This is a genomic window from Rhizobium sp. P44RR-XXIV, from assembly GCF_001999485.2.
Lineage (GTDB): Bacteria > Pseudomonadota > Alphaproteobacteria > Rhizobiales > Rhizobiaceae > Rhizobium.
In genome coordinates this window covers 1-57,671 of record NZ_MPVZ02000028.1, presented here as the reverse complement: position 1 = coordinate 57,671, position 57,671 = coordinate 1, and the positions used below count along the sequence as shown (strand labels likewise).

Here is a 57,671-nt window from a genome sequence, read left to right as displayed (position 1 = left end):
TTCAAGATGACCTATCTCTCCGGCGGTGATGACGTCTTCGGACCGAATTACGGCGGCGCGAACGTCTTCACCAACGTCCGTGCAGGCTATCTGCAGGAATGCCCGAACGTCGGCGCCTTCATCAAGAATCTCGTCTTCTCCCTGCCGATGGAAAACGAAATCATGGGTAAAATCCTGAACGACGGCAAGGAACCGGAAGCAGCAGCAACGGAATGGCTGAAGGCCAATCCGGCGGCAGTTACGCCCTGGCTCGCCGGCGTCACCACCAAGGACGGTGGGGATGGCCTGGCGGCGGTCAAGTCCAAGCTTGGCTTGTAATAGTGGATTGAGGGGCGGCTAAACCGCCCCTTTCTCTTGCTTGGACGGACTGCTTCCTTCGCGTCCCGCCACCCCCGGGGCACTAGTCCCTGTGGCGCGACAGACCGTTATTCTTCGGCGGCACCTTCCGGAAATACGAGATCATCGGATAAGCCGCCCCCAATCGTGGGCAAAGACGTGAACTGGTTAAACGATTACCGCCTCCCCATCGGGCCATGGGCCAAAGCAGTCGTCGATTGGCTGATAGCCAATTTCACTTGGTTCTTCGACGGCCTTTCCTTCGTTGTCGCGCATGGGATCAATGCGCTGCTGTTTCTCCTGCAGGCGCCACATCCGCTCATCGTCGTCGTCGTTTTCGCGGCCGTCGCCTACTGGATGCGCCGAAGCATCACCATCACGGTACTGACCTTCATCGGTCTGCTCATCACCATCAACCAGGGTTACTGGAAAGAGACGACGGAAACGCTCGCACTGGTGCTGGCCTCTACTTTCGTCTGTATGCTGGTCGGCGTGCCCATGGGCATCGCCGCGGCGCGCGTCCCTGGCTCTATGCCATTCTGCGTCCGATCCTTGACCTGATGCAGACCATCCCGACCTTCGTCTATCTGGTGCCGGCGATGATCCTGCTTGGCCTTGGCATGGTGCCTGGTCTCGTTGCGACGGTCGTCTTTGCCATTCCCGCCGCCATCCGCATGACCCGCCTCGGCATCATCTCCACGCCGCCCTCGCTCGTGGAGGCAGCCGAAGCCTTCGGCGCGACGCCACGGCAGGTGCTCCGCAAGATCGAGCTGCCCTTCGCCGCGCCGCAGATCATGGCCGGGCTGACACAGACAATCATGCTGTCCCTCTCCATGGTCTCCATCGCCGCGCTTGTCGGCGCGCCGGGCCTCGGCGTGCCCGTGCTGCGCGGGCTGAACAGCGTCAACGTCGCCAAGAGCTTCGATTCCGGCTCCTGCATCGTCATTTTGGCGATCATCCTCGACCGTATGTTCCGCGCCCCCGGCGAAGGAGACCGCTCATGACCGCCGCCGTCGCATTCAACAATGTCAGCATTATCTTCGGTGATCGCCCGGACGCTGCGCTGAAGCTCGCTGATGAAGGTAAAACGCGCGATGAGATCGGCAAGGCAACCGGCATGGTGCTCGGCGTTGCCAATGCCTCGCTCGAGATCGAAGAAGGCGAAATTCTCGTGCTCATGGGCCTTTCAGGCTCAGGTAAGTCGACGCTGCTGCGCGCTGTCAACGGCCTGGCGCCGGTGGTGCGCGGGAATGTCATCGTCAACAGCAAGACCGGTCCCGTCGATCCCTATGCTTGCAGCCCCAAGGCCCTGCGCGATCTGCGCATGCATACCGTTTCCATGGTGTTTCAGCAGTTCGCATTGCTGCCATGGCGTACGGTCGCCGACAATGTGGGTTTCGGCCTTGAGCTTGCGGGCGTGCCCGACGCCGAACGCAAGAAGCGCGTCGATGAACAGCTCCAGCTCGTCAATCTGACGCAATGGGCCAATCGCAAGGTCAACGAGCTTTCGGGCGGCATGCAGCAGCGCGTCGGCCTCGCCCGTGCCTTTGCAACCGGCGCACCGATCCTGCTCATGGACGAGCCGTTTTCCGCGCTCGATCCATTGATCCGTACCCGCCTGCAGGACGAACTCCTGGAGTTCCAGCGCCGCCTGAAACGCACCATCCTCTTCGTCAGCCACGATCTGGACGAGGCGTTTCGTATCGGCAACCGTATCGCTATCATGGAGAGCGGCCACATCATCCAATGCGGAACGCCGCAGGAAATCGTCAAGAACCCGGCCGATCAATATGTGGCTGATTTCGTGCAGCACATGAACCCGATCAGCATGCTGACTGCGCGCGATGTCATGCAGCAGGGCGTCGGCCATTCGACATCGGGTGGTTCGGTCACCGCAACAGCCGCCGCGGCCACCCCGCTTGTCGATATTCTCGATGCGCTGACGCGCCAGCCCGGCAATATCGGCGTTGTTGACAATGGTGCGATTATCGGAACGATCTCCGCGCAAGACGTCGTGGCCGGGCTCACCAGCCACAGACGAAAGGAGTAGTCGTTCACGCCTGCTCCCGTATTCATGGAGCCGTTAATGAACGATAAACCATCCGTCATCCGCGAAACTGATGAGGATGCGCGCAAACAGGCGCGCGTCCTCATAGACACGGCCGCTCACGCAGCACTTGCCGTCATCGATCCGGAGACGGGTTTTCCCTCGGTCAGCCGTGTCCTGACCGCCACCGATGCCGACGGTGCTCCCGTCATTCTCGTCTCGGGCCTTTCAGCACATACCAGGACCCTATTGAAAGATCCGAGGGCATCCATCCTCTTTGGAGAACCGGGCAAGGGTGACCCCCTCGCCCATCCTCGCCTGACCATGCGCTGCCGTGCCGAGCGCGTCGAGCGTGAAGGTGCACCGCACGAGCGGATCCGCGGACGTTTCCTTGAACGTCACCCGAAATCGAAGCTTTATATCGACTTCCCGGATTTTTGCTTTTTCCGCTTCATTCCGCTCGATGCCAGCCTGAACGGCGGGTTCGGAAGAGCCTACATCCTGTCCTCAGAGGACATCGCGATTCTTTAAGCTGAAAACAAATTTCTGACTGCAGTAAGACCGCGTAATAGTGCGAGAATTAGTAGCCCGACACCCTAGCGTAGCATCGACCATTATTGGTAGGTTGCATCTCAATTATTCCGGAAATTGGCATATTTGTGGCCCGGAAATGCCCACAATCGACCTAATTTGGGTCATTTCGTGCCCCTGAGGGACATTGATCACCCATAATTCCATCGCTTTGCTGTCATACATACATACCTAAAACAGCATACTCGATACCTTAAATTTAGGTATATACAATCTTCGGCCCCTCTTGGTATTGTTAGATATCGGTTTGGGACCGGATTAGAAATAGCACAATTTCTGATGTACGCTCCACATTTGGAAGTTTAAAACATGAAGACAAGAAATTTGGCTGAACATTCCAATGTTGCGGCAGCATTATTATCGGCAATGGCAAACCCAAAGCGTCTTTTGATCCTTTGCAGTCTTGTTAAGGGCGAAGTTCCTGTTGGCGTTTTGGCCAATCAGGTTGGATTGAGCCAATCGGCATTGTCTCAGCATCTTTCGAAGCTGCGCGCTCAGAAGCTCGTAAAGACACGTCGCGACGCTCAAACGATTTACTACTCCAGCACTTCGGAATCGGTCATTCGAGTTCTCGAAACGCTGGAAGACATTTATTGTGAACCTGAAAAAAGTAGATCGGCTGCTTGAAGGCTTTAACAAGCTTGAAGTCTGCCGGCGAATGGTCAGATGGGAACAATATATAGCCCTGAAGACCGCCTTGCTTTCATCACCAGGTGTTTAACTATTTTGGCCGGCAAATCTCCGATTTGCCGGTTTTTTCATGCGCTTTTCAACAACGATAGCGCTGGCGCCGGCCTTTGCAACGAGTTTGATCCGACCGGCCGGCATCTGCTTGCGAGATAGCCAATTCCTGGCGCCCTTCCCTTTTCGGCCACCATCTTTGCCTTGACGCCAAAGGGCCGGCTGATAATTTGACCAGGCAGTAAATATAATCACGCGATGTCGCATCGCGATCGGGAAATGGCCCCCGAATGGCCATTGGAGAACAGCATGTCGGACCGTTTGAATGCCGCCCCAAATGATTTGCGCGCCTTCTGGATGCCGTTTACGGCCAACCGTCAGTTCAAGAAGGAACCGCGCCTCTTCGTCAGCGCCAAGGATATGTACTACACCACCCACGACGGTCGGCAGGTACTGGATGGAACTGCCGGTCTGTGGTGCGTAAACGCGGGTCATTGCCGGCCGAAGATCACCGAAGCCATTGCCCAGCAGGCCGGCGAGCTGGATTATGCCCCTGCCTTCCAGCTCGGCCACCCCAAGGCATTCGAGCTGGCGAACCGGCTGGTGGATATTGCCCCGGATGGCCTCGACCATGTGCTTTATACGAATTCCGGTTCGGAATCGGTCGAAACGGCTCTGAAGATCGCGCTTGCCTATCACCGCGTGAAGGGCAACGGTTCGCGCACCCGTCTCATCGGTCGTGAGCGCGGCTACCACGGCGTCAATTTCGGCGGCATCTCGGTCGGCGGCATCGTCACCAACCGCAAGATGTTCGGCACGCTGCTGACCGGCGTCGATCACATGCCGCACACGCATCTTCCCGGCAAGAATGCCTTCACGCGCGGCGAGCCCGAGCATGGCGGCGATATCGCCAGCGAACTGGAGCGCATCGTCACCCTGCATGACGCCTCGACCATCGCAGCCGTTATCGTCGAGCCGGTTGCCGGCTCCACCGGCGTTCTGATCCCGCCGAAGGGCTACCTGCAGAAGCTGCGCGAAATCTGCACCAAGCACGGCATCCTGTTGATCTTCGACGAAGTCATCACCGGCTTCGGCCGTCTCGGCACTCCGTTTGCTGCGCAATATTATGATGTCAAGCCTGATATCATCACCACGGCCAAGGGCCTGACCAACGGCGTCATCCCGATGGGTGCGGTTTTCGTTACCTCCGAAATCCACGACGCCTTCATGCAGGGACCCGAACATATGATCGAGTTCTTCCACGGCTACACCTATTCCGGCAACCCGATCGCATCGGCAGCCGCGCTGGCCACCCTCGACACCTACAAGGAAGAAGGCCTGCTGACCCGCGCAGCCGAGCTTTCGGACTACTGGGCCGATGCGCTGCATTCGCTGAAGGACTGCCCGAACGTCATCGACATCCGCAACACCGGCCTGATCGGCGCCATCGAGCTCGACCCGATTGCCGGCGAGCCTACGAAGCGCGCCTTCACAGCCTTCCTCAAGGCCTATGAGAAGGGCCTGCTGATCCGCACCACCGGCGATATCATCGCGCTCTCGCCGCCGCTGATCATCGAGAAGCACCACATCGACGAGCTGTTCGGCAAGCTTCGCGAGATCTTGCAGAATAATATCTAAGGCATAGGCTCCACCAAATCTACGCCCCTCCTACCCCCTTCTGCTCAAACAGATCGGTCGGGTATGAGGGGCGATCCATATGCGAGGAAGAACAATGACCACCAAACTCGAACGCTATATCGACCAGGGCGTGGGCCGCGAGCCGGCGGATATCGTGCTGAAGGGTGGGCGGTTTTTCGATCTGGTGACGGGAGAGCTTGTCGCCTCCGATATCGCCATCTGTGGTGATCGCATCGTCGGCACTTGCGGCGAATACAAAGGCCGCGAAGAGATCGACATAACGGGCCGCATCGTCGTGCCGGGCTTCATCGATACGCATCTGCATATCGAATCCTCGCTGGTAACGCCGCATGAATTCGACCGCTGCGTGCTGCCCTATGGTGTCACGACGGTCATCTGCGATCCGCACGAGATCGCCAATGTGCTGGGCACCGAGGGCATCCAGTATTTCCTCGACTGTTCGCTGGAAACCATCATGGACATCCGCGTCCAGCTATCGTCCTGCGTGCCGGCGACGCATCTGGAAACCTCAGGCGCCGATCTCCCGATCGAAAAGCTACTGCCCTTCCGCCACCATCCGAAGGTGATCGGCCTCGCCGAATTCATGAATTTCCCCGGCGTGGTCCACAAGGACCCCGTCTGCATGGCGAAGCTCGAAGCCTTCCAGGGCGGCCATATCGACGGCCATGCGCCATTGCTGCGCGGCAACGATCTCAACGGCTATCTCGCCGCCGGCATCCGCACGGAGCATGAATCGACCACCGCCGAAGAGGCATTGGAGAAGATCCGCAAGGGTATGCAGGTGCTTGTGCGCGAGGGTTCGGTCTCAAAGGACCTGCATGCGCTGATGCCGATCATTACCGAGCGCCTGTCGCCTCACCTCGCGCTCTGCACCGACGACCGCAATCCCCTCGACATCGCCGAGCAAGGCCACCTGGACTATATGATCCGCACCGCCATCGCGCATGGCGTCGAGCCACTGGCCATCTATCGCGCCGCATCGATATCGGCCGCTCGCGCCTTCGGTCTGCGGGATCGTGGGCTTGTGGCGCCTGGCTGGCGCGCCGATCTCGTCATCATCGATAGCCTCGAGAATTGCAAGGCCGAGACCGTCTTCTCCGCCGGCCGTCGCGTCACAAACGAGCTCTTTGCCACACGCAAACCCATCGCTCCGGTCGGTCTCGACAGCGTCAAGGCCCGCCCGATCAATGCCGCCGACTTCGGCGTGCCTGTCACGGAGGGCGAAAGCTCGGTCATCGGCGTCACTCCCGGCAAGATCATCACCGAACATCGCCGCTATCGCCTGCCCATCAAGGGCAACCAGACCGATATCGATCTCGGCAACGACGTAATCAAGGTCGCCGTCATCGAGCGCCACGGCAAGAACGGCAATCACGCCAATGGCTTCGTCCAGGGTTTTGGGCTGAAGAAGGGCGCGATCGCCTCGACCGTCGGCCATGACAGCCACAATATCTGCGTCGTCGGTGTCAGCGAGGATGACATGGCGCTGGCCGCCAATCGCCTCAGCGACATCAACGGCGGCTTCGTGGTTGTGGAAAACGGCGTCGTTACCGGCGAGATCGCACTGCCCATCGCCGGCCTGATGAGCCTCGAGCCCTACGAGAGCGTGCGCGACACACTGCATCATTTGCGCCAGGCAGCCTATGCCCTGGGCGCAACGCTGGAAGAGCCTTTCCTCCAGCTTGCTTTCCTGCCCCTGCCCGTCATACCGCACCTGAAGATATCGGACAAAGGCTTGGTCGATGTCGACAAGTTCATGTTGATCGGCTGATCAATCGCCTAGATCTTGGGCAGCCCGATATCAGGGCAGCTTTATTTCCAGCGTGATCATATATTGGCTGTAATTCGGAACAACCGGCGGCTTGTCGAATGAATAGGATGTCATCCGCGGCGGCGTGGATGGCGGTTTTACGTCCGGCCTCCAGGAAGCCTTGATCGTCATTCTTTCGGAGGCACGAAAGGAAAGGTCGAGCTGGCGATCCCTATTGGCGCCATCCCTCGATCGTTTGCCCGCCAAAGACCATTTGTCCCAGGTGGCGTTCACGCTCTCGATCGTCTGGGTGCCCTTTCGTTCATAGCCGCCGCCCAGCGACGCATTGCCGTCCTTGGCCGTCAGCGTATAGGCTTGTCCGGTCACTTTGCCGTCGAAATCCGTCGTGACGGTCGCACCGCCTTCCAGATAGCGTTTGCTGTCATCGCCCAGGCGTGCATGGACATCGAAAATGATGGTCTTGTTGCCGACATAGACGCCGACATTCGGATTGGCGCCGTTCGTTCTAAAGCCGATATCGCTTTTGGCTTTCGTGTCGAGAACGATTGGGCGTTCCGTGGTTGGAAAATACTTGGCCAGCAAATCCTGCTGCGGCTTGGTCGGAGCGACCGGCTTGCCCAACGGGTCGAACGCACCCATCACCGTGCAACGACGGCCGCTGACCCAGCTGTTGACGGCGAAGATGAGAGACCCGTCGTCCACCATCCCCGCGACACCCTGATGAAGGCTGTTGTTGAAATTATAGCGACCGCAGCATGAGAGCGAATTCTCGCTTGCAGCCTCAAAAGAACGACCGGTAAAAACCACCCCAGACGGCGATCCTGCTGCCTTGTCTCCACCCAGAATAGGACAACTGGAAAGCGGTATCAGATAGAGACGATCCGAGCCAGTTTGCGGCGTCTGGCCCAGCGGCCTCGTAAGCGGTGCTAATCCCATATTTGACCTGCCATTTTTCGATGTGTTGACGATGGGGGGAATATGGACATTGCGCGAATGTCCTACCGTTGATTGGCTCCGTTGCAATCTTGATGCGATCTTTGCGTGTCAGATGCAAAAAACTAGGTAGGCGAGCCCATTTGTCCAGTCGGAAAATTCCCGCCCGCTAAAGTAGAGCAAAAATTTATAAACTGGCTCTGCCAAGCTAGCCACATCGGTCGCGAGAGGTGTTTATCGCATTTCTCGCAGCACGGATCCGGCTGGCGAAATCAAGTCAGCGGCTCGCTTCGCCCTCATCAGGCCAACGACAGCCAGCTTGCGGATTGATCAAGCAGCCTTCCCGCAGAATACATCGAGCGCGGCCAGCGTTATGTCCTTGCCGGTATGAGCAGCGCCGAAGCCCGGCATAGGCACGGCCTTCGCGATCTCGATCCCCGCCGGCAGGGCGACCTTCACCGGCTTGCGGGACAGGTTGAAGACGAAGAACAAGGTCTCGCCATTCTTTTCACGCGTGAAGGCAAGCACATCTTCTTCGGTGTCGAGGAAGGTCATGTCGCCATCGCGCAAGGCGGCATGCTCCTTGCGGAAGGCCAGTGTCTGCCGATAGTGATGCAGTACGGATGCCTCTTCCGCCTCCTGCTTGTCGACGGCAAGCGCCGCATGCTGGTAGGGCACCGGCAACCATGACTTGTCGGCGGTCGTGAAGCCGGCATGGGCACGGCTTGCCTCCCAGGGCATGGGCGTGCGGCATCCGTCACGCCCCTTGAAGGCCGGCCAGAAGCGAATGCCGTAGGGATCGCGCAGATCCTCGAAGGCAAGCTCCGCCTCGGGAAGACCGAGTTCTTCGCCTTGATAAAGGCAGATCGAGCCACGCAGCGTCGAGAGCAACGAAATCGCCAGCTTCGCGACGCGCGGCTGCTCAGCCTCCGTCTCGGCAAAGCGGCTGACATGGCGCTGCACGTCGTGGTTGGAAAAGGCCCAGCAGACCCAGCCGTCGACGACATTGTCCTGGAAGTCGCTGACACACCGTCGGAAATGCGCCGGGGTGAAATCCGGTCCGAGCAGATCGAACGTATAGCACATATGCAGCTTGTCGCCGCCGCTCGTATAGGCGGCCACGGTCTGCAGCGAACGAGCGCCATCGCCCACCTCGCCGACCGTCGTGCGATCCTCATACTGATCGAGCAACGCGCGGAACCGCTTCAGAAAATTGACATTTTCCGGCTGCGTCTTGTCGTAGAGATGGTTCTGCATGCCGTATGGATTGCTCTCCGGCGCATCGAGACCACCCGTGGCAACGAGTGCCGGCGGGTTATCCCGCAGCTTCTTGTCGCAGAAATAATAATTGACGGTATCCAGACGGAAGCCATCGACGCCGCGCTCGAGCCAGAACTTTACGGCTGCCAGCACGGCATCCTGAACGTCGGAGTTGTGGAAGTTCAGGTCCGGCTGCGAGGTCAGGAAATTGTGCTGGTAATATTGGCGACGCACGCCATCCCATTCCCAGCCCGGCCCACCGAAGATCGACAGCCAGTTGTTCGGCGCCGTGCCATCCGGCTTCGGATCGGCCCAGACGTACCAGTCCGCCTTCGCATTGTCGCAACTTGTCCGGCTCTCCACGAACCAGGGATGCTGGTCCGACGTATGGGAGATGACCTGATCGATGATGACTTTCAGCCCAAGCTGGTGTGCTGCGGCCATCATTTCATCGAAATCGGCAAGTGTTCCGAAAATCGGATCGACATCGCAATAGTCGGCGACGTCATAGCCCATATCCGCCATTGGCGAGGTGAAGAACGGTGCCAGCCAGATCGCATCGACCCCGAGTGCGGCGATATGAGGCAGGCGGCGGGTGATCCCCTTGATGTCGCCGAGCCCGTTGGCATCGGTATCTTGAAACGACCGCGGATAGACCTGATAGATCACTGAGCCGCGCCACCAGTCGGCTCCAGCCGCCTTCTTCGTCGATGTCATCAAACCGCCTCGATATCGCACAAGGCCTCCCAGTTTGCACACTCAGCCGCGACCGGCAAGCAGCAATCCGTCCATGGCAGGATCTCAACCATAACAAGCGTAAATTCGCAGTATCAATTTTAGAGAATTATCAATATGAAAACTCTCACACAAAGCCTCAGCGTCTTTTAGGGGCTTGAAAGCGACGTCGCTTTCGATAACTTCCCGCATTGACCTGCACGTACGGGTCACCTGCGGGATCAAAAACAGCCTTGTAAAACAAGGATAATAACTCCAGAAAGGTGGGAAAACATATGACTCATTTCACCCGAAAATTTATCGCTGCGGCTTTCGTCAGCACCATATTGAGTGTTTCCGCGCATGCCGCGACCCTCAATATCCACAACGGCGGTGACCCAACATCGCTCGACCCGCAAAAAATTTCCGGCGACTGGGAAAACCGTATCGATGGCGATATTTTCGAAGGTCTGGTGACCGAAGATCCCAAGGACAACCCCATTCCGGGCCAGGCCGCGAGCTGGACCATTTCCCCCGACCAGAAGGTCTATACCTTCAAGCTGCGCGACGGCATCAAGTGGTCCGATGGCCAGCCTGTGACCGCACAGGATTTCGTTTTCGCCTTCCAGCGCCTGATGGATCCGAAGACCGCCGCCCAGTACGCCTACCTGCAATACACGATCCACAACGCAGAAAAGATCAACAAGGGTGAGATCAAGGATCTGACCCAGCTCGGCGTCAAGGCGATCGACGACAAGACGCTCGAAATCACCCTTGAAAACCCCACCCCCTACTTCCTCAACGCCTTGATGCATTACACGGCCTATCCGCTGCCGAAGCATGTTGTTGAAGCCAAGGGCGACCAATGGGTCAAGATCGGCAATATCGTCACCAACGGCCCGTACAAGCCCACCGAATGGGTGCCTGGTTCGCACGTCAGCATGGTCAAGAGTGACCAGTATTACGACGCCAAGGACGTGAAGATCGACAACGTCAATTATTACACGCTGGAAGACCAGGCAGCCGCGCTGAAGCGCTACCGTGCCGGCGAATTCGATATCCTGACGTCGTTCCCCGCAGACCAGTTCGAGTGGATTCAGAAGAACCTTCCTGGTCAAGCGCATGTCGTGCCGTTCCTTGGCACCTACTATTACGTCTTGAACTCCACCAAGCCGCCCTTCAACGACAAGCGCGTCCGTCAGGCCCTTTCCATGGCCGTCAATCGCGAAGTGATCGGTCCGAAGATCCTCGGCACCGGTGAATTGCCGTCCTACTCCTGGGTACCGCCGGGCACGGCCAATTACGGCGACCCGGCCTATGTCAGCTGGAAAGACGAGCCCTACAAGCAGAAGGTCGAAGAGGCCAAGAAGCTTCTGAAGGAAGCAGGTTTCGGCCCTGACCATCCGCTGAAGGCACAGCTGCGCTACAACACCAACGACAACCACAAGCGCATCGCAGTTGCGATCGCCGCAATGTGGAAGCCGCTCGGCGTTGATATCGAGCTCTACAACACCGAAACCAAGGTGCATTACGATGAAATGCAGCGCGGTGAGGTGCAGATCGGCCGCGCCGGCTGGCTCGCCGACTACAACGATCCGATCAACTTCCTGAACCTTCTGTCCACCGGCGTCGAGATGAACTACGGCCGCTGGAGCAACAAGGATTACGACGCTCTGATCAAGCAGGGCAATGAAGAGATCGATCTGAAGAAGCGCGCCGAGATCTACAAGAAGGCCGAACAGCTGGCCCTCGACGACAGCGCCGCGATCCCGATCTACTACTACGTGTCGCAGAACATCGTCGCCCCGAAGGTGCAGGGGTTCGTCGATAATATTCAGGACATTCACCGCACTCGCTGGCTGTCCATCAAAGAATAATAGGAAAAGGCCCCGCCAGCTCTTGCTGGGCGGGGCCTCAACGCACCCATGTTCCGTTACGCTCTCCGTCGTCTGCTGTCGACAATCCCCGTCTTGTGGATTGCCGTGACAGTGTGCTTTTTCATTTTGCGCCTCGCTCCCGGCGGCCCATTCGATGGCGAAAGGCCATTGCCGCCGGAAGTCAAAGCCAACCTCGCGGCTCACTACAACCTCGACAAGCCCCTGGTTGAGCAATACCTGATCTATGTCGGCGACGTCATGAAGGGCGATCTTGGCCCCTCCTTCGCCAATCAGGATTTCACCGTCACCCAGCAAATCATGTCGGGATTTCCCTACACGCTGACCATCGGCGGTTCCGCCTTCGTGCTCGCCACGATCCTCGGCGTCTTCATAGGCTGTCTTGGGGCGCTGTATCAGAACCGCAGCGCCGACTACTGGCTGGGCGGAGGCCTGCTCATCGGCCTGGTCATGCCAAGCTTCCTGATCGCCCCGATCCTTCAGCTTGTCTTCGGCAACACGCTTGGTTGGTTGCCGGTGGGTGGCTGGGGTGACGGTTCGATCAAGTTCCTGGTTCTGCCCATCATTGTCCTGACATTGCCGCACGCAGCGCGTATCTCCCGCCTGATGCGCGGCTCGATGATCGAGGTTCTCGGCCAGAACTTCATTCGCACGGCCAAGGCAAAGGGGATCGGCCCGCGGCTGACCATCATGCGCCACGCGTTGAAACCGGCCATGATGCCAGTCGTCTCCTATCTCGGTCCGGCCGCCAGCTACCTCCTCACCGGTTCGCTGGTCGTGGAGAGCATCTTCGGTCTCCCCGGCGTCGGCCGCTACTTCGTCGGAGCGGCGCTTAATCGCGATTACGGCATGGTTCTCGGCACGGTCATTTTCTACATGGTCCTGATCGTGGTCCTCAACCTGCTGGTCGACATCGCCTATGCCTGGCTCGACCCGAAAGTGAGAATGCGATGATCCTCAATTCCGCCAAGAGAGAATTGCTGGAAGCGGAATTGCTTTCAGCAGAAGGGCTTGCACCCAAGGGGCGCTCCCTCACCGGCGATGCGATGCGTCGCCTGCTGCGCAACAAGGCGGCAGCACTGTCGCTGATCGTGCTGGCCGTGCTGGTTCTGGTCGCCATATTCGGCCCGTATTTCCTGCCCTTCAACTATGAGGATCCGGACTGGAACTCCTTCCGAGGCGCCCCGGACTTCGCAGTCGGTCACTATTTCGGCACCGATGGCAACGGCCGTGACCTGCTGTCGCGTACGCTCTACGGCACCCGCGTTTCGTTGACAGTCGCCCTGGTGGCGACGCTCGTCTCCGTCGTGATCGGCGTGCTCTATGGCGCCGTCGCCGGCTATTTCGGCGGCCGCGTCGACGCCATCATGATGCGCTTCGTCGATATCATGTACGCGCTCCCCTACGTCCTCTTCGTCATCCTGCTGATGGTCATCTTCGGCCGCAATGTCTATCTGCTGTTCGCAGCGATCGGTGCACTCGAATGGCTGACCATGGCCCGCATCGTGCGCGGCCAGACATTGTCCATCAAGCAGCGGGAATTCATCGAAGCGGCCCGCGCCTCGGGCCAGCGATCGTTCAAGATCATCCTCAAGCACATCGTGCCCAACCTCGTCGGACCGGTCGTCATCTATGCAACGCTGACCATCCCCGAGATCATCGCTACGGAAAGCTTCCTCTCCTATCTCGGCTTCGGCGTTCAGGAGCCGCTGACCTCTCTCGGCACATTGATCGCCGAGGGCTCGGCAGGCATGGAAACGACCCCCTGGCTGCTGTTCTTCCCCGCTGGTTTCCTGATCGCACTGCTGATGAGCCTGCTCTTCATCGGTGACGGTCTTCGCGACGCTTTCGACCCGAAGGATCGCTGACATGACAGACACGCTTCTCGAACTCAAAGACTACTCCATCACCTTCCGCACGCCGGAAGGCGAAGTTGCCGCAGTCTCCAAGCTGAACCTGAAGATCGGCCGTGGCGAGCGCGTCGCCGTCGTCGGCGAATCCGGTTCCGGCAAGAGCCAGACTTTCCTCGGCCTGATGGGCCTGCTCGCCAAGAATGGCCGCACCAGCGGCCAGGCACTGCTCGATGGCAAGGACATCCTGCAGCTGAAGCCGCGCGAACTCGATCATGTCCGCGGCAAGGACATGGCGATGGTCTTCCAGGACCCGATGACGGCCCTCAACCCGTCATTGCGCATCTCCAGGCAGCTGACGGAACAGCTGGAAGTCCACGGCGGCTTATCGGCGCGCGCGGCTTCGACCGCGGCGCTCGACATGCTGAAACGCGTCGGCATTCCCGACCCGAGCCGCCGCTTCAACCTTTATCCGCACGAGCTTTCGGGCGGCATGCGCCAGCGAATCGTCATTGCCATGGCGCTGCTCACCAAGCCGAAACTCCTGATCGCTGACGAACCGACGACCGCGCTCGACGTCACCATCCAGGCGCAGATCCTCGATCTTTTCAATGAGTTGACGGCAGAAATGCACACCGCTCTTGTGATGATCACCCATGATCTCGGCGTTGTCGCCGGCCTCGCCGATCGCGTCGCCGTCATGTATGCGGGACGCATCGTCGAGGAAGCACCGGTCGATGAGCTGTTCGAAGACCCAGCGCATCCCTATACGGCAGCGCTGCATGCCTCGATCCCACGCCCCGACCAGGATATCGACGATCTCGCCGTCATTCCCGGCCGGCCGCCGAACCTGATGCACCTGCCACGCGGCTGTGCCTTCTCGCCGCGCTGTGCCCATGTGGAGGACGACTGTCTCGACGCGGCGCCACCGCTCGACCGGCTGGCGCCACAGCGTTGCGCGGCCTGCTTCCATCCCCTTTCGGCTAATCAGGAACGGAGCCTCGTCCATGGCTGAGCAAACGCTTCTGAAGGTCGAGCATCTCACAACCGAGTTCGAACTTCCGTCGAAATCCTTCTTCAAGCCGCCAATGATTCTGACCGCCGTCAACGATGTCAGCTTCGAGCTGAAGACCGGGCGCACGCTTGGTATCGTCGGTGAATCCGGTTGCGGCAAGTCGACGCTCGGCCGCTCCATCCTGCGGCTGATCCAGGCGCAAAAGGGCCGCATCATGTGGCAGGGCGGCAATCTTCTCGATCTCACCGACGAGGAGATGCGTGCGGCCCGCCGCGACATGCAGATCATCTTCCAGGACCCGATCGCCTCGCTCGATCCGCGCATGACCGTCGGCGATATCATCGCCGAGCCGCTTACCGTGTTCGAGCCGAAATTGACCAGGGCCCAGCGTCAGGATCGCGTCCGCGAGATCATGGCGGCAGTCGGTCTCGTCCCCGAGATGATCAATCGCTACCCGCACGAATTCTCGGGCGGCCAGGCGCAGCGCATCGGCATTGCCCGCGCCGTCATCACCCGGCCGAAGCTCATCATCTGCGACGAGCCGGTTTCGGCGCTCGACGTTTCGATCCAAGGGCAGGTCATTACCCTCCTGCGCCGTCTGCGCAAGGAGTTCGGCCTGACGCTGATCTTCATCAGCCACGACCTTTCCGTCGTGCGCCTGATCTCGGACGACGTGCTGGTGCTCTATCTCGGCAAGGTGGTGGAAGCCGGCGACGGCCTCGACGGTCTCAACCATCCGGCCCACCCCTATACGCAGGCTTTGTTCTCAGCGGCCCCCATTCCGGACCCGAAGCTGGCGCGCGGCCGCGAGCGCATCCGCCTGCAGGGCGACCCGCCCTCGCCGCTCAATCCGCCGCCCGGCTGCGTCTTCTCGCCGCGCTGTTGGAAGGCGACGGATATCTGCCGCACGAAGATGCCGCCGACCGAGCAGGTGCGCCCCGGCCAGACGGCCGCCTGCTACCATATGGACAGACCCTAGCACGTCAAAAGTGGGCGGCACCCGCTGCCGCCCACCTTGCCCAAGCTGCCGCTTACGCGTATGCAGCAGCAAGACAAAGTGCAGGAGGAAGACTTGGGCGGGCGTTTTCTATCGATCGGCGAATGCATGGTGGAGCTGTCGCAGGCCGATGACGGCCATCTGCGCAAAGGCTTTGCCGGCGACACATTCAACACGGCCTGGTATGCCCGCGCCTGCCTGCCCGCCGACTGGTCGATCGATTATTTTACCGCCCTCGGCGATGACGGAATGTCGGACGAAATGGTGGCTTTCATGAGCGCCGCCGGCATCGGCACCGCGCAGATCCGCCGCCTTCGTGGCAAGACACCCGGCCTCTACATGATCAACCTGAAGGACGGCGAACGGACCTTCAGCTATTGGCGTGATAGTTCCGCGGCCCGCCAGCTCGCCGCAGACGGCGATGCCTTGCGCACGGCAATCGAAGCCTCCGACGTCCTCTATTTTTCAGGCATTACGCTGGCGGTCCTGCCACGCGAGGATGCCTACACACTGCTGGCCGAGCTCCGTCGCGCCAAAGCCGTCGGCAAGATCGTTGCCTTCGATCCCAATCTGCGCCCACGCCTCTGGTCCAGCCTGGACGCCATGCATACGTTGATCTCCGATGGCGCACGCGCTTCGACACTCGTCATGCCAAGCTTCGACGATGAAGCCGCCCATTTCGGCGACGATTCGATTAGCGGCACCATCCGCCGGTATCGCCAGTACGGAGCCAATATGGTCATCGTCAAGAACGGTGCCGACGGAGCGACCATCGGAATCGGCACCGAAGAGACGCTTGTTCCCGCAGTCAAGGTCGCCAAGCTGGTCGACACGACAAGCGCCGGCGACAGCTTCAATGGTGCGTTTCTTGCTCATTACCTGCAGCATGACGATCCGCTGGCCGCTGCCGGTTTCGCTGCCGAAATCGCCGCGAAAGTCATTCAGGAACATGGCGCCCTCATCTCCCCCAAGAAGCTGAAAGTCGCCTGATCGGCGCTGTAATATTTCCATCATGGACACCCCCCACAATAGAGTGGGCGCGGGAATCATGTTTGAAGCACCGCAATCGCTTGCACCGCCATCATGAGGATGCGGTGCGGATGGGTAGTTTTGGGCATGTTGCAACGCTTGTCAGACATCGATCACGATACATGGGCCCAGGCAGCAACGCCTGTCGCCGTGCCGGAACGACTGCTCATTGTCAGCGATGCCTGGCATCCGCAGGTGAACGGCGTGGTCCGTTCGATCGAGAACACCAATCGCGAACTGGTCCGCATGGGCGTCGAAGTGTCGATGATCACGCCGGACGGTTTCCGCAACATCCCCTGCCCGACCTATCCCGAGATCCGGCTTTCGATCGCCAGCTATCGCAAGATAGCCAGCAGGATCGAAGCACTCAGGCCGACCTATGTTCACATCGCCACCGAAGGCCCCCTCGGCCTCACGGCACGGCGCTGGTGCCTGCGAAACGGCATGCCCTTTTCAACGAGCTACCACACGCGGTTTCCGGAATATGTTTCGGCGCGCCTGCCGATACCGGAGAGCTGGCTCTACGCCTTCGTCAAATGGTTTCACAATGCCGGTTATGGCTGCATGGTGGCAACGCCAAGCCTCGCCGCCGAACTCAAGCAGCGCGGTATCCACAATCTGTTGCCCTGGAGCCGAGGCATCGATTCGACGCTTTTCCGGCCGCAACCGCTGGAGGATAATCCCTTCGGCCTGCCGCGCCCGATCTTCATGACCGTCGGCCGCGTCGCTCTCGAAAAGAACCTGCCCGCTTTCCTCGATCTCGACCTGCCGGGATCGAAGGTCGTGGTTGGCGATGGCCCCGCACGCGCCGAATTGCAGAAGCTCTATCCGAACGTGCATTTTCCCGGTGCGATGTTCGGTGAGGAATTGGCGCACGCCTATTCTCAGGCCGACGTCTTCGTCTTCCCGTCGAAGACCGATACTTTCGGCAACGCCATCCTGGAAGCACTGGCAAGCGGCGTTCCAGTCGCCGCCTATCCCGTCACCGGCCCGGCCGACATTCTCGCCAGCAATGAATCGGCTGGTGTCGTGGATGCCGATCTGGCGAAGGCCTGCCTTGCCGCCCTTTCTTGCTCCCGCGATGCGGCCCGCACAGTTGCCCTCAACTACTCCTGGGAAGCCGCCACCACCCAATTCATCGGCAACGTCCGCATTGCCAATCATCGTGGCCGGATGCTGACGCACAACCATTGAGCTCACGGCATGACCGGGCTCGAGGTTGAATTCCCGATACACATCTCCAGATAACTGATTGCAAGGCGTGCAAGCATGACAGGCGCTTTCATCACGTCTGAGCCCGCCCCTGTGAGGCGTTTTCCGAAAAACACAACAAAACCGTGACAGCCATATACGTTTTGGTGTACGATTGTTTATCGCACGATTTAGATGCTATTCCCTAGGGAGTATTGGACATGGCGCACGACCCGTTGAAACTGGACACCTTCATCTGCTTCGCCCTCTATTCGGCGAACCACGCGATGAATCGGCTGTACAAACCCATGCTCGACGCGCTGAACCTCACCTATCCGCAATATCTCGTTATGGTGACACTGTGGGAGCAGGATGGCCAGACCGTCGGCGGCATCGGTGAAAAGCTGTTCCTGGAATCGAGCACGCTGACACCTCTGCTGAAGCGCCTCGAGGCGGCCGGCTACATCCAGCGTATCCGCAGCAAGGAAGACGAGCGCCAGGTGTTGATCCACCTGACCGCCGAAGGCGTTGCACTGAAGAAAAAAGCGGCGGAAATCCCGCCCTGCATTCTCGACGCCTCGAACAAGACGATCGACGAACTGACGCGCCTGAAGGCGGAGATCATCACATTGCGCGAGGCGCTCAGCAAGAACGCAGCCTGACTGGATATATGCTCTGCGACTACCCCGGCGAGTGAAGCGGTTAGGACCGCTTCCTCTTGCTTTCGTAGGGATTGCTCTTCTTGTTTTCGAAGGGATTTTCCGACGTACGGAAATGGATGCGGATCGGCACGCCAGGCATGGCGAAATCCGCACGCAGGCCGTTGATCAGATATCGCACATAGGATTCCGGCAGCGCGTCGGAACGCGTGCAGGAAATCATGAAGGCCGGTGGGCGGGCCTTTACCTGCGTCATATACTTCAACTTGATGCGACGCCCGGAAACTGCGGGTGGCGGATGCTGAACCTGCTGCGTTTCCAGCCAGCGATTGAGCTTGGCGGTGGCAATGCGCTTGTTCCAGACCTTGTCGGTGTCGACGATCGCCTGCATCAGCCGATCCAACCCCTCGCCGGTCTGGCCGGCAATCGGGATGGCGCGGATGCCGCGGGCCTGCGGCAGCAGCCGGTCGGTCTTTTCACGCAGATCGGCAAGCACGGCCTGACGATCCTCGATCATGTCCCACTTGTTGAAGGCGAGAACTGCGGCGCGGCCCTCACGAAGCACGAGATCAACGATCTGGAGATCCTGCTTCTCGAAGGGGATGGTCGCGTCGAAGACGATGACGACGATCTCGGCAAAGCGGATGGCGCGCAGCGCATCAGCGACGGAAAGCTTTTCCAGCTTCTCTGTCACGCGAGCCTTGCGACGCATGCCGGCGGTATCGAACATCTTTATGGTGCGGCCGCGCCAGCTCCAGTCGACGGAAATGGAATCTCGGGTAATCCCGGCTTCCGGGCCGGTCAGCAGCCGGTCCTCGCCGAGGAAGCGATTGATCAGCGTCGATTTGCCGGCATTCGGGCGGCCAACGATGGCGACGCGCAGCGGCTTCGTCTCGTCATAGACCGGCTCTTCGTCGATCTCCTCGCCATCCTCGTCGGCGGCAGAGCGGGGAATGCTGACATTCGTTTCAGCTTCGTCGTCCGCCTCAGGAAAGGCGCGCTCATGGCCGATCGCCTCGACGATCGCGTCGCGCAAATCCATCATGCCCTGGCCATGCTCGGCCGAAATCGGGCAAGGCTCGCCAAGGCCAAGCGTATAGGCATCATAGAAGCCACTATCGGAGCCGCGCGCTTCGGATTTGTTGGCAACCAGCACCACAGGCCGACCGCGCTTGCGCAGCATTTCGCCAAGGGTCTTGTCGACGTGGGTCAGGCCCATCTTGGCGTCGACGACGAACAGCGTCAGATCCGCTTCGTCGATCGCTGCTTCGGTCTGGGCGCGCATGCGGCCTTCGAGCGTTTCCTCGTCAGCCTCTTCGAGGCCGGCGGTATCGACGATACGGAAACGCAGATCGATCAGCTTGGCGTCACCGGGGCGACGGTCACGCGTGACGCCCGGCGTATCATCGACGAGCGCCAGCTTCTTGCCAACCAGACGGTTGAACAAGGTGGACTTGCCGACATTCGGGCGACCAACGATCGCAACCGTGAAACTCATTTAAGAATCCGTCCTTCAGCCCTTTGCGACCGGAGCCTTGCCGGTAGCCGTGATAAGATCGAGCAGCATCTGCGCCCGATTGGCGACGTTGCGTGGGCTCTGCGGATCGTCGACGATCGCCTGGAACCACTGCCGCGCCTTGGCGAAATCGCCGGCCTTGTAAGCGGCAAGACCGAGAACGTCGCGCGCGGAATGCCGGAAGGTGTCTGCCGGTACCGCCAATTCCTGCGCTTCGGCCGCGACCTGATCATAGGTGCCGGTATCGACGAGCAGATAGGCTGCACGCAGGCGTGCAGCATCGCGGACAACCAGAGGAATATCCGTCTGCTTGCCGATAGCCGAGAAAGCGGCAATCGCAGCGGCCTTGTCGCCTTTCTGCGCTTGCAGCGTGGCGGCACGCAGGCGCGCGAGCAACGGATAGGAGCCGGGGCCGTCCTTTTCCATGGCTGACAGCGCGGCAAGCGCCTCGTCCGTCTTGTTCTGGTCGGCCAATGTGAGGGCCGCCAGAAACTGGTCGCCACCGCTGCCAGCCTGATTGCCCGCCCAATAACGATAGCCGCTATAGGCCGCAGTCGCGAGAACGATAAGCACGGCTCCCCCAATGATGAGCTTGCCAAAACGGCGCCATACGAACCGCAACTGGTCCGAACGCAGTTCCTCGTTCACCTCGCGGATGAAGCTGTCGTCATTGAATGCCATTCTCGTCTCCGGCTCAGGCCAAGTTATTCCAAAGAGCTTAGGGGTTAGTGGGGCCTTCTACTCCATTTTACGGCTGATGTAAGGGGGAATGGCAGAAATCGTCACATAACCAGCGGTGAAACCCCGATAATCCACGCATGAAGCTTCCAAATGATCAGCGCCCAGGCAACGACGCCGATGATGATCGCATAGAGATCGTACTTCGCCGAGACGAAGGGACGCAGCGTGATCTCGCCGGCACGCTCGCGCCGCTTCAGCGAAATGCGCAGGATGACACCCCAGGCGAGGAAGGCGGCAAAGAGCAGGATGGCAGCGCCGTCACCATTGGACAGCAGATGCGCCAGCGCCCAGATCTTCACCGAAAGCACCATCGGATGCTTGGTCCTGACTGCGATATGCCCCGCCGGCAATAGCGAGGCGACAAGACAGATCATCGCAAACAGCATCAGAAGGATAGTAATATGGCTCATCCAGAACGGCGGCGACCAGATGGGTGTCATGTCGCGGGCCTGACCGAACCCGTAGATCAGGAGGATCAACGTCAGGATGCTCACGACCGAGTAGGCAGCTTTCCAGCCGGATGCGCCAAGGCTGGAGATCAGGGAGGTCCGTAGACCCGGAGCAACGACGCGAATGAGATGGAGGCCGAGAAAAAGAACAATGCCGAGAATAAGCAAAGCCATGAATGAAACCCCTTCTATTTTGTGAGGACATCCTTATCGGCTGCGGCAAAAAATTGCCAGCATCACCGCAGCTTCGCCGCATTTGCGCGAAAGGAAGGAAGCTACCCCGGAGCATGCCGCCTGAAATCGCCAGATGATCTTTGGCAAGCCATGCTCGATCAAGCAATGTCGGTGCCCATGTTACGCTCAATGTCCTGCCTCTCCCTTGCGCTTTCCCTTGCCCTGCCCGCCGCAGCCCAGGCCGATGGAAAACCCAAGCAGCTCGTGATGATTTCCTTCGACGGTGCGCATGATGTTGCGCTCTGGACCAAGAGCCGCGAGATCGCTTCGCGCAATGGCGCGCATTTCACCTATTTTCTCTCCTGCACCTTCCTGATGAACAAGGCGCAAGCCAAGGCCTATCAGGGGCCGAAGCAACGCGTCGGTAAGTCCAATGTCGGCTTTGCCAAGAGCGAGGACGATGTGCGCACCCGCATCGCCAACATCTGGGGCGCGCATCTGGAAGGCCATGATATTTCCAGCCATGCTTGCGGTCACTTCGATGGCAAGGGCTGGAGTGCTGCCGACTGGAAGCAAGAGTTCATGAACGCCCGCGTCGCGCTTCGCGATGCCTGGAAGAATGTCGGCGTCGCCGACAAGGAACCGCAGGGCTGGGAAGAGTTCGCCACCAACGACGTCAAAGGATTTCGCGCGCCCTATCTCTCCACCAGCGATGGCCTGGTGCCGGCGGAGAAGGAGATGAGCTTTCAGTATGACGCAAGCCTCGTCACGAAAGGCCCTGCGCTGCCGCAGGTGGTCAACGGCATCTATCGCTTCGGTCTGCCGCTGATCCCGGAAGGGCCGGAACATCGCCTGGTGATCGGCATGGACTACAATCTCTATGTCCGCCATTCCAAGGGTGTCGAGGACAAGGCCAACGCCAAGACCTATGAAGACCGCACCTTCGATGCCTTCGAAGCAGCCTTCAACAAGCAATATGACGGCGAGCGCATTCCTCTGCAGCTCGGCTTCCATTTCGTCGAGATGAATGACGGCGCCTATTGGCGCGCCCTCGACCGCTTCGTCAGCGATGTCTGCCACAAGCAGGATGTCGCCTGCGTCAGCTATTCCGAAGCCATTCCGCTGATTGCCGCAAGAGGCAAGCCGCAACAAGGGTGAGGAGTGGCCGGGCGAAACCCGAGCAATCGATCCAGCGGGTCGATTGCAGCGACGGTGCCCTTTCCGAGGACTCAGGATGCCAACGCGAAGAGTCGGTGGCGCTGCTAGTCTCCTCGTAAACGCTCAAGTGCGCAGCGTACTGCTTTCCTTCCATTGGCATCATTGAAAAAGGCCCCGTTTTCGGGGCCTTTTTCGTCAACCGTCAGTGTGTATAACGCCCGCTTCGCGATCCAGATAATGCTGATCAATCGATGGCAGCGGCTCGTCACCGATCGCAGCTTCAAATGTTTTCAGGCGCTTATGAATCGACAGTAGCTCAATAATCGTCGTCCAGGAGTTGACGAGATACTGGAAGGAATTGCTGACCTGACCGAAGGCGGTCGAAATCTGCTGGAATATACCATAGGTGATAACACCGGCAACGATAGTCGGAACCAGCATGAAGGTTACGAACAGGACGTCAGCTTGTAGGTAGAAATAGCGAGCAACGTTGAAATAGAGATAGTGGAAGTAGATGCGGAAATAGTTCCGCCGAACGTTCGCAAAAAGCTCGTTTACGGTTGCTGGCTGCGCTCGATCCTCATGATCTTCACCATAAACAAGCTCCTTACGATACGCAGCTTCGACGCGCTGGTTCTTGAAGTTCAAGCCGGGCAGCTTGATACCGGCAACCGCCAGTAACACGGTACCGAAGATAGACCAGAAGAGCGCCAGCCAGAAGAGCGAATGGGGAATCTTGCCGATGATCGGCAATTCGGTGACATAGGTCGAAAGCGCAAGCAGTATCGGCAGGAATACAATCAGCGTCATCACTGAGTTTATGAGGCTGATGCCCAAACCCTCAAGCACAGTCGAAAACCGCATCGTGTCTTCTTGCACGCGCTGGGACGCCCCTTCGATATGACGCAGCTTCTCCCATTTCGACATGTAGAAATTGTTCATCGCCGTACGCCACCGGAAAATATAGTGGCTGGTGAAGAAATCCGTCAGGATCGAGACAAAGATGCTGAGAAAGACGATCTGAACGAAGGTCAGCATCAGGCCATAGAAATCTCCGACCGTCACGTTCGCCTGCTTCGCCAAAGCGTTCTGTAGCGTGTCACCAAATGGCCGGCGCCAATTGTTGATTACCACCGATATCTGCACACCGAAAAAAGTGACGAAAATGATGAAGGCGGAGCCCCATATCGACCAGAGCTTCCATGGATTGTCCCACGCACGGATGTGCCAGGTCCCGCAGAAGAGGGCAATGCACAGCAGGAAGAACGCATAAAACCAGAGATTCCCCCACAGAAGAAAATAGCTCAGATCATATGGCTGCTGCCCTTCCGGCGGCATGATGAAACCCAGATGCGTTCCCAGATCGGAGACGGCGATATACCAGGCTGCAATGCAGAGCAGCGCCCAGACCACCATTGAGGTGAAAAACAATTTCGGCTGAGGGAAGAAGGAGTGAAACACGAGAAGTAAGCTTTCTTGATCGGGTTCGAACGACCGCAATGACGTCGATTTGGGGCGAGCCTAGGGCAGTTCGCAAAGTGCGGCAACCGGCAGTGCCGCATTCTTACATAGATGTAATCGCTTATCCCTTGATCGTGATGCGATTGTTCAGCTGAGAGTTCCACCTCGGCCAGGCATTTAACTCTCTCCCAAGCCCTCCACCGCCGGCTCAATCAAAAAAACATCGCCGCATCTTGTCAGTGATTATCTTACGACATGACTAACGATATAAACTCTCACACTTCACAAGGAGAAACGATATGAGAGGTTTTAGAGACCGCATGTGCGGCGATGGCTTTGACATGGTCGAGGCATATATCCTACGACATGGCCGAGGCCGTGAATCGCGCGGTGAGCACAGGAGAGACTTCATGAGAGGCTTCAAGGGCGGCATGTTCGGTGGCGGTTTCCGCACCGGGCGGAAGTTCGACGCAGCCGATCTGCAGCTCATCATCCTTGCCCTGCTCGCAGAGCAGCCGCGCCATGGCTATGAGCTGATCAAGACTTTCGAGGAGCGCTCCGGCGGCTTCTACGTGCCGAGCCCGGGCGTCATCTACCCAGCGCTCACCTATCTCGAAGAAACCGGCCAGGCCGAAGTCGAGGCGAGCGGCACAAAGAAGCTCTACCGCATCACGGAAAGCGGCCAGAAGCGCGTCGACGATAACAGCGAACTGGTGGAAGCGACCTTCACCAAGCTTGCTGCCATCGGCGAGAAGATGGCTCGCGTCCGCGAGGTCTTCGACGGTCAGGACGAAGACGGCCGCGACAGCCCGTTCGATCGGCATGGCGCCGGCGACGTCCATCGTGCCCGCCACTTACTGCGCTCTGCGCTGCGGTCGAAATTTCCGTGGGACAAGGCCGAGGGTGCCCGCATCGCGGCAATCCTCGAGCGGGCAGCCGCCGATATCATCCGCGGCGAAACGAAGACCCCGGAAGAGCCGAAGGCCAACGACTGAGCCGGAACGTCACTTGTCCGGCAAGGTCAGGACGACTGGCCCGTTGCGGGTGGTGACGATTGTATGTTCGAACTGAACCGTCGGCGCCTGCGGATCGGCATAAAGCGTCCAGGCATCGTCGCCGCCCTCCGCCCAGGTACCGCCCAGCGACAGAAACGGCTCAACGGTGAAAACCAGGCCGTCTTCCATGATCCGCGTCTCATCAGGGTCCGCCCAGGTAGAAACCTCGGCGGGCTCTTCGTGCAGCGAACGGCCGATGCCATGGCTGGCGAGATTGGCGATCAAAGTATAGCGGTTCTTTTGCGCGAACGCGCCGACGGCATGGCCGATCCTGGAAAGCGGAGCGCCGCTGCGCACCTGATTAAGGCCCACCCAGAGCGCCCGCTTGCCATCCCGGCAGAGGCGTTCAATCTTCGGCTTGACGGGCGGCACTGCAAAAGACGCGCCTGTATCGGAAAAGAACCCGTCCTTTTCGGCTGAAACATCGAGATTAACCAGATCTCCGGCCTTGATCACACGAGGACCGGGAATGCCGTGGGCAACTTCCTCGTTGACGCTGATGCAGGTCGCGCCGGGAAACTTGTAGACGAGCTCTGGCGCGGACTGCGCGCCGGCATCCTCCAGCACCTTGCGGCCGATGGCATCGAGCTCGAGCGTGGTGATACCAGGCTCAAGGGCTGCCGCCATGGCATGCAAAGCATTGGCGCAGATGCGGCCGATCTCTTTGAGCTTGGTCAGTTCGTCGTCGTTCGAGATGATCATTTGCGGCTTCCGGCAGTCTCGCGCTCTCGTCATTGCCTTGAGAGGTTAAAATCTGGCTTTCGCCTCTTCACTCGGTTCAGTCAATGCCTTTCTGGCAGCCGGCGTGACTTTCGCCTTCGTAAGATGGATCAAAGGCGTGGATCGTCGACAAGCAGCGCCCATCTTTCGTGGTCGCACCAGACCCCGCCGATCTTCAGATATTTGGGCGAAAACCCTTCCTTGCGAAAGCCGAGCCGCTTCACCAGCGCGATGGAAGGAAGATTTCCCGGCTGGATATTGGCTTCCAGCCGGTGCAGGCCAACGGCATCGAAAGCATGCGCCACAGCAAGCCGCAATGCCTCGGTCATGAAGCCCTGCCCGGCAAAGCCAGCCATGCCGTGATAGCCGAGAAAGGCACTGCGGAACCCGCCCCAAACGATCTGGCTTATGTTGATGACACCAACGATACCGCCCGAACCGGCGTCACGAGCGACGAACCCGATATTTGGCCCGGTGATTGTCTGTCCGAACCATGCATCGAAGCCGTCACGATCAAGAAAGGGATGGGCCCAGGGCGCATGATGGGCGCGGCTGGCGATGTTGGCGGCGATCAGTTCGTCCGCGTCCGACTGCCTGACTGGTGCGATAATCACTTGCGGCATGGCTCGCTCCACCCTTGTTCGAGGGAGCGAGCCTTAGCAAATCGAATCCGAAATCAAAAGCTTCGCTGGAAGAACGGAATCATTTTCCGAACCGCTTCATATCGAAGATAAAGCCCGCCCCAGGCCATCAAGCCGAGATAGACACCGAACAGCACATGCGAGAAAAGCGGGCTGCCGATCCGCAGATGCGTCGCGATCGCCCCGCCGAGAAGGCCAGTGAGCAGGATTGCGCCCAAGACCGAAGTCCTCGGAATGGCATAGAGGATCGCGCAGCCAAGCGTGATCACGCCAAGCAGTCGCGCAAGCGCCGGATCGGCTGAGTAGCCAAGTCCCGCCATCGTCTCCGTGACAACGGCAAGCGGGATGAGCTTGATCACCCCGTCGAAGACGAGGAAGGCGATAAGCACCCCGCTGAGGATCATGCCGACAACGCGTTGCGTGCGCGTGACTGACGGTACAGATGAATCGACTGCATAAGACATTTCAGTATCCCCCGGAATTGAATCAGAAATTCAGATCTTTGCCGCCAATGCGGCAAGCTGGTCGGCACATTGTGCCCATCCTTGATGGAAGCCCATCTTCTCGTGCGCTTCGCGGTCTTCGGCCGTCCAGTGCAGGACGGTTGCGGTGTAACGCGTCTTGCCCTCACCAAGATCGTCAAGCTGGATCGTCACCACCATGAAAGGCTTCGCCGATGGCACCCAGGCGCTGGTGAAGGCATCTGTGAAGACGATCCGTTCGTTCGAAACGACCTCCAGATAGACGCCATTGCCCGGATAGTCCTCGCCTTCGGGGCTGCGCATGGTGATCGAGCTTGAGCCGCCGGCGCGCAGATCGATGCTGGCAGCAGATATCGTCCATGGCAGCGGTGCAAACCACTGCTTCAACAGCTCCGTTTCCGTCCAGCAACGAAAAATCTTCGCGCGCGGCGCGTCGATGATGCGGGTCAGCGAAAGCTCGTGGCGCTGGCTCTTTTCAGTCATATCCTGGTCCTCTCTCTGGTTTGACGCGGCCCGTTCGGCCTATGCCCCAAGGACGTGGGAAGAGATGCCTTCCCGACATCCTGAAAACAAAATTTGTGATTATTTTACAACCGCAATGGCATCCGCATTCAAGCAATCGAGCTGATGCCGGATATGAGCCGCTTCCGCAGGGGAGCGGGCAAGCGCGATGGCCTTGTCGAAGGCAACGCGCGCCTCCTGCGGACGGGCGAGCTGCATCAGCAGGCCGCCTCTCAGCCCATGAAAATAGAAATAGCTGTCGAGTTGCGCTTCAAGAGGTGCGATCAGCGCCAGCGCCTCCTCCGGACCTTTCAGCTTGGAGACCGCGACCGCGCGGTTGAGCGTGACGACTGGAGACGGCGTCAGTCTTTCCAGCACCTGATAGAGCAGCTCGATCTCCGCCCAGTCCGTATCTGCAGCGCGCTTGGCCCGCGAATGCAGCGCGGCAATGGCCGCCTGCACCTGATAGGGTCCGGGCCGGCGATGGCGGATCGCCTTGTCGAGCAGAGCCAGCGCCTCATCGATCGATGTCCGGTCCCAAAGCGTGCGGTCTTGCTCTTCCAGCAGAATAATCTGTCCATCCGCATCGAAACGCGCCGCCTTGCGAGATTGCTGCAGCAGCATCAGCGCCAGCAGTGCCATGGTTTCGGGCTCGCCGGGGAAGATGCGAAGCAGCAACCGGCCGAGCCGGATCGCCTCATCCGAAAAAGCCGCCGCTTCGCGATGAGCTCCGCCGGCGGAATAGCCCTCATTGTAGATGAGGTAGATCATGGCGCTGACGACAGCCAGCCGCTCGCTCCGCTCCACGGCGCCCGGCGTTTCGAATGCCACACCGGCGGCGGCCACGCGCGCCTTGGCGCGTGTGATGCGCTGCTCCATCGCGCTGTCGCTCACCAGGAACGCGCGGGCGATCTGTTGCACCGAAAGACCAGACACGATGCGCAGCGCAAGCGCAATCTGCTGGGTCGCGGGCAGATCCGGATGGCAGCAGATGAACAGCAGCCGGAGAATATCGTCACGGTAGCCGGAACCATCGAGCCGTTCGGCAAGGTCGCTCTCGGCATCGCCTGTATCGGAAATCGCCTCCTCGTCCGGCATGCTCTGCATCCTCGCCTGCTTGCGCGTCGCATCGATACCGCTGTTGCGGCCGACGAAGATCAGCCAGGCGATGGGATCGCGCGGCGGCCCCTTGTCGGGCCAGGTCTTCAAGGCCCTGAGGCAGGCCTCCTGAAAGGCCTCCTCGGCGATGTCGAGATTGCGGAAGTAGCGCAGCAGAGCGCCCAGCACCTGCGGCCGGGCGTTGGTCAGCGCGATGTCGATCCAGGCAATATCCGTCATGTGGCAACCGTCCCTGGCCTGAACACGTAGAGCGGGCGGATCTCGTAGGAGCCGGCACCCGGATTAGCCTCAGCCAATTGTTTCGAGAATTCAATCGCTTCGTCGAGCGTTTCAAAGTCGATGACGTAGAAGCCCAGCAGCTGCTCTTTCGTCTCGGCGAAGGGGCCATCGATGACCAGCGGTTCGTTCTTGCCCTTGCGCAGCGTCGTCGCCGCGGTCGTCGGCATCAAACGTGCCACCGGGCCTAATTTGCCGGCCTCGGCGAGCGGCGTCTGCACGGCGATCAACCGCGCCATCGTCGCGTCCTCCTGCTCCTTGGACCAGGCAAACACCGTATCTTCGTCGTTGTAGCATAGGATTGCGTAGAGCATCAGGACCTCCTTCTCTGATAAAGACGAAGGAATAGCATCAGCTCCGACAGACCGCGTCAAAAAATTACGGTCAGGAGTGCTCGGCTTGGCGGAGGAGGTCAATCAAATTGGCCACCTCATGCAGTCGGGGAGACTTCAGCGGCAAGTCGCGATCGGTGCGCTCGACAATGACCAGATCGTCCTGCGGGATGACGAAGACATATTGCCCGCCCGCGCCCCAGGCGAAATAAGCGCCTGTCGGAAGGCGAAAAGCATTGGCGCTCGCATCGGTGCCTGACGACGGCCGGTTGGCGGTCCACCAGAGATACCCGTATCCGAATCCGTGATCGGCATCCGAATAGGGCGTGGTGCTGTCCCTCACCCACTGCTGGGGCACGATCTCCTGCCCGTTCCAGCGCCCGCCATCGAGAAAGAGGAGAGCGAAGCGGGCAAGATCCCGCGTGCTCATCCGGAACGCATAGGCAGGATGGATCGATGCGCGCCCGCGGACCTTGTGCTGCGCATGCGGGTCGTAATCCTGCATCCCGATTTTCCGGGCGATCTCATCCTCAAAGGCATCGTAGATGGAGGCGCCGGTCGCCTTCTCGTAGATCGTGCCGAGGGCGTTGAAATCCCAGTTGTTGTAGTACCAGAACGTCCCCGGCGCATGGCTGAAGCGCTGCGGCCGCCGCGCGGCCATCGCCTCGGTCTCATAGAGCGCCGGATGATAAATGCCCGATCGCGCCTCGAGAAGCATCCGGACCGTCGCCTGCTTCTCCTGATCGGACAGCGACGGCGGCTTGTCGTCTATACCCAATTGCTGGAGCGTGCTGCCAGGATCGATCTGATGGTGCCCGACAGCGATCCCGATCAGGGAGTTAAGCAGGCTTTTGCGGATGGAAGCCAGCTCCATCGGCTTGCTCGTATCTCCCCATTCGGCAACGACGGCCCCATGCTGGACCACCATGACGGCACTGACATCGTGCCCGTCGGCAAAGGCCTTCGCCTCGGCCAATTTCGGCACCGACCATCCGGATGCCTCAGGAGATGCATGCGCCCATTCGGCCAAAGGCACGGTTTGCGCCAGAGCCGGCGTCGATAGCAGTCCAACCAATAGCAACCAGATGAAACGCATAGCCGATGCCCTGTGTCACACATCGCCATCGAATTTCCGGGCGAATAAGTCTTTTCGGCGGCTGAAGCTCGCCCGGCAAGTTTCTGCGACATCAGGGCGCATGCATTCCCTTTCGCGATGCGCGAAACCAAGGAGCTAGATGTCGCCACGCCGGATCGTCAATGTCCCCGTTTCCGCATTCAGTTCCGCAACGGCTCCGATCAAGGCACTGACGGGGCTGCGCCCATGCCCCAGCGGCAAGCCGCCAAGGACCGGCACGCCGAGCACATCAAGATGTTCGCGCAGGATATCGATGACCGAGAAGCGGAGATCGAATTCGAAATCGGTAAACTGGCCAATGGCGACGCCTGCCAAGCCGTCGAGATGCCCGGCCTTGCGCAGCATGGTCATTTGCCGGTCCACCTGCCCGCGATAGAGGCTGACCGCTTCCAGCAGCAGGATCGCCCCATGCAAATCCGGCAAAGCCCAGCCAGTCGCTGTCGCCACCATGTCGAGGTTGCCGCCGACGAGCCGGCCAGTGGCGGTTCCGCTTGTGGTCAGTGCGGATGTCGGCTCCTCCGCGCGGGATTGGACAATGATATCGTCCGTCGTCATCAGTGCCCGGCGAAGAGCGCCGGTGGTCTCAGGACTAACATCCTCCTCCCCGGGGCCGGCGAAAAGGGCGCCATGAATGCCGATCAGGCCACCATGTTTCAGGAGGCTGAGATGCAACGCGGTGATATCGCTGAAACCGATAAGGAACTTTGGATCGCGACGGGCGGCCGCAAAATCCAGCCGGTCGGCAATTCGGTATGATCCCTTGCCGCCGCGCGTGGTGAAGACCGCCCGAACCTCGGGATCGCGAAGCGCGCCATCCAGATCCGCCAACCGCTCTTCGTCGGTTCCGGCGAGATAATCGTGCTTGCAAAAAACATGCTCGCCGAAATCGACGCGCAGCCCCCAGCCCTTCAGTATTTCGGCGTGCCGGAGGACCCTATCCCTGTCGGGCGGGCTGGCGGGAGAGACAAAGCGGATCTTGTCTCCCGGCCGCAATGGCGGCGGCGTCACTATCCGATCGACAGTTTCATGGTTCAGTGATTCCATGCCGCGATCTTGGCATGGAATGATGACAGGCGTCAGCCTTGGATCGGACGGCTAGCGCGTCAACCAAGCGACGGGTTTAAGATGCTAGCCTCTTTCGAAGGGGATCGCGCGGCTTTGGCATAGGCCTCGGATAGCTGTGCGGCTTTCGTCTTGCCTTCCCATAGCGGCAGACCAACCGACTGCGATACGGCGGGGTCAGTCGTGAAGACCGGATAGCCGCGCTCGAGCAGCCGCTCAAGCACTTCACGATCCTTACGGACATGAAGCCGGGTCAGATTTTCCGTGTTGTAAACGTGGCCGCCGGAATCGGGATTGATGCCGGTGATGATCACTTCCGTCGCGCCGTTATAGAGCGCGAACAGCACGGCGTTGATGCCGTTGGAACATTTGTCGTCGGCACCGAGCTCGCTGCATTTCACTCCACCGACACGGTCGAGAAGCGCCATGCGCCTGTAGCGGTCAACGATCTGAAGCCTGTCATAGCCGTAGTTGAAGGCCTTTAACCCGTCTTCGAGGCGTTTGAATTCCTCCCGCCAGAGCAGGACATAAAGCATCCTGGTGCGTTCGCCGTTCAGCACACGGCGTACTTCGACGGCATTGGTGTTCTTGCCCTCGATCTGATTGAACTGAACAAGCGTGACATCTGGGGCTTCTATCCCCCATGCCTTCGTGACCACCTGCGAACCATTGATGGTAATCACCCGGAAGGTCTGGTCGAAATCCGCAGGCTTGTTCGACACCGGCGCCGATCCGACGACGAGAACGGGCCCGTTGAAGGGCTCTGCCAGCACGGGCGGCTTTGGTCGCGTTAGATGATATTTGACCTGCCTGTATATATGCTTCTTCAGTTCGCTAAATTGAGCAGCCATTATCCGCCTTGTCATCTCCCAGGGTCGAGCCGGTGAAACGTGATTCGAAACATTCCATTCCGAACGTTTGACGAGATAAGTATCGCTGCCTCTCCTCATATAAGCAAAATAAAGAAACTTTACACAATATAACCCAAGGTGAGGCAGGCCTGGCAGTCAGCAGCTTTACCGTGTGCTCAAGGTGCGCGACACAGCGTTTTTCCAGCCCTTCAGCTTTGCATTTCTGGTCTTGGCATCCATGTCGGGCTCGAACCTCCGGTCACGCGCCCAGGCCTTGGCAAAACCATCACGATCCGGCCAAACACCGGCGCGGCTGCCCGCCAACCAGGCAGCGCCAAGAGCCGTCGTTTCCAAAATGGTGGGCCGATCGACCGGTGCATCGAGCAGATCGGCGAGCCGCTGCATCGTCCAGTCCGACGCCACCATGCCGCCATCGACGCGCAGCACTGTGTCCTCGCCGTCGCCGTTGCGCCAATCCTTGTGCATGGCGTCCAGAAGGTCACGCGATTGGTAACAGACCGCTTCCAGCGCCGCCCGGACGATTTCCTCAGGGCCGGTATTGCGCGTCAACCCGAAGATGGCGCCACGCGCATCCGGATCCCAATAGGGCGCGCCGAGGCCGGTGAAAGCAGGCACCAGATAGACTTCCTGCAACGGGTCGGCCTTAGCAGCCAGCTCGCCGGAATCGGAGGCGCGCTGGATCGTCTTCAAGCCATCGCGGAGCCATTGCACAGCCGCACCCGCGATGAAGATCGAGCCTTCCAGCGCGTAGGTCGTTTCGCCATCCAGACGATAGGCGATAGTCGTCAGCAGCCGGTTCTTGGAGCGCACCATATCGGCGCCGGTATTCAGCAGTGCAAAGCAACCGGTGCCATAGGTGGATTTCATCATGCCGCGCTCGAAGCAGGCCTGGCCGATCGTCGCCGCCTGCTGGTCGCCGGCAACGCCGAGGATCGGGATCGAAGCACCGAAGAGCGAGGGATCGGTGATGCCGAAATCGGCAGCGCAATCCTTCACATCTGGCAGCATCGCAGCCGGCACCCGCAGGATATCGAGCAGTTTTTCATCCCATTCATTGCTGCCGATATTGTACATCAGCGTCCGCGAGGCATTGGTCGCATCGGTGACGAAGCTCTTACCGCCGGTCAGCCGCCAGATCAGAAAAGTGTCGATGGTACCGAAGCAGAGCTCGCCCTTGGTGGCGCGCGCACGAGCGCCCTTCACGTTGGTCAGCAGCCAGGAGAGCTTCGTGCCGGAAAAATACGGGTCGAGCAGCAAGCCGGTATGGCGGGTAAAGAGCTTTTCCAGATCCTGCCGTTTCAGCTTCTCGCAATAGCTTGCCGTGCGGCGATCCTGCCAGACGATGGCATTGTGGATCGGCTTGCCCGTCTCGCGGTCCCAGACGACTACGGTCTCGCGCTGGTTGGTGATGCCGAGTGCGGCGATGTCCTTCGCCGTGATGCCGGCGGCCTCGATGGCCTTGCGAACGGTAAAGAGGACCGATGACCAGATCTCCTCGGGATCATGCTCGACCCAGCCCGGTTTCGGATAATGCTGGGTGAACTCCTTCTGCCCGACACCGGCAACCTTCATCTTGCCATCGAAAACGATAGCCCGCGTCGACGTCGTTCCCTGGTCGATCGCCAAGACATAGCCGCTCATGCATTCCTCCCGACTGTTGCGTCCCAATCAACAGATACGCGAGCCAAACGAATGTGAAAAGAAAGCAAAACGAAATTTTTCATCGAAAATCCGCTTCCCCGTTCACGCTATTGTGGTCAACAGTCCCACAAAAGGATCTCGCCTCAATGCGATTGCCATATCTACAGATTTGGGAATAGGCTCAAGCTACTTTTGCGCTGCAGCAAGACGCTGCGCTGTCCAAGGAGAAGATCATGGCTAGAACAGTTGTCGTCACCGGTTCCACGAGCGGTATCGGCCTTGCCATCGCCACCGCCTTCGCCGCCAAGGGCGATAACGTCGTCATCAACGGCTTCGGAAAGCCGGAAGAAATCGATGCGATCAAGAGCAAGCTTGAAGCCTCCGGCGGCGGCAAGGTGATCTATCATCCCGCCGACATGACAAAGCCCGCCGAGATCGCCGACCTGATCGCCACAGCCAATTCGACCTTCGGCAGCGTCGATGTCCTCGTCAACAATGCCGGCGTCCAGCATGTCGAGAAGATCGAGGACTTTCCGATCGAGAAGTGGGACCAGATCATTGCGATCAACCTGTCCAGCTCCTTTCACACGATCCGCGCCTCCATTCCATTGATGAAAGCCAGGAAATACGGCCGCATCATCAACATCGCTTCGGCGCATGCCCTCGTCGCCTCGCCCTTCAAATCCGCCTATGTCGCGGCAAAACATGGTATATTGGGCCTGACCAAGACGGCAGCGCTCGAGCTTGCCGAGTTCGGCGTCACGGTGAATGCCATCTGCCCCGGCTACGTGCTGACCCCGCTTGTCGAAAAGCAGATACCGGACACGGCCAAGGCGCGCGGGATGACCGAGGAACAGGTCAAGGCCGAAGTCATCCTCAAGGCGCAGCCGACGCATGAATTCGTCAAGGCCGAAGAGATCGGCGCCTTGTCGCTCTATCTCGCCAGTGACGAGGCGCGCCAGGTCACCGGAACACACGTCTCGATTGACGGTGGCTGGACCGCGGCATAACGATAGACGGTTAGGGCCGGCTTCGCACAGGCGCTTCCGGCCCCGGCCAACGACAGAGAATTCGGGAACGACATGAACGACAGCATCCGCTTTATCCTCAACGGCGAGGATATTACGCTCTCCAATCTGCGCCCCACCGAGACGCTGCTCGATTTCCTGCGCCTGAAGCGCCGCCTGACGGGAACGAAGGAGGGATGCGCGGAAGGCGACTGCGGCGCCTGTACGGTGCTGGTCGGACGGTTGATCGACGGCGGCCTTCACTATGAGTCGGTCAACGCCTGCATCCGCTTCGTCGGCTCGCTGCATGCGACCCACGTCGTCACTGTCGAACATCTGGCTGCCCAGAATGGCACGCTGCATCCCGTGCAGCAGGCCATGGTCGATTGCCATGGCTCTCAATGCGGTTTCTGTACGCCGGGCTTCATCATGTCGCTCTACGGCCTCTGGCTCTCGACCGAAAAGCCGAGCCGGGCTCAGATCGAGAAATCGCTCCAGGGTAACCTCTGTCGATGCACCGGCTACGAGCCCATCGTCAAGGCGGCCGAACTGGTCAGCGAGAAGCGCCCGAGCGCCCTCTTCGATCCGCTTGAGAAAACCAGGGCCGATATCATCGCACGCCTCTGGCCGATGCAGAGCCACGACACCATTACCGTAACCGAAGGCGAGAATCGCCTGATCGTACCCGGCTCGGTCTCAGCCCTGGCGCAAGTGCTTGCGGACGAGCCGAAGGCAACCGTGGTCGCCGGCTCCACAGACGTCGGCCTCTGGGTGACCAAGCAGATGCGTACGCTCAACCCGGTGGTTTTCATCAATCATTTGGGTGAGCTGCAGAGGATCACTATCGAAGATGACGGTCTGACCATCGGCGCCGGCGTCACCTATAGCCGCGCCTTTGCTGCCATCGGCGAGAAGATCCCTGCGCTTTCAGGCTTGATCAACCGCATCGGCGGCGAGCAGGTGCGCAACATGGGCACCATCGGCGGCAATATCGCCAACGGCTCGCCGATCGGCGATTCCCCGCCGCCATTGATCGCCCTTGGCGCAACCGTCAGGCTGCGCTCGGTGGCCGGGACGCGCAGTCTGTTGCTCGAAGATTTCTTCATCGACTACGGTAAGCAGGATCGCAATCCCGGTGAATTCGTCGAAAGCATCTTCGTGCCCTACCCCGCCGACGATGTGCATTTTGCCGTCTACAAGATCACCAAGCGCCGCGACGAGGATATTACGGCCGTGCTCGGCGCCTTCCATCTGGTGCTCGATGATGCCGGCAACGTCGCTGATATCCGCATCGCCTTCGGCGGCATGGCCGCGACCCCGAAGCGCGCCCGCACCGTCGAGGCCGAGCTGATTGGCAAGCCCTGGACGGAAGAGACCGTCACGGCCGTTCGCCCCGCCTTCGATGCCGATTACAAGCCGTTGACCGATTGGCGCGCCACCGCCGAATATCGGCAGCTGACCGCCAAGAACCTGCTTCTCCGCTTCTATCTGGAGACATCCGGTGCGCCGCAGGAGCTGAAACGCTTCGCAACGGCGGAGGCTTGAACCATGGATAAATCCGCTTTCGAAGAACGCAAGGTCGTCATCAACGGCTCGATGCATGGATCGCTGAAGCATGATTCAGCCCATAAGCACGTGACCGGAGCCGCCGACTACATCGACGATATTCCCGAACCAGCCGGGCTGCTGCATGGTGCGCTTGGCCTCTCCGACCGCGCCCATGCCGAACTCGTCTCCATCGATCTTTCAGCCGTGAAAGCCTATCCCGGCGTCGTCTGGGTCTTTACCGGCGCCGACGTTCCCGGCGTCAACGACACCAGCTCCAACGGCATGCATGACGAGCCGTTGCTCGCCGAGACCAAGGTCGAGTTTCACGGCCAGCCGATCTTCGCCGTCATCGCCGAAACGCGCGATGCGGCCCGTCGCGCCGCTCGCCTCGCCAAGATTGACTACCGCGACCTCACGCATTGGAGCGATATCGATGGCGCACTCGCCAATGGCGCACCGCTCGTCTACGAGCCGATGACGCTGAAGCGCGGCGAGCCCGAAACCGAAATGGCCAACGCCAAGCACCGCATCAAGGCGCAGATGCGCATCGGCGGCCAGGAACACTTCTATCTCGAAAGCCATATCGCCATGGCGATCCCCGGCGAGGACGATGAAGTCACCGTCTGGTCGTCCACCCAGCATCCGAGCGAAATCCAGCATATTGTCGGCCATGTTCTGAACATTCCGTCCAATGCCGTCACGGTCGTCGTGCGCCGCATGGGCGGCGGCTTCGGCGGCAAGGAAACGCAGGGCAACCAGTTTGCGGCGCTGGCCGCCGTTGCCGCCAAGAAGCTCAGCCGCGCCGTCAAGTTCCGCCCCGACCGCGACGAGGATATGAGCGCCACCGGCAAGCGCCACGACTTCCTGGTGGATTACGAGGTCGGCTTCGACGATGACGGCCGCATCCATGCCGTCGACGCCACCTATGCCGCGCGCTGCGGCTTCTCCTCCGACCTATCCGGCCCGGTCACCGACCGCGCGCTGTTCCATGCGGATTCAAGCTATTTCTATCCGCATGTGCACCTGACATCGAAGCCGCTGAAGACGCATACCGTTTCCAACACCGCCTTTCGCGGCTTCGGCGGCCCGCAAGGCATGGTCGGCGGCGAGCGCATGATCGAAGAGATCGCCTATGCGCTCGGCAAGGACCCGCTGGAAATCCGCCGCGCCAACTTCTACGGCCAGCCCGGTTCCGGCCGGACGCTCACACCCTATCATCAGGAAGTCACCGACAACATAATCAATCGCATCGTCGATGAGCTGGAAGAAACCGCCGATTATCAGGCAAGGCGCAAGGCCATCATCGAGTTCAACCGCTCCAGCCGCTTCATCCGTAAGGGGATCGCGCTGACACCGGTGAAATTCGGCATCTCCTTCACCATGACCGCCTTCAACCAGGCGGGCGCGCTGGTGCATGTCTATCAGGACGGCTCCATTCACCTGAACCACGGCGGCACCGAGATGGGCCAAGGCCTTTATACGAAGGTCGCGCAGGTGCTAGCCGATAGCTTCCAGGTCGATATCGACCGGGTGAAAATTACTGCGACGACGACTGGCAAGGTGCCAAACACATCGGCAACGGCAGCCTCCTCCGGCTCCGACCTGAACGGCATGGCCGCCTATGACGCCGCCCGCCAGATCAAGGAAAGGCTTGTCGCCTTCGCGATCGAGAAGTGGGGTGTCGGCGCAGAGGAGGTACAGTTCCTGCCGAACCGCGTTCGCGTCGGCGACACCGAAATTCCCTTCCCCAATTTCGTCAAGCAGGCCTATTTCGCCCGCGTGCAGCTCTCCGCCGCCGGTTTCTACAAGACGCCGAAGATCCATTGGGATCGCAAGGCCGGCCGCGGCACGCCGTTCTATTATTTCTCCTATGGCGCCGCCTGCTCGGAAGTCTCGATCGACACGCTGACCGGCGAATATCTGATCGATCGTGCCGATATCCTCCACGATGTCGGCCGCTCCCTCAATCCGGCAATCGACATCGGCCAGGTTGAGGGCGCCTTCGTGCAGGGCATGGGCTGGCTGACGACCGAGGAGCTCTGGTGGGATGCCAAGGGCCGTCTGCGCACGCATGCGCCCTCCACCTACAAGATCCCGCTCGCCTCCGACCGACCGAAGATCTTCAACACACGCCTTGCCGAATGGTCCGAAAACACGGAAGCCACCATTGGCCGTTCCAAGGCTGTGGGTGAGCCGCCCTTCATGCTCCCGATCTCGGTGCTTGAAGCATTATCGATGGCGGTTGCGAGCGTTGCGGATTACCGCGTCTGCCCGCGCCTCGACGCGCCGGCAACGCCGGAACGGGTACTGATGGCGGTGGAGCGCCTGAAGGCGATGTGATGGCTATCTTGCCAGACAAAAGTGGCATGCAGAAAGTCGGAAGCCACAAAGCGAACTCGTGTTTGCCGCAGCAAGCCCCCTCTGTCACTGTCGTGACATCTCCCCCACAAGGGGGGAGATCATTGGGAGTTTGTCGCGCCACCTGACAAAACATGGCAACGTTGTTTCCACGAGCAATCAATTCGTTTGATACTCGTGGAGGCTACGGGCTACCAATCTCCCCCCTTGTGGGGGAGATGTCACGAAAGTGACAGAGGGGGTATACGCCCCCAACATTGACAAGCTCGGAAGTCATCGCCGCCCTGACGGCCACCGATCCTTCGACAGCATCTTCAGCCTATCGCAACCGAACGTCGTCATAATGCGGCTCGCGCCCGTCCAGGAAACCCAGATCGCGTTTCACCCGGTCCGGCATGTCTTCAAGATCCAGATGCGGGGATGGCTCGGCATGTCTGGTGAAGACCTGCGCCAACGATTCCAGAATCCGAGCGAAGCCTGAAGGCTTGGCCACTTCTATCCGTTCCACAGCATAACAGTCCATGACAACACCTCAATTCAATCAACGATATGAATTGCACTTTGCTGCCAAAAATGCTGAAATTCCAATCGAACTATCGTCTGGATGCATAAAGAGAACTTATCCATGAAGCTGTCGAAACGCTTCCCGTTGAATGCCCTGCGCGTCTTCGAGGCTGCCGCCAGGCTCGGCAGTTTCACCCGCGCCGGCGACGAGCTGGGCATGACGCAGACGGCCGTCAGCTATCAGATCAAGCTGCTTGAGGAGACCGTGGGCGAGCCTCTGTTCCTGCGCCGCCCGAGGCAGATCGAACTAACCGAGACCGGGGAGCAGCTGGCGCCAAAAGTAGCCGAAGCCTTTGCCATGTTGCAGGATGCCATGGCCTCGATCAGCGGCGACGCCGAGACCACGCTTCTCATCCATTCGACGCCGACCTTTGCCTCCCAATGGCTCGCACGCCATCTCGGCTCGTTTCAGCTCAAGCACCCCAAAATCGCCGTTCGACTGTCGACCTCAGGCTCGATCATCGATTTCGCTCGCGAACCGTCCGACATCGCCGTCCGCGCCGGCTTGGGCACATGGCCCGGCCTGCGTGCCCACTTGTTGATGAAAATGACCTTCACGCCCATGCTGAGCCCGGCGCTGGCAGAGACGATCGGCGGCGTGCACGAGCCGGCTGATCTCCTGAAGCTGCGCATCATCGATGCGGGTGATCCATGGTGGGTTACATGGTTCCAGGATGCCGGCGTTACCGACCCCGGCCTTCAGGGCAGGCCGCGAAGCAGGCTGGGCGCGCAATCCTTCGAGGCAAGTGCTGCTTTGGCCGGTCAGGGTGTCGCGGTTCTCACCCCCGAATTCTATGCGGAAGAGCTTGCTTCCGGACGGCTGATCCAGCCTTTCGATATCCTTTCGACCGACGGAGCGGACTACTGGGTCGCCTATCCGGAAAACAGGCGCCATACACCGCGCATCCGAGCCTTCAGGGACTGGCTCCTCACCGAATTCGGCCGACCGCTGGAATAATGTGGGCGGGCATTCGCCAAGACCACGGCTTTTGGCGCGCCTATCAAACTCTCCGCTTCCATCCGACCTCAACATTTTGCAAGGTGTCGAGTCGAAAGAGAAGAAGGGGAACCGCATGTACGAGTATGCCATAGCGTGGGAATGGCTGGCTTTTGCCGCCCGCTGGTTCCACGTCATAACCGCCATTGCCTGGATCGGTTCGTCCTTCTATTTCATCGCGCTCGATCTCGGGCTGGTGAAGCGCCCGCACCTTCCGCCTGGTGCCTATGGCGAGGAGTGGCAGGTTCATGGCGGCGGTTTCTATCATATCCAGAAATATCTCGTGGCACCCGCGCAGATGCCGGAGCATCTGACCTGGTTCAAATACGAGAGCTATTTCACCTGGCTTTCCGGCTTCCTGATGATGTGCATCGTCTATTATGGCGGCGCCAATCTCTTTCTCATCGACCGGCATGTGCTCGATGTCAGCGTACCCGTCGCCATCCTGATCTCTCTCGCCTCGCTCGCCGGCGGCTGGATCGTTTACGACCTGCTCTGCAAATCGCCGCTTGGCAACAATACCTGGGGCCTTATGGCGGTGCTTTACGCCGTGCTGATCTTCATGGCCTGGGGCTATACGCATCTGTTCACCGGCCGCGCCGCCTTCCTGCATCTTGGCGCCTTCACCGCGACGATCATGTCGGCCAACGTCTTCATGATCATCATCCCCAACCAGAAAGTCGTCGTCGCCGACCTCATCGCCGGCCGCACGCCCGATCCGAAATACGGCCGCATCGCCAAGCAGCGCTCGCTGCACAACAACTACCTGACGCTGCCCGTCATCTTCTTCATGCTGTCGAATCACTATCCTCTGGCTTTCGGCACGGCCTACAATTGGGTCATCGCGGCGCTGGTCTTCCTGATGGGCGTCACCATCCGTCATTGGTTCAACACCACGCATGCTCGTAAGGGCCGCCCGACCTGGACCTGGATCGTCACGCTCGTCCTCTTTATCGTCATCATGTGGCTTTCGACGGTGCCGAAGGTGCTGACCGGTGAAAAGGATGCCAATGCGGTCGCTCCCGCCTTCCAGCAATTTGCCTCGGACGCGCATTTCCCGGCCGTCAAGCAGATGGTCTCGACACGCTGTTCCATGTGCCATGCGGCAGAGCCCGTCTATGAGGGAATTGTCCGGCCGCCGAAGGATGTGATGCTGGAAAATGATGCGGAAATCGCTATGCATGCCCGGGAGATCTATATCCAGGCCGGCCGCAGCCATGCCATGCCTCCGGGCAACGTCACCGAAGTGACGCCCGAGGAGCGCAAATTGCTGGTCGCCTGGTTCGAAAGCTCCATCGGAGAAAAGAGCCAATGACCATCCTTCTGCGCGGCCGACTGCTGTCCTTCAAGCGCCTGCCGCAAAGCCTCGATGATATCGGCAGCTACGCTTACGAAAGCGACGGCGGCCTGCTGATTGAGAACGGCATCATCGTCGCCACCGGCCCCTATGCCGACATCAAGGCGCAGGCGCCGGAAAATGTCACCGCAATCGACCACCGCCCGCATCTGATCCTGCCGGGGTTCATCGATATGCACCTGCATTTCCCGCAGATGCAAGTGATCGCCTCCTATGCCGCCAACCTCCTGGAATGGCTGAACACCTATACTTTTCCCGAGGAATGCCGCTTCGTCGAAAGCGCGCACGCCGAACGTATCGCCACGCATTTCTACGACGAATTGATCCGCCATGGCACGACAACGGCCGTTGCCTATTGCTCCGTGCACAGGACCTCCGCCGACGCCTTCTTCTCCGAAGCCATGCGCCGCAACATGCGTATGGTCGGCGGCAAGGTGATGATGGATCGTCACGCGCCTCAGGGCCTGCTCGATACGCCTGAAATGGGCTATGACGAGACCCGCCAGGTGATATCAGACTGGCACGGCAAGGGCCGCAACCACGTCGCTATCACGCCGCGCTTCGCCATCACCTCGACGCCGGCGCAGATGGAGGCGACGGCTGCGCTTGCCCGCGAATTCCCGGACCTGCACATCCAGACGCATCTTTCCGAGAACCACGACGAGATCGCCTTCACCTGCGAGCTCTACCCGGAAGCGATCGACTATACCGACATCTACGACCGCTACGGCCTGCTCGGGCGCAAGAGCCTGTTCGGCCACGCAATCCACCTTTCCGAGCGCGAGGCCGATGCCATGAGCGAGGCAGGCGCGGTCGCCGTCCATTGCCCGACTTCGAACCTCTTCCTCGGCTCCGGCCTCTTCCCGTTGAAGGCACTGGCACGCCGCGAAAAGCCCGTTCGCATCGGTGTTGCCACCGATATCGGCGGCGGCTCCAGCTATTCCATGCTCAGAACCATGGATGAGGCCTACAAGATCCAGCAACTGCTCGGCGAGCGCCTGAACCCGCTGGAAAGCTACTATTACATGACCCGCGGCAATGCCGAGGCGCTCTCCCTCGTCGACAAGATCGGCACGCTCGACGCTGGCACCGAAGCCGACCTGATCGTCCTCAACGCCGCCGCGACACCGGCGATGGCGCTGAAGATGGAAGTGGTGAAGAGCCTCACCGAAGAACTGTTCCTGCTGCAGACCATGGGCGACGACCGTGCCGTCGTCGAAACCTACGTCGCCGGCAAGCCGATGAAATCGACCCTGAAATAAGGCAAACCGAACCCACCACACGACAACCACCGAGAAGGCAGACAGCCATGACCGCGCCGCTTACCATCGCCGAACTGAAGACGCTCGCGCAGCGGCGCGTACCGAAAATGTTCTTCCAATATGCCGATTCCGGCTCGTGGACGGAGTCGACCTATCAGGCGAACGAGGCGGATTTCGCCAGGATCAAGCTGCGCCAGCGCGTGCTTGTCGACATGTCTGATCGATCTCTGGCAACCACGATGGTCGGCCAGAAGGCTTCCATGCCGGTAGCACTCGCACCGACCGGCCTCACCGGCATGCAGCACGCCGATGGCGAGATGCTGGCGGCGCGCGCGGCAGAAGAATTCCGCATTCCCTTCACGCTCTCGACCATGAGCATCTGCTCGATCGAGGATATCGCGTCGGTCACGAAGCAGCCCTTCTGGTTCCAGCTCTACGTCATGAAGGATCGCGATTTCGTCCTGAATTTGATCCAGCGTGCCAAGGCTGCGAAATGCTCAGCTCTGGTGCTGACGGCCGATCTGCAGATCCTCGGACAGCGTCACAACGACATCCGCAACGGACTTTCCGCGCCGCCGAAAATGACGGCGAAGAACGTCTGGCAAATGGCGATAAGGCCGCGCTGGTGCATGGAGATGCTGAAAACGAAGCGCCATTCCTTCGGCAACATCATCGGCCATGCCAAGGATATTTCCGACATGACGACGCTGTCGCATTGGACGCATTCGCAGTTCGATCCCAAACTCTCCTGGAGCGATGTCGCCTGGATCAAGGAACAATGGGGCGGCCCGCTGATCATCAAGGGTATTCTTGACCCCGAGGATGCCAGGGCGGCCGTGGATACCGGCGCCGATGCCATCATCGTTTCCAACCATGGCGGCCGTCAGCTCGATGGCGCTCACTCCTCCATCAGCATGCTGCCAAGGATCATCGACGCCGTCGGCGACAAGATCGAGGTGCATATGGATGGCGGCATCCGTTCAGGTCAGGATGTGCTCAAGGCTATCGCTTACGGTGCCAAAGGCACCTTCATCGGCCGCCCATTCCTCTACGGCCTCGGCGCCATGGGCAAGGAAGGTGTGACGCTGGCGCTCGAAATCATCCGCAAGGAGCTGGATACTTCGATGGCACTTTGCGGCAAGCGCGATATCAAAGCGGTCGGGCGGGATATTCTCGCCGATCTCTAGCGCAACCAGCCTGTCGCCAGACCGCTTGCCCATTCGGCGCGGCCCTTCTGCATCGCCAGTTCGGCCATCGCCCGATGATCATAGGCCACATTTCGGAAGACCGGCAGCCAGCTATCGCCCCGCTTTTCCAGAATAGCATAGGAGGCGAAGGGATGGCCGGCCTCCACCTTGTGATAGTAAGGCAGATCGTCGTCATAGGCCGGGCAGCCGACGCTGCCGGGATTGACGATCAGGCGCCCGCCGGAAAGGTGAACGGCACGCGGAATGTGGCTGTGGCCGCACAGGATCAGCGGAAACTCGACGCCGTCAACAAGCGCTTCGATCTCTTCCAGCGGCTTCAGATAGACATGACCGTCCGGCGAGACGGATTCGAGCCAGTAGACGTTGTCATTGGCGGGAGCGGCGTGGCAGAGATAGGCTTCGTTCTGGTAGACGGTGCTGAATGGCAGGCTACGCAGCCAGTCGAGATGACGTTCGTTCAATTCCGCGTAGGCCACGCTATCGGAGGCGTGCATCGCCTCAGGCGCCTGCTCGATCAGGTATCGATCATGGTTGCCGCGAACCGTCACGGCATCGAGCCCCAGCAGGATATCGGCGGTCTTTCCCGCCGTCAGCGGCCCGCTGAAGCAATCGCCAAGATTGACGATATCGGTGATGCCTTGCTTTCGGATATCCTCAAGCACCGCCTCCAGCGCCAGATGATTACCGTGAATATCCGCAATCACAGCAAAGCGCATATCTCAGCTCCCGCGATAGGTGGAATAGCCATAGGGCGAGATGAGCAACGGCACATGATAATGCGCCGTTATGTCGGTAATGCCGAAACGGATCGGCACGAGATCGAGAAAGGCCGGCTCCGTCAGCTTCGCACCGCTCGCGCGCAGATAGTCACCGGCTTGGAACAGCAGTTCATAGGTGCCGGCAACGAAGCTGTCCCCGATCAGGATGGGTCCGCCGTCGACACGCCCGTCCGAATTGGTTGTCACCGTCTTCAGATGGATACGGGCATCCCCCTCGATCCTGAAAAGATCGATCACCAGGCCTTCGGCCGGCTTGCCGAGGGCTGTATCGAGCACATGGGTCGTCAGTCCGGTCATAGCGTTGGTGCTCCGATGATGAAGGGGGTATCGAAGAAGAATTCCACCAGGTTGTTTCCCGGCCCGTCGCGGTCGACGACGAGGAAATCGCTCTGCTCGCCAAGCGCCATCAATGGATAATGCCAGACTTTAGCGCGGTAATTCACGCCCTGATCGCCGCGTGCAAGGAAGATCTCCGGCTTGCCCGGCTTGCCGTCCTCATCCCGCGCAACGACCACCAGGAAGGGCCGACCGTTGAGCGGCACGAAGGCCTGGCTGCCGAAGGGGTGATGCTCCATCATCTCGATCGCATAGGGAAAGGCGCGCGGTTGGCCGCGAAAGATATTTAGGATCACCCGTGCCCCATCGCCGATGGCCTCGGCGCTGGCAAGCCCGTGAAAACGCTCCGTCGTACCGCCATTGATGAGCCGCAACGTCGTCGGATCGGCCTCGATCACATCGCCGAATGGTGTGAATGCCGCCTTTGTCAGGGGGCGAATGTCCAGTTGCTGTGTCATTCTATGATTATTCGCCTTCCGCTCGCCAATGGCGAATGGAGTCCAGGAGTGAGAGCAGGTCCGGAACTGAGGTCCGCGCCATATCCCATAGAGCCGTCAGCTCGATGTCGACATAGCCCTGCGCAATTCGATTCCGAAAGTCGCCTAGCGCATGCCAAGGCAGATCCGGATGGTCAACGGTAAATTCGGGATATTCCTCCGAAATGCGCAAGGCCGCTTCGCCCAGCAACGTCAGATTCATACCGACGGCACGTTGTTTCTCGAGGTCATCGAAAAAGGCATCTCGATCAACTCCGTGCAGAAACGAGCCGATTTCGGACGCGGCCCGCTGCATGCGATCGAGATAGGTAACCAGCCGATCCAAACTCATGTCACACACCCTCTTTCAGCCAGATATCAAGTCACGAGAGGGGCTGAAAGTGGCAGCACTCTCCGCATCTCAGCTTTCCGGAAGCAGGGATTGCAGGCGCAACAGGGCGATCTTCTCCACCTGCGCCGTTGCCGTCGCAAACTCCGCCTCACGGTCGTTGCCAACACGCGTCTCGAAAGCGGCCAGAATATCGTCCTTGCCGAGACCCTTCACCGCAATAATGAAGGGAAAGCCGAACTTGGTTACATAGGTAGCATTCAGCTCCGTGAAGCGGGCATGTTCTGTGGGGCTCAGCCTGTCGAGCCCGGCGCCGGCCTGCTCCTTGCGGCTGTCCTCGGTGAGCTCGCCGGCAATCGCCAGCCGGCCAGCCAGATCGGGATGAGCTCGCAGGACGCCAAGCCGCTCATCCGCATTCGCCGCGCGGAAAGACGTCGTCAGGCCCGCATGCACACCACCGGATGTCAACGGCTCGAAAATGGCCCCGGCATCATAAGCGCGCTCGGCTATGAAGGGAGAATGTTCGAAAACGCCACCGAAGCGGCTCACAAATTCGTCGCGCGATACCATCTCAGCGCGCGCCTCCAGGGAGATGCTGCTCGTACCAATGGTTGGCGATCTCGACGCGCCGGGGGATCCAGACCTTATCATGCTTCAAGACATATTCGATGAAGCGTCGCAGCGCTGCGGCTCGACCGGGGCGGCCGACGAGACGGCAATGCAAGCCGACGGACATCATCTTCGGGCTGCCCTGCTTCCCCTCCTCGTAAAGCGTGTCGAACGCATCCTTGAGATAGGTGAAGAACTGGTCGCCGGAGTTGAAGCCTTGCGGCGTGGCAAAGCGCATATCATTGGTCTCAAGCGTGTAGGGAATGATCAGGAACGGCTTGCCGTTCACCCCATCGACCCAATAGGGCAGATCATCGGCATAGGAATCGGAGGAATAGAGGAAGCCGCCCTCCTCCATGACGAGCCGCAGCGTATTGTCTGAGGGTTTGCCCTGATACATGCCGTAAGGCCGCTCGCCGGTGATCTCGGTATGCAGCCGCACCGCCTCGAAAATGTGCTTGCGCTCAAGATCCTCCGAAAAATCCTTGTATTCCAGCCAGCGATAGCCGTGGCTGGCAATCTCCCAGCCGGCCTCTTTCATCGCGGCAACTGCCTCGGGATTGCGCGCCATGGCAAGCGTCACGCCATAGACTGTTGTCTGAACCTTCAGCTCGGTGAACATGCGCCACAGCCGCCAGAAGCCGGCACGCGAGCCATATTCGTAGATCGATTCCATATTGAGATTGCGCTGGTTCGGCCAGGAAGCGGCGCCGACGATCTCGGACAGCAGATTTTCCGACCCCGGATCGCCGTCGAGAATGCAGCTTTCCCCGCCCTCTTCATAATTGATCACGAACTGCACTGCGACGCGCGCGTCGCCAGGCCATTTCGGATCGGGAGTGTTGCGGCCATAGCCGATGAGATCACGGGAGTAGTTTTCCGACATTGAAGCACCTTCTCGAATAAGGAGAACGGTAGCACCCGTGCCGCGAATGTCGAGACGGAAAGTAGGAAAATCACTTTCTCTTCAATGGCAAGCCGCCAATACGACCCGCACCGCTGGCCTAGGCAATCTTGCGGGCGCTGACCTTGCCCATCGGATGCAGGGAATGCACCCGGAAGGGACCGCCTGCACCATCTTCCATCATCAGCGCGATGTTGGAGACGGGAATTGGTGCCGCAAGCGATGGCTCGAAGAAGTCACGCAGCGACCGCTCGATCCGCAGCATATCGCCGGGGCTGATCGTGCCAGTCAGCATCATCTGAAAGCGAAATTCATCCATCACATGCGGATGGCCCCAACGGTGCAAATTGGCAAATTGCGTCGCCGAAAGACCGTCCGGATCGATACGTTCGATCTCGGCCTCACTCAGTGGTGCGCGATAGTGGTCGAAAGCCTGAACCAGCGACGCGGCGAGAAAATGCATCTGCTGGCTGGGTGCGGACGGCACGAGGCCTAAGGCGCCGCTGAGCCGTGCGACTTCAAGCCGTGGAATTTCGAAGGGCGCGACCGAGCCGGAAAACCGCATGAGATCGCGCAGCAACGCCGCCTCGGACACATCTTCCGCCAGGCGGAAAGGCGCCTTCAACGAACCCATGAAGCCATAGCGGCGGGGAACGGCAGTATAGAAGGCGATCTCATGGATCCCGAGGCCGCGCACCGCGGGCGGATCGACCATCTCGCCGGAATAGACGTTACGGCCGAGCCAATTTGCGGCCACAAGCGTCAGCGGATCGCTCGCGGACGGCGTGAAGCAAATGGCATAGCGCATAAAATCTCCTCCCAGGCACGACAAACCGGCTGACCGAGCGGGTTGCTGACGGCCAAGCAGATAGGTGATTTGCGTGACAAATTGACGACCTGAAGGGGGCGTATATTCACATTTTGTGTGATACGACTGCAATATGACTTGCCAGGGTGAATGTCTGCGGCAACTTGAAGCAAGACGGCATGTCAACTGCCTCGCATACAGCCGCTTCCGCCAGCCGATGCGCCAATCCGAAGCTCACCTTGAAACCGCCCGTCAGTGCGATCAATGAGGGATGAACGGGATGCGCGCCGACCATCGGGTCACGATCGATCGCCTTCGGCCGCAGACCGGCCCAACGCTCGACGACCTCAGCTCCCAGCAAGGCCGGCGCCATCGAGCGGGCTGCGGCCAGCAGATCATCCAACTGGCCATCCGTAGATAGCGGATCTTCGAACCGGTTCTCGCTGGTGCTGCCGACGGCAACCATTCCGCCCTCATGCGGGACGATATAGAGGCCATCGCGAAAGATCACCGGCAGGCTGGCGTCGACATCCGCCTTCAGCAGAGCCGCCTGCCCTTTGACGGGTTGACCCAGAGGGGATTTGCGATCGAGGGTCAGTCCGTCGAGTATCGGGAAAGAGCTGTGTCCGGCCGACAGGATGCAGCGGGCAAACAAGATATTACCTTCACTCGTGGTCGCCACGCCTCTGTCCGGATCGATACCCTGGACGCTCACGCCCTCAAGCAGCCGGACGTGCCTGGCACCCGCAAGAAAGGCCAACAGCGCTTTCAATAGAGCACGCGGGGAGACACGTGCCGCCAGCGTGTCGAAGACAAATCCGCTTTCGGCGGCCGCAGGATCAATCCAGCCGGCAACAGGTGCCGCGTCGAGCACATGCCAGTGAAACTCACGCCCTCCCTGGTGCCAATGCGTTTGCGCATCCCGCGAATGACCAAGCGCGATCTCCCGCAGATGCGGCTTCGGCAGCGGGATCAGGCGCCCGGCGCGACGGTAACCGGCGGAAAGCCCGGCCGCCGCTTCCAGCACCGCAACTTCTTCTTCCAGAGCCACGAGCGCGTCGAACTGAAACTGCTTCTTCTCGGACCACTTGTCCGGCATATGCGGCATCAGAGCGCCGAGCAGGCCACCGCTTGCGCCCTGTCCAAAACGACCGGCATCGACCAGCAGCGTTCGAATGCCGAGGCGCTCGGCATGAACGGCTGCCCACAAGCCCATGATGCCGCCACCGACGATCAGAAGATCGACAGATGATTGACCGGCAGGCCCCGGAGGATTATCGGCTCTTTCCATGACAGATCCAGTTTCCGATCGGACGCAGGCGTCCGAAACCAGCGCGGCAAGCCCGGAGCTCGAATGGCGCGACGGCGATATGCCCTATTCGCCGGCTTTTGGCGATCATTTTTATTGCCAGACCGACGGCCGGCTGGAATGCGGCCATGTCTTCCTGGCCGGCAATGGCCTGCCGGCGCGCTGGCAAGAACAGCAGAAATTCCTCATCGGCGAGCTTGGTTTCGGCACCGGCCTGAATTTCTGCGAGACGTGGCGTCAATGGCGCCAGCAAGCTGGCCCTGAATCCGAACTGCATTTCATGTCCTTCGAACTCTACCCGATGCAGGCTGATCAGATCGATCGCGCCCTGTCGCACTGGCCCGAGATCGATCGCGAACGGCAGGCCCTCGTCGCCGCATGGCCCGGCGATCCCCAAGGCATCGTCTCGCTGCAACTCGATGCCCATACGCGCCTGACCGTCGTCTGCGGTCCAGCGCTCGAAGGGGTCAGCAATGCAGAATCCGGCTTTGATGCCTGGTTTCTCGATGGCTTCGCGCCATCACGCAATGCAGACATGTGGTCGCCGGAGCTGATGCAGGCCCTTTACGACAAAACCGTCCCGAACGGCACCTTTGCCACCTACGCCGCCGCAGGCTTCGTGCGCCGCAATCTGCAGGCAACGGGTTTCACCGTCGAGCGGCGGCCGGGCTTCGCCGGCAAGCGAGAAATGCTCTGCGGCGTCAAACCGGCCTAACTGTTGAAGCGTCCGGCCTGAAAAACCGCATCGCCCAGCCAGCGTTCGATCTTGGCCTCGAGAAGTTCCGGGCTGATCGGCTTCGACAGGCAGTCGTCCATGCCAGCCTCCATGCACATCGCGCGATCGACCTCAAGCGCCTGCACCGTCACGCCGATGATCGGTACATGCCAACCCTGCCCGCTCTGCGCCTCGAACTGCCGAATCATTCGCGTTGCCTGATGACCGTTCATGACCGGCATGGAGACATCCATCAGGATCAGAGAGGGCCGCAATTGGCGCCAGGCATCCACAGCCGCCTCGCCGTTTTCCACGACAAGAAAACGCAGGCCAGTCGCTTGCAAGATCTGTGTGAAGACGATCTGGTTAACCTCGTTGTCCTCGGCGACGAGAACATCGATCGCGTTGCCAGGTCTCGCCGAGGCCAACTGTTCGGTCGCCTCGATCGCGGCGGCAGCTTCCGCCTCTATCGGCATAGTCCGGGTGACAGGGCTTGGCTGACCGATCATCTTGCGTCGACGTGACGTGCGGACCACGTCGATAACTGTGCTGCGCAACGCATTGGCCCGCAACGGCTTCATCAGATGCGCTTGACCGTTGACCGCGGTCAGCTCCTTGTCGTAGCCGACCACCCCCATCGATGTCAGAAACATCACCGGCAGGGAAACGAACCGAGGATCGGCACGGATAGCGCGTGCGACCTCATAACCATTCATATCAGGCATGCTATAGTCGATAATCATGGCATCGACCGGTACGCCCATGCCGAAAGCGGCGTCCAGAATGGCAAGAGCGGTACTGCCGCTCTCGGCCGCATAGCCGTCGAAGCCCCATTGCACCAACTGTTCGGTCAGGATGCGCCGCTGGATCTCATTGTCCTCGACGATCAGGATGCCGGCATTCTTGACGTCCGCAGGCAGATCCAACGGTTTGCCGCGATCAACGACCAGCGGCACGGGCAGATAGACCGTAAAGACGGAGCCCTTGCCCCATTCGCTTTCCACCGCTAGCGATCCGCCGAAGAGTTCGACCAGGCCGGCCGTAATGGCAAGCCCGAGGCCGGAGCCTTCGAGGCGCCGCGCAAAAGAAGAATCCGCGAGCGAGAATTTTTCGAAGATGCTGTCGAGCTTCCCATCCGGAATACCGATGCCGGTGTCCTCGACGCGCAGCATCAGCGAGACGTCTTCGCTGAAGATCGGCTGGCTGCCCAGCTCGACGAGAACGTGGCCACGCTCGGTGAATTTTATCGCATTGCCGACGAGATTGGTGACGATCTGGCGGAACCGCCCGGCATCCCCAAGCACTGCTGCCGGCACATCGGGCGCAGCGCGCATGATCAACTCGATATTCTTCTCCGACGCAGCCGCCGCCAGCAGCGTCGTGATATCCTCAACCGCCTCCACCGGATCAAACGCCATCTTGCGCAGATGCATCGCGCCCGTGTCGATCTTTGAGAAATCGAGCACGTCGTTGATGATGGTGAGAAGCGCATTGCCCGATTTGACGATGATATCGACGAATGTCTTCTGCCGCGCGTCCAGATCGGTCTTGGCAAGCAATTCCGCCATGCCGAGAACGCCATTCATCGGCGTACGGATTTCATGGCTCATATGGGTCAGAAATTCAGACTTCGCGCGATCCGCGGCGTTGCTGCGGGCCAGCAGAAGCTGCAGCTCCGCCTCTCGCTCCTTCATATCGGTGACATCGGTCAGCACGACGGTCCAGCGGCGATGACCGCCGATCGCGCCGTCGAGCTGTATCCAGCGACCGCCAACGACCTGAAATACGCAGGAGATCGGCGTGCCCGCTGCAATGCTCTCGCTCCAGGACTGCCGTATTGTTTCCGCGTCGTCACCGTAATCTCCGCGTGCGGCGCAGTAGTCAAAAGCGGCGGACCAGTCCTTGCCGACCTCCAGAAGCTCCGCCGGCAGCTTCAGCATGTGCTGAAGCCTGTCGTTTGCCAGCATGATCGTACCATCCTGCACGATCAACAGCCCCTGCGACATGGCCTCCATCGCATCCGCCATGAGCTCACCCAGTCGCTCCAGCGCAAGCCGCGTCTCGGTAATCTCCTGTGATTGCTGCTTGACGGAGGAAATGTCCGTGTAGGACATCAATGTCCGGCCATTGGAAATGCGGCGAGCGTCGATGATGACAGATTTGCCGTCGGCGAAATTCACTTCCGTCTGCAGATGTGGCCCTGCCTTGCGCAGCGCAGCCAGACGCGCCTCATAGATGTCGTCGACGCTGCGATCCGAGCCGAAGCGTTCCAGTTCAAAATGCTTGGCGATCAGATCACGATAAGGCCGTCCCTCGAAACGCTCGTCCTTCGGGAATTCCGAGATGTCGTACCAGGCATCGTTGACGTATTCGACGATGTAATCGCTATTATGGATCAGAACCCCGATCGGCATCGAGCGAAGGATATTGTCGAGGTCCTGATGCAACGCCTCGGCGCGGGCTTGCGCTTCGATCAGTTGCATCTCTCGCTGTTTCAGTGCCGACGTATCGGCGACAGAACCTATCGTGTAATGCTTGCCATCAGGTGTCGTCGCGCGATTGACGCGGATCTTGACGGGGCGTTTCACCTGCTGCCGATCGACGATTTCGCTTTCGAATTCGTGCTCTCGCCCTTCCCTCAGCGCAGCCTCGTTTTCCGCAAAGAATTCGTCGGCGCCGACATCGAACATTTCATGTTCGGTCTTGCCGAGCATTTCCTCGCGATCGAGGCCGATGATGGCCGCGTGGGCTGCATTGGAATAGATCAGCCGATGGTCGGCATCGCGCACGAAGGTCGCGACCGGCAGATCCTCCAGAACAGCACTGAAAAAGCCTACATCATCGGCCTTCTCTCGCACTTGACCCGCAGGCGAGACCTTGCCCGAGACAGCCGGGGTGTCGAGAAACATCCCGAAGACATAAACACGATCTTCAGAAGCCGAGAAGCTTTCGATCTGAATGCCCGAACGCCGACGTCCTGTGGCGTCGAAGCACAGCGTTGTTTCCTCGGAGCCGAAGACGAGAGCTCGGCGCTCCTTGTCTTCCCTCTCGGCACTCTCACCAGCGTCGAGGAGATCGTGGCTGCGATTGCCGATGAAATCGGAGATGTCGCGGCCGAAAAAACGCGCATAGGCCTCGTTGACGGCGACGTAGCGTAGCTCGCTGTTCTTGATGTAGGCAGGCCTGTCCAGACTGGCGATCCGGCGGCACGCTATCTCCAGCAGTTCACCGTCCAAGGTCAAACGGAGCCTCTCTTCTCAGCGCGCATAGTGGTTCATCAAACGACGCTCTATCACGAACCGCTTTAACAAGGCGTTAACCATGATTAACCGATAGGGCAGCGTCGCGTTCAGACTACACACTATCCTATAACGGTCATGTCTTGGTCGCAAACGACGACGGTATTCACGCCCGATCTCTGCCAAGAATCCTCCAGCGGATAATCGGGAGTGAGTGCGATGAGCGACGAAGGAAACCTGGCCCTGAGCGAACTGGAAACAGCGGCGGTACCGGCCGAACGGCGTCGACGTGCTGGGGGACGAGGCGCCGAGCGCAGCCGCAAGCCGAGCAGCGCGAAGTATCTGAACCTGGTCAATAATCTTTCCCACACGGAGCTTCTGTCGCCCGAAGCCCTTGATGATATTCACAATGCGTCGCTGACCATTCTCGAAGAAATCGGCATGGACATCATCCTGCCGGAAGCGCGCGAGCGCATGAAAGCAGCCGGCGCCGATGTCACGCCTGGCAAGGAGCGCGTCCGCTTCGACCGCAACATGATCATGGAGTTGATCGCCTCCGCTCCCTCGACCTTCACCCTGCACGCCCGCAATCCTCTTAGAAATGTCGAAATCGGCGGCCGCAACCTCGTCTTCGCCCAAGTCGCCTCGGCTCCGTTCGTTGCCGATCGCGAAGGCGGCAGAAGAGCGGGCAATCAGGAAGATTTCCGCAAGCTGATCAAGCTTGCCCAGTCCTTCGACGTCATCCACATGACCGGCGGCTACCCTGTCGAACCGATCGATATCCATGCCTCGGTGCGCCATCTCGACTGCCTCTCCGACATCGTGAAACTCACGGACAAGGCGTTCCACTGCTATTCGCTCGGCCAGCAGCGTAATCTCGACGCGATCGAGATCGCTCGCATCGGTCGCGGCATCAGCATGGAGCAGATGGAGCGCGAGCCCTCGCTCTTCACCATCATCAACTCCTCCTCGCCGCTGCGCCTGGACGGGCCGATGCTGCAGGGCATCATCGAGATGTCGTCGCGAAACCAGGTCGTCGTCGTAACCCCCTTCACACTGGCGGGCGCCATGGCGCCGGTGACGATCGCCGGCGCGGTGGTGCAGCAAAATGCCGAGGCGCTGTGCGGCATCGCCTTCACCCAAATGGTGCGCAAGGGCGCGCCGGTCATGTATGGCGGCTTCACCTCGAATGTCGATATGAAGACGGGTGCGCCTGCTTTCGGCACGCCAGAATATATGAAGGCTGTCATTTGCGGCGGCCAGCTCGCCCGCCGCTACGGCATCCCCTATCGAACCTCCAACACCAACGCCTCCAACACGCTCGACGCACAGGCCGCCTATGAGTCGGCCCTTTCCCTCTGGGCCCTGACGCAGGGCGGCGGCAATTTCGTGCTGCATGCGGCCGGCTGGAGCGAAGGTGGTCTCACCGCCTCCTTCGAGAAGTTCATCCTCGACGTCGACATGCTGCAGATGGTCGCCGAATTCCTGACGCCCCTGGATGTCAGCCAGGATGCCCTGGCGCTCGACGCCGTGCGCGATGTCGGCCCGGGCGGACATTATTTCGGCACCGCGCATACGCTCGCGCGCTACGAGACCGCCTTCTATTCACCGATTCTCTCCGACTGGCGAAATTACGAGACCTGGACAGAGGCCGGGCGGCCCACAACCTACGATCATGCCAACCGCATCTTCAAGGAAACGCTTGCGCGTTACGAGCAGCCGCCGCTTGATCCCGCAGTCGAGGAAGAGCTCGACGCCTTTGTCGCCAGGCGCAAGAAAGAGGGCGGAGTTCCCACGGATTTCTAAAGGGAAATCAAACGCTTTCCCTCATTTCATCATGAACGAAATTTAATGTTGCGGCCCTCTTTTTAGCCGCGAGTTCGCCCCGATTCCCGCGCACCGTGAGGCTCGGCTTCGGCTGGGAAGCCAGTGTTTGGGAAAGGGATGTCAATGTCTGTGCTTCGTACTTTAACAACGGCCGGCTTGATCGCGCTGACACTCGGCAGCGCTGCCGCCGTAACCACCACCAACGCCGCCGCCTCCGAGCGCGGCGCCATCTTCGGCGGCCTTGCTGCCGGTATTGTCGGCGGCGCGCTCGCGGCCGAAGCGGTAAGGCCGGCATACCCGGCCTACTACTCCGCATACCCCGCCTATCCCGCTTATTATGCCGGCCCTGCCTATGAGCGCGTCTATGTGCGCCCCTATCCGAGCTGCTATTGGGCATGGCGTCACGATGGCTGGGGTCGCCCATATCGTGTGGAGGTCTGCCGCTAGGGTTTAGAGCGCAGAAGCCTGCCTTCAGAAATTTCGGGATCAAGGATGCTGCCGGATTTCCGGCGGCATATGCACATCTATGAAGGAAAGCACCCGCCACCCCTTGACTTTGGTCGCGAATAAGACCAAATGCGCCTCAGCTTTCACCTTCCGGCCGCCGCGTGAGCGTGCCCTGCGGGACTTAGACGTACGCAAGAGAGGGACAAAAGCGCTTTATATAACGAGACCGCACCCAAGGCGGTCAGATGCGCTGGAAAGCTTTTTCCAACTTACAAGTTCCCACTTCACGCGGGGTTCTTGACGCCAGAGACAGACCGGACCGCATGGTGCGATCCGGCCTATTTGCTTTGGCGCCCCCGAAAGGTATTGAATTGACCGATTTTCACTCGCTTGGTCTTTCCAAGCAGATCGTCGATACGCTGTCGCAGAACAACTTCTCCACCCCGACGCCGATCCAGGCGCAGGCTATTCCGCTCGTTCTCCAGGGCCGCGATCTCGTCGGCCTCGCTCAGACGGGCACCGGCAAGACCGCCGCTTTCGGCCTGCCGATCATCGAAATGCTGTTGAAGGACGCCAAGCGCCCGGACAACCGCACCGTCCGCACGCTCATCCTCGCCCCCACCCGCGAACTGGTGAACCAGATCGCCGACAACCTGAAGCTCTTCGTCCGCAAGACGGCGCTCAGGATCAATGTCGTGGTCGGCGGTGCCTCGATCAACAAGCAGCAGCTGCAGCTTGAGCGCGGCACCGACATTCTCGTTGCCACCCCCGGCCGTCTGCTCGACCTCATCAGCCGCCGCGCCCTGTCGCTCGGCCAGGTCAGCTACCTCGTCCTCGACGAAGCCGACCAGATGCTCGACCTCGGCTTCATCCACGATCTGCGCAAGATCTCGAAGATGGTCCCGGCCAAGCGCCAGACCATGCTGTTCTCGGCCACCATGCCGAAGGCAATCGCCGATCTCGCCGCCGACTACCTGACCAACCCGGTCAAGGTCGAAGTCTCGCCTCCGGGCAAGGCTGCCGACAAGGTGGAGCAGTATGTCCACTTCGTGTCCGGCCAGAACCACAAGACCGAGATCCTGAAAGAAACGATCTCCGCCAATCCGGATGGCCGCGCCATGGTGTTCCTGCGCACCAAGCACGGCGCCGAGAAGCTGATGAAGCATCTCGAGCACGTCGGCTTTGCCGCCGCCTCCATCCATGGCAACAAGAGCCAGGGTCAGCGCGAACGGGCCCTCAAGGGCTTCCGTGACGGCGAAATCCGCGTTCTCGTCGCCACCGACGTTGCCGCCCGCGGCATCGACATCCCCGGCGTCTCGCATGTCTACAACTACGACCTGCCTGAGGTACCGGATGCCTACGTCCATCGTATCGGCCGCACCGCGCGCGCGGGCCGCGACGGCATCGCCATCGCCTTCTGCGCTCCGGACGAAATCCGCCTGCTACGCGACATCGAGCGCTGATGGGCATCGAAATTGCCGTCGCCAGCGGCGAAGCCTCCAGCCGATCGCGCCGTCCGACCCGTGGCAACAACCGTGGCGGCGGTCAAGGCCGTGGCGGTCAGGGCCAGGGTCGTGGTGGCGCAGGCCAGGGACGTGCGGAAGGCCGC

General features: G+C 59.9%; 51 protein-coding genes and 3 pseudogenes (1 of these 54 running past the window's edge). 28 read left to right on the top strand and 26 right to left on the bottom strand.

Annotated elements, in window-relative coordinates:
* The 7 genes and pseudogenes from BSK43_RS17370 to ade all read left to right on the top strand — a co-directional run.
* A protein-coding gene (locus BSK43_RS17370; protein ID WP_077471834.1) for a choline ABC transporter substrate-binding protein crosses the window boundary here: on the top strand, positions 1 to 318 show its end. 639 nt of this gene lie to the left of the window's left edge; only the last 318 of its 957 coding nucleotides appear in the window; its start codon lies off the left edge, out of view; it ends in the stop codon at positions 316 to 318.
* A 177-nt stretch (positions 319 to 495) separates the two neighbouring features.
* Positions 496 to 1,340: pseudogene (choW, locus tag BSK43_RS17365) on the top strand (choline ABC transporter permease subunit).
* Complete coding sequence (gene choV / locus BSK43_RS17360; protein WP_077471835.1) at positions 1,337 to 2,386, top strand: choline ABC transporter ATP-binding protein; 1,050 nt, start codon at positions 1,337 to 1,339, stop codon at positions 2,384 to 2,386. Before choW ends, choV begins: the two are co-directional and overlap by 4 nt.
* Before the next feature lie 36 nt (positions 2,387 to 2,422).
* A pseudogene (locus BSK43_RS17355) lies at positions 2,423 to 3,011 on the top strand (pyridoxamine 5'-phosphate oxidase family protein); the annotation flags it as partial.
* A 272-nt stretch (positions 3,012 to 3,283) separates the two neighbouring features.
* Entirely contained in the window at positions 3,284 to 3,601 is a 318-nt protein-coding gene (locus tag BSK43_RS17350) for a metalloregulator ArsR/SmtB family transcription factor (protein WP_004116664.1), read from the top strand.
* 363 nt (positions 3,602 to 3,964) lie between these two features.
* Positions 3,965 to 5,293: an aspartate aminotransferase family protein gene (locus BSK43_RS17345; RefSeq protein WP_077471836.1), complete on the top strand. Its 1,329-nt coding sequence runs from the start codon at positions 3,965 to 3,967 to the stop codon at positions 5,291 to 5,293.
* Between the two features lie 94 nt (positions 5,294 to 5,387).
* Complete coding sequence (gene ade / locus BSK43_RS17340; protein WP_205910633.1) at positions 5,388 to 7,085, top strand: adenine deaminase; 1,698 nt, start codon at positions 5,388 to 5,390, stop codon at positions 7,083 to 7,085.
* Positions 7,086 to 7,115: 30 nt separating this feature from the next.
* Here the strand turns inward: ade and BSK43_RS17335 are convergent, their stop codons facing one another.
* Together BSK43_RS17335 and BSK43_RS17330 are read right to left on the bottom strand one after the other, a co-directional pair.
* Positions 7,116 to 8,021: a hypothetical protein gene (locus tag BSK43_RS17335; RefSeq protein WP_136687074.1), complete on the bottom strand. Its 906-nt coding sequence runs from the start codon at positions 8,019 to 8,021 to the stop codon at positions 7,116 to 7,118.
* Between the two features lie 327 nt (positions 8,022 to 8,348).
* Entirely contained in the window at positions 8,349 to 9,995 is a 1,647-nt protein-coding gene (locus BSK43_RS17330; protein WP_136687072.1) for an alpha-glucosidase family protein, read from the bottom strand.
* Positions 9,996 to 10,288: 293 nt separating this feature from the next.
* Here BSK43_RS17330 and BSK43_RS17325 point away from each other — a divergent pair, with 293 nt between their 5' ends.
* The 8 genes from BSK43_RS17325 to BSK43_RS17290 all read left to right on the top strand — a co-directional run bounded on the left by BSK43_RS17325 (position 10,289) and on the right by BSK43_RS17290 (position 18,631).
* Positions 10,289 to 11,869: a peptide ABC transporter substrate-binding protein gene (locus BSK43_RS17325; RefSeq protein WP_077471839.1), complete on the top strand. Its 1,581-nt coding sequence runs from the start codon at positions 10,289 to 10,291 to the stop codon at positions 11,867 to 11,869.
* A gap of 48 nt (positions 11,870 to 11,917) precedes the next feature.
* Positions 11,918 to 12,841, top strand: coding sequence for an ABC transporter permease subunit (locus BSK43_RS17320; RefSeq protein WP_077471840.1), 924 nt, complete (start codon positions 11,918 to 11,920; stop codon positions 12,839 to 12,841).
* A complete protein-coding gene (locus BSK43_RS17315; RefSeq protein WP_068388501.1) occupies positions 12,838 to 13,755 on the top strand; it encodes an ABC transporter permease subunit in 918 nt (305 codons plus the stop codon). The genes BSK43_RS17320 and BSK43_RS17315 overlap by 4 nt, the downstream gene beginning before the upstream one ends.
* A gap of 1 nt (position 13,756) precedes the next feature.
* Positions 13,757 to 14,752, top strand: a complete 996-nt coding sequence (locus BSK43_RS17310) for an ABC transporter ATP-binding protein (protein WP_136687070.1) — start codon at positions 13,757 to 13,759, stop codon at positions 14,750 to 14,752.
* Complete coding sequence (locus BSK43_RS17305; protein WP_136687068.1) at positions 14,745 to 15,731, top strand: oligopeptide/dipeptide ABC transporter ATP-binding protein; 987 nt, start codon at positions 14,745 to 14,747, stop codon at positions 15,729 to 15,731. Before BSK43_RS17310 ends, BSK43_RS17305 begins: the two co-directional genes overlap by 8 nt.
* Positions 15,732 to 15,824: 93 nt before the next feature.
* Positions 15,825 to 16,739 carry a sugar kinase gene (locus tag BSK43_RS17300; RefSeq protein ID WP_136687066.1) on the top strand — a complete coding sequence of 305 codons (915 nt, stop codon included), beginning with the start codon at positions 15,825 to 15,827 and terminating at the stop codon, positions 16,737 to 16,739.
* A gap of 126 nt (positions 16,740 to 16,865) precedes the next feature.
* On the top strand, positions 16,866 to 17,972 hold the full coding sequence (locus BSK43_RS17295) for a glycosyltransferase family 1 protein (RefSeq protein WP_077471843.1): 1,107 nt from the start codon (positions 16,866 to 16,868) through the stop codon (positions 17,970 to 17,972).
* Between the two features lie 218 nt (positions 17,973 to 18,190).
* Complete coding sequence (locus tag BSK43_RS17290) at positions 18,191 to 18,631, top strand: MarR family transcriptional regulator (protein WP_077471844.1); 441 nt, start codon at positions 18,191 to 18,193, stop codon at positions 18,629 to 18,631.
* Between the two features lie 40 nt (positions 18,632 to 18,671).
* Here the strand turns inward: BSK43_RS17290 and der are convergent, their stop codons facing one another.
* The 3 genes from der to BSK43_RS17275 all read right to left on the bottom strand — a co-directional run bounded on the left by der (position 18,672) and on the right by BSK43_RS17275 (position 21,508).
* On the bottom strand, positions 18,672 to 20,126 hold the full coding sequence (gene der / locus BSK43_RS17285) for a ribosome biogenesis GTPase Der (protein ID WP_077471845.1): 1,455 nt from the start codon (positions 20,124 to 20,126) through the stop codon (positions 18,672 to 18,674).
* A gap of 15 nt (positions 20,127 to 20,141) precedes the next feature.
* Positions 20,142 to 20,825, bottom strand: a complete 684-nt coding sequence (locus BSK43_RS17280; protein WP_068388522.1) for a tetratricopeptide repeat protein — start codon at positions 20,823 to 20,825, stop codon at positions 20,142 to 20,144.
* Positions 20,826 to 20,926: 101 nt separating this feature from the next.
* The gene (locus BSK43_RS17275; RefSeq protein ID WP_077471846.1) at positions 20,927 to 21,508 is read right to left on the bottom strand and encodes an NnrU family protein; all 582 of its coding nucleotides are present in this window, start codon (positions 21,506 to 21,508) and stop codon (positions 20,927 to 20,929) included.
* Positions 21,509 to 21,697: 189 nt separating this feature from the next.
* On the opposite strand from BSK43_RS17275, the gene BSK43_RS17270 reads away from it, so the two are divergent.
* Positions 21,698 to 22,666: a polysaccharide deacetylase gene (locus BSK43_RS17270; RefSeq protein WP_246662623.1), complete on the top strand. Its 969-nt coding sequence runs from the start codon at positions 21,698 to 21,700 to the stop codon at positions 22,664 to 22,666.
* Positions 22,667 to 22,861: 195 nt separating this feature from the next.
* Here the strand turns inward: BSK43_RS17270 and sbmA are convergent, their stop codons facing one another.
* Positions 22,862 to 24,127, bottom strand: a complete 1,266-nt coding sequence (gene sbmA, locus BSK43_RS17265) for a peptide antibiotic transporter SbmA (protein WP_077471847.1) — start codon at positions 24,125 to 24,127, stop codon at positions 22,862 to 22,864.
* A 410-nt stretch (positions 24,128 to 24,537) separates the two neighbouring features.
* Between sbmA and BSK43_RS17260 the strand changes: the two genes are divergently transcribed.
* Positions 24,538 to 25,122: a PadR family transcriptional regulator gene (locus BSK43_RS17260; protein WP_077471848.1), complete on the top strand. Its 585-nt coding sequence runs from the start codon at positions 24,538 to 24,540 to the stop codon at positions 25,120 to 25,122.
* A 9-nt stretch (positions 25,123 to 25,131) separates the two neighbouring features.
* Here the strand turns inward: BSK43_RS17260 and map are convergent, their stop codons facing one another.
* From map to glpK, 10 genes are all read right to left on the bottom strand, one after another.
* Entirely contained in the window at positions 25,132 to 25,884 is a 753-nt protein-coding gene (map, locus tag BSK43_RS17255) for a type I methionyl aminopeptidase (RefSeq protein ID WP_077471849.1), read from the bottom strand.
* A 128-nt stretch (positions 25,885 to 26,012) separates the two neighbouring features.
* On the bottom strand, positions 26,013 to 26,525 hold the full coding sequence (locus BSK43_RS17250) for a GNAT family protein (protein WP_077471850.1): 513 nt from the start codon (positions 26,523 to 26,525) through the stop codon (positions 26,013 to 26,015).
* 53 nt (positions 26,526 to 26,578) lie between these two features.
* A complete protein-coding gene (locus BSK43_RS17245; RefSeq protein WP_077471851.1) occupies positions 26,579 to 27,007 on the bottom strand; it encodes a DoxX family protein in 429 nt (142 codons plus the stop codon).
* Between the two features lie 30 nt (positions 27,008 to 27,037).
* Positions 27,038 to 27,508 (bottom strand): SRPBCC family protein, encoded by a 471-nt coding sequence (locus BSK43_RS17240; protein ID WP_077471852.1) that lies wholly within the window; start codon positions 27,506 to 27,508, stop codon positions 27,038 to 27,040.
* 99 nt (positions 27,509 to 27,607) lie between these two features.
* The gene (locus tag BSK43_RS17235) at positions 27,608 to 28,864 is read right to left on the bottom strand and encodes an RNA polymerase sigma factor (RefSeq protein WP_136687065.1); all 1,257 of its coding nucleotides are present in this window, start codon (positions 28,862 to 28,864) and stop codon (positions 27,608 to 27,610) included.
* Positions 28,861 to 29,235, bottom strand: a complete 375-nt coding sequence (locus tag BSK43_RS17230) for a YciI family protein (RefSeq protein WP_077471854.1) — start codon at positions 29,233 to 29,235, stop codon at positions 28,861 to 28,863. Before BSK43_RS17230 ends, BSK43_RS17235 begins: the two co-directional genes overlap by 4 nt.
* Positions 29,236 to 29,305: 70 nt before the next feature.
* On the bottom strand, positions 29,306 to 30,349 hold the full coding sequence (locus BSK43_RS17225; protein WP_077471855.1) for a serine hydrolase: 1,044 nt from the start codon (positions 30,347 to 30,349) through the stop codon (positions 29,306 to 29,308).
* Positions 30,350 to 30,484: 135 nt separating this feature from the next.
* On the bottom strand, positions 30,485 to 31,432 hold the full coding sequence (locus BSK43_RS17220; RefSeq protein ID WP_077471856.1) for an LD-carboxypeptidase: 948 nt from the start codon (positions 31,430 to 31,432) through the stop codon (positions 30,485 to 30,487).
* Between the two features lie 59 nt (positions 31,433 to 31,491).
* Entirely contained in the window at positions 31,492 to 32,301 is an 810-nt protein-coding gene (locus tag BSK43_RS17215) for a membrane-anchored protein (RefSeq protein WP_077471857.1), read from the bottom strand.
* A gap of 165 nt (positions 32,302 to 32,466) precedes the next feature.
* Positions 32,467 to 33,963 (bottom strand): glycerol kinase GlpK, encoded by a 1,497-nt coding sequence (glpK, locus tag BSK43_RS17210; RefSeq protein WP_077471858.1) that lies wholly within the window; start codon positions 33,961 to 33,963, stop codon positions 32,467 to 32,469.
* 233 nt (positions 33,964 to 34,196) lie between these two features.
* Between glpK and BSK43_RS17205 the strand changes: the two genes are divergently transcribed.
* From BSK43_RS17205 to xdhB, 3 genes are all read left to right on the top strand, one after another.
* Positions 34,197 to 34,973, top strand: coding sequence for a 3-hydroxybutyrate dehydrogenase (locus BSK43_RS17205; RefSeq protein WP_077471859.1), 777 nt, complete (start codon positions 34,197 to 34,199; stop codon positions 34,971 to 34,973).
* A 72-nt stretch (positions 34,974 to 35,045) separates the two neighbouring features.
* Positions 35,046 to 36,515 carry a xanthine dehydrogenase small subunit gene (gene xdhA, locus BSK43_RS17200; protein WP_077471860.1) on the top strand — a complete coding sequence of 490 codons (1,470 nt, stop codon included), beginning with the start codon at positions 35,046 to 35,048 and terminating at the stop codon, positions 36,513 to 36,515.
* A 3-nt stretch (positions 36,516 to 36,518) separates the two neighbouring features.
* Complete coding sequence (gene xdhB, locus BSK43_RS17195) at positions 36,519 to 38,858, top strand: xanthine dehydrogenase molybdopterin binding subunit (protein ID WP_077471861.1); 2,340 nt, start codon at positions 36,519 to 36,521, stop codon at positions 38,856 to 38,858.
* A gap of 337 nt (positions 38,859 to 39,195) precedes the next feature.
* On the opposite strand, the gene BSK43_RS35740 is transcribed toward xdhB, so the two are convergent.
* Positions 39,196 to 39,399: a hypothetical protein gene (locus BSK43_RS35740; protein WP_077471862.1), complete on the bottom strand. Its 204-nt coding sequence runs from the start codon at positions 39,397 to 39,399 to the stop codon at positions 39,196 to 39,198.
* An 81-nt stretch (positions 39,400 to 39,480) separates the two neighbouring features.
* Between BSK43_RS35740 and BSK43_RS17185 the strand changes: the two genes are divergently transcribed.
* From BSK43_RS17185 to BSK43_RS17170, 4 genes are all read left to right on the top strand, one after another.
* Positions 39,481 to 40,398 carry a LysR substrate-binding domain-containing protein gene (locus tag BSK43_RS17185; protein WP_068388571.1) on the top strand — a complete coding sequence of 306 codons (918 nt, stop codon included), beginning with the start codon at positions 39,481 to 39,483 and terminating at the stop codon, positions 40,396 to 40,398.
* A gap of 115 nt (positions 40,399 to 40,513) precedes the next feature.
* Complete coding sequence (locus BSK43_RS17180; RefSeq protein WP_077471863.1) at positions 40,514 to 41,752, top strand: urate hydroxylase PuuD; 1,239 nt, start codon at positions 40,514 to 40,516, stop codon at positions 41,750 to 41,752.
* The gene (gene guaD / locus BSK43_RS17175; protein WP_077471864.1) at positions 41,749 to 43,056 is read left to right on the top strand and encodes a guanine deaminase; all 1,308 of its coding nucleotides are present in this window, start codon (positions 41,749 to 41,751) and stop codon (positions 43,054 to 43,056) included. The genes BSK43_RS17180 and guaD overlap by 4 nt, the downstream gene beginning before the upstream one ends.
* A gap of 47 nt (positions 43,057 to 43,103) precedes the next feature.
* Positions 43,104 to 44,243 (top strand): alpha-hydroxy acid oxidase, encoded by a 1,140-nt coding sequence (locus BSK43_RS17170; protein WP_077471865.1) that lies wholly within the window; start codon positions 43,104 to 43,106, stop codon positions 44,241 to 44,243.
* On the opposite strand, the gene BSK43_RS17165 is transcribed toward BSK43_RS17170, so the two are convergent.
* The 8 genes from BSK43_RS17165 to BSK43_RS17130 all read right to left on the bottom strand — a co-directional run bounded on the left by BSK43_RS17165 (position 44,240) and on the right by BSK43_RS17130 (position 49,816).
* Positions 44,240 to 44,980, bottom strand: a complete 741-nt coding sequence (locus BSK43_RS17165) for a metallophosphoesterase family protein (RefSeq protein ID WP_077471866.1) — start codon at positions 44,978 to 44,980, stop codon at positions 44,240 to 44,242. The two genes, BSK43_RS17170 and BSK43_RS17165, sit on opposite strands and share 4 nt — an antisense overlap.
* A gap of 3 nt (positions 44,981 to 44,983) precedes the next feature.
* Positions 44,984 to 45,340: a hydroxyisourate hydrolase gene (gene uraH / locus BSK43_RS17160; protein ID WP_077471867.1), complete on the bottom strand. Its 357-nt coding sequence runs from the start codon at positions 45,338 to 45,340 to the stop codon at positions 44,984 to 44,986.
* Positions 45,337 to 45,837, bottom strand: coding sequence for an ureidoglycolate lyase (locus tag BSK43_RS17155; protein WP_077471868.1), 501 nt, complete (start codon positions 45,835 to 45,837; stop codon positions 45,337 to 45,339). The genes uraH and BSK43_RS17155 overlap by 4 nt, the downstream gene beginning before the upstream one ends.
* Positions 45,838 to 45,844: 7 nt before the next feature.
* The gene (locus BSK43_RS17150) at positions 45,845 to 46,207 is read right to left on the bottom strand and encodes a HepT-like ribonuclease domain-containing protein (protein ID WP_077471869.1); all 363 of its coding nucleotides are present in this window, start codon (positions 46,205 to 46,207) and stop codon (positions 45,845 to 45,847) included.
* 69 nt (positions 46,208 to 46,276) lie between these two features.
* Entirely contained in the window at positions 46,277 to 46,774 is a 498-nt protein-coding gene (gene uraD / locus BSK43_RS17145; RefSeq protein ID WP_077471870.1) for a 2-oxo-4-hydroxy-4-carboxy-5-ureidoimidazoline decarboxylase, read from the bottom strand.
* A 1-nt stretch (position 46,775) separates the two neighbouring features.
* Entirely contained in the window at positions 46,776 to 47,699 is a 924-nt protein-coding gene (gene puuE, locus BSK43_RS17140; RefSeq protein ID WP_077471871.1) for an allantoinase PuuE, read from the bottom strand.
* Between the two features lie 118 nt (positions 47,700 to 47,817).
* Complete coding sequence (locus BSK43_RS17135) at positions 47,818 to 48,525, bottom strand: DUF1045 domain-containing protein (protein WP_077471872.1); 708 nt, start codon at positions 48,523 to 48,525, stop codon at positions 47,818 to 47,820.
* 106 nt (positions 48,526 to 48,631) lie between these two features.
* Positions 48,632 to 49,816 (bottom strand): FAD-binding oxidoreductase, encoded by a 1,185-nt coding sequence (locus BSK43_RS17130; protein WP_077471873.1) that lies wholly within the window; start codon positions 49,814 to 49,816, stop codon positions 48,632 to 48,634.
* Between BSK43_RS17130 and mnmD the strand changes: the two genes are divergently transcribed.
* Positions 49,815 to 50,549 (top strand): tRNA (5-methylaminomethyl-2-thiouridine)(34)-methyltransferase MnmD, encoded by a 735-nt coding sequence (mnmD, locus tag BSK43_RS17125; protein WP_077471874.1) that lies wholly within the window; start codon positions 49,815 to 49,817, stop codon positions 50,547 to 50,549. The genes BSK43_RS17130 and mnmD overlap by 2 nt on opposite strands.
* Here the strand turns inward: mnmD and BSK43_RS17120 are convergent.
* Entirely contained in the window at positions 50,546 to 53,791 is a 3,246-nt protein-coding gene (locus BSK43_RS17120; RefSeq protein ID WP_077471875.1) for a response regulator, read from the bottom strand. The two genes, mnmD and BSK43_RS17120, sit on opposite strands and share 4 nt — an antisense overlap.
* A gap of 216 nt (positions 53,792 to 54,007) precedes the next feature.
* On the opposite strand from BSK43_RS17120, the gene BSK43_RS17115 reads away from it, so the two are divergent.
* The 3 genes and pseudogenes from BSK43_RS17115 to BSK43_RS17105 form a co-directional block, all read left to right on the top strand.
* The gene (locus BSK43_RS17115) at positions 54,008 to 55,594 is read left to right on the top strand and encodes a trimethylamine methyltransferase family protein (RefSeq protein WP_077471876.1); all 1,587 of its coding nucleotides are present in this window, start codon (positions 54,008 to 54,010) and stop codon (positions 55,592 to 55,594) included.
* Between the two features lie 144 nt (positions 55,595 to 55,738).
* The gene (locus tag BSK43_RS17110) at positions 55,739 to 56,062 is read left to right on the top strand and encodes a hypothetical protein (protein ID WP_077471877.1); all 324 of its coding nucleotides are present in this window, start codon (positions 55,739 to 55,741) and stop codon (positions 56,060 to 56,062) included.
* A 323-nt stretch (positions 56,063 to 56,385) separates the two neighbouring features.
* A pseudogene (locus BSK43_RS17105) lies at positions 56,386 to 57,671 on the top strand (DEAD/DEAH box helicase); the annotation flags it as partial.

Coding starts and splice junctions, on each gene's coding strand:
- choV (WP_077471835.1), top strand. CDS start 1,337: ATGACCGCCGCCGTCGCATTCAACAATGTCAGCATTATCTTCGGTGAT.
- BSK43_RS17350 (WP_004116664.1), top strand. CDS start 3,284: ATGAAGACAAGAAATTTGGCTGAACATTCCAATGTTGCGGCAGCATTA.
- BSK43_RS17345 (WP_077471836.1), top strand. CDS start 3,965: ATGTCGGACCGTTTGAATGCCGCCCCAAATGATTTGCGCGCCTTCTGG.
- ade (WP_205910633.1), top strand. CDS start 5,388: ATGACCACCAAACTCGAACGCTATATCGACCAGGGCGTGGGCCGCGAG.
- BSK43_RS17335 (WP_136687074.1), bottom strand. CDS start 8,021: ATGGGATTAGCACCGCTTACGAGGCCGCTGGGCCAGACGCCGCAAACT.
- BSK43_RS17330 (WP_136687072.1), bottom strand. CDS start 9,995: ATGACATCGACGAAGAAGGCGGCTGGAGCCGACTGGTGGCGCGGCTCA.
- BSK43_RS17325 (WP_077471839.1), top strand. CDS start 10,289: ATGACTCATTTCACCCGAAAATTTATCGCTGCGGCTTTCGTCAGCACC.
- BSK43_RS17320 (WP_077471840.1), top strand. CDS start 11,918: ATGTTCCGTTACGCTCTCCGTCGTCTGCTGTCGACAATCCCCGTCTTG.
- BSK43_RS17315 (WP_068388501.1), top strand. CDS start 12,838: ATGATCCTCAATTCCGCCAAGAGAGAATTGCTGGAAGCGGAATTGCTT.
- BSK43_RS17310 (WP_136687070.1), top strand. CDS start 13,757: ATGACAGACACGCTTCTCGAACTCAAAGACTACTCCATCACCTTCCGC.
- BSK43_RS17305 (WP_136687068.1), top strand. CDS start 14,745: ATGGCTGAGCAAACGCTTCTGAAGGTCGAGCATCTCACAACCGAGTTC.
- BSK43_RS17295 (WP_077471843.1), top strand. CDS start 16,866: ATGTTGCAACGCTTGTCAGACATCGATCACGATACATGGGCCCAGGCA.
- BSK43_RS17290 (WP_077471844.1), top strand. CDS start 18,191: ATGGCGCACGACCCGTTGAAACTGGACACCTTCATCTGCTTCGCCCTC.
- der (WP_077471845.1), bottom strand. CDS start 20,126: ATGAGTTTCACGGTTGCGATCGTTGGTCGCCCGAATGTCGGCAAGTCC.
- BSK43_RS17280 (WP_068388522.1), bottom strand. CDS start 20,825: ATGGCATTCAATGACGACAGCTTCATCCGCGAGGTGAACGAGGAACTG.
- BSK43_RS17275 (WP_077471846.1), bottom strand. CDS start 21,508: ATGGCTTTGCTTATTCTCGGCATTGTTCTTTTTCTCGGCCTCCATCTC.
- BSK43_RS17270 (WP_246662623.1), top strand. CDS start 21,698: ATGTCCTGCCTCTCCCTTGCGCTTTCCCTTGCCCTGCCCGCCGCAGCC.
- BSK43_RS17260 (WP_077471848.1), top strand. CDS start 24,538: ATGAGAGGCTTCAAGGGCGGCATGTTCGGTGGCGGTTTCCGCACCGGG.
- map (WP_077471849.1), bottom strand. CDS start 25,884: ATGATCATCTCGAACGACGACGAACTGACCAAGCTCAAAGAGATCGGC.
- BSK43_RS17250 (WP_077471850.1), bottom strand. CDS start 26,525: ATGCCGCAAGTGATTATCGCACCAGTCAGGCAGTCGGACGCGGACGAA.
- BSK43_RS17245 (WP_077471851.1), bottom strand. CDS start 27,007: ATGTCTTATGCAGTCGATTCATCTGTACCGTCAGTCACGCGCACGCAA.
- BSK43_RS17240 (WP_077471852.1), bottom strand. CDS start 27,508: ATGACTGAAAAGAGCCAGCGCCACGAGCTTTCGCTGACCCGCATCATC.
- BSK43_RS17235 (WP_136687065.1), bottom strand. CDS start 28,864: ATGACGGATATTGCCTGGATCGACATCGCGCTGACCAACGCCCGGCCG.
- BSK43_RS17230 (WP_077471854.1), bottom strand. CDS start 29,235: ATGCTCTACGCAATCCTATGCTACAACGACGAAGATACGGTGTTTGCC.
- BSK43_RS17225 (WP_077471855.1), bottom strand. CDS start 30,349: ATGCGTTTCATCTGGTTGCTATTGGTTGGACTGCTATCGACGCCGGCT.
- BSK43_RS17220 (WP_077471856.1), bottom strand. CDS start 31,432: ATGGAATCACTGAACCATGAAACTGTCGATCGGATAGTGACGCCGCCG.
- BSK43_RS17215 (WP_077471857.1), bottom strand. CDS start 32,301: ATGGCTGCTCAATTTAGCGAACTGAAGAAGCATATATACAGGCAGGTC.
- glpK (WP_077471858.1), bottom strand. CDS start 33,963: ATGAGCGGCTATGTCTTGGCGATCGACCAGGGAACGACGTCGACGCGG.
- BSK43_RS17205 (WP_077471859.1), top strand. CDS start 34,197: ATGGCTAGAACAGTTGTCGTCACCGGTTCCACGAGCGGTATCGGCCTT.
- xdhA (WP_077471860.1), top strand. CDS start 35,046: ATGAACGACAGCATCCGCTTTATCCTCAACGGCGAGGATATTACGCTC.
- xdhB (WP_077471861.1), top strand. CDS start 36,519: ATGGATAAATCCGCTTTCGAAGAACGCAAGGTCGTCATCAACGGCTCG.
- BSK43_RS35740 (WP_077471862.1), bottom strand. CDS start 39,399: ATGGACTGTTATGCTGTGGAACGGATAGAAGTGGCCAAGCCTTCAGGC.
- BSK43_RS17185 (WP_068388571.1), top strand. CDS start 39,481: ATGCATAAAGAGAACTTATCCATGAAGCTGTCGAAACGCTTCCCGTTG.
- BSK43_RS17180 (WP_077471863.1), top strand. CDS start 40,514: ATGTACGAGTATGCCATAGCGTGGGAATGGCTGGCTTTTGCCGCCCGC.
- guaD (WP_077471864.1), top strand. CDS start 41,749: ATGACCATCCTTCTGCGCGGCCGACTGCTGTCCTTCAAGCGCCTGCCG.
- BSK43_RS17170 (WP_077471865.1), top strand. CDS start 43,104: ATGACCGCGCCGCTTACCATCGCCGAACTGAAGACGCTCGCGCAGCGG.
- BSK43_RS17165 (WP_077471866.1), bottom strand. CDS start 44,980: ATGCGCTTTGCTGTGATTGCGGATATTCACGGTAATCATCTGGCGCTG.
- uraH (WP_077471867.1), bottom strand. CDS start 45,340: ATGACCGGACTGACGACCCATGTGCTCGATACAGCCCTCGGCAAGCCG.
- BSK43_RS17155 (WP_077471868.1), bottom strand. CDS start 45,837: ATGACACAGCAACTGGACATTCGCCCCCTGACAAAGGCGGCATTCACA.
- BSK43_RS17150 (WP_077471869.1), bottom strand. CDS start 46,207: ATGAGTTTGGATCGGCTGGTTACCTATCTCGATCGCATGCAGCGGGCC.
- uraD (WP_077471870.1), bottom strand. CDS start 46,774: ATGGTATCGCGCGACGAATTTGTGAGCCGCTTCGGTGGCGTTTTCGAA.
- puuE (WP_077471871.1), bottom strand. CDS start 47,699: ATGTCGGAAAACTACTCCCGTGATCTCATCGGCTATGGCCGCAACACT.
- BSK43_RS17135 (WP_077471872.1), bottom strand. CDS start 48,525: ATGCGCTATGCCATTTGCTTCACGCCGTCCGCGAGCGATCCGCTGACG.
- mnmD (WP_077471874.1), top strand. CDS start 49,815: ATGACAGATCCAGTTTCCGATCGGACGCAGGCGTCCGAAACCAGCGCG.
- BSK43_RS17130 (WP_077471873.1), bottom strand. CDS start 49,816: ATGGAAAGAGCCGATAATCCTCCGGGGCCTGCCGGTCAATCATCTGTC.
- BSK43_RS17115 (WP_077471876.1), top strand. CDS start 54,008: ATGAGCGACGAAGGAAACCTGGCCCTGAGCGAACTGGAAACAGCGGCG.
- BSK43_RS17110 (WP_077471877.1), top strand. CDS start 55,739: ATGTCTGTGCTTCGTACTTTAACAACGGCCGGCTTGATCGCGCTGACA.